Source organism: Clostridium simiarum (assembly GCF_018919175.1).
GTDB lineage: Bacteria > Bacillota > Clostridia > Clostridiales > Clostridiaceae > Clostridium_L > Clostridium_L simiarum.
The window spans coordinates 57,672-115,342 of the sequence record NZ_JAHLQL010000002.1 but is presented as its reverse complement, the minus strand read 5'-3'; the positions used below and the strand labels follow the sequence as shown (position 1 = coordinate 115,342).

Below are 57,671 nucleotides of genomic sequence, written 5' to 3'. Positions count from 1 at the left end.
TACTTCACAGTTTTCCCCTATAGATAAGGAACCTGAGCACCTAAGATTTGTTCCACTTAATCTTTCTGCTACATTAATAGAACCTGATATATCTATATCCTTAGACTTTAAATTACCCTCTATCTTCATTGATCCACTACAACTAAAGTCTTCATTACAGCTTACATCCTGCGTAATCTTAGCGCTTCCACTAGCTTTTAAACTTTCACAACTTATACTCCCTATACTATTGAAACTTCCACTTGTACATACCCTAAGAGATTTTATATTTCCATCTACTTTTCCAGAACCACTAACCTTTAACACATTACAGTCTAAATCTCCTGTAATTTTCCCAGATCCGCTTATTTTTACTTCGTCATAAACTCCTCCACCAGCACTTCCTGAACCTGATATTTTAATATCACCTTTTTTTTCATCATTAAATGATTGACCCATATTATACCTCCAAATTTATAAATTATTATTAAACTTTTCTAACTTTAACTTTAGTTCTTCTACATATTTAGTTATGGAATGGCTTATCACTACCTTGCACCTTGGATCATAGTATATATCCTTTGAATATTCATGAATAATCCATACACCTACTCCAGATCTCCGCAACAATGTTACCTCATATTCCTTTTCTTTTAATTTACTATAGTTTTCCTTTAAGATCTCAATTATAGCCTTTCCTTCTTCTACAGTTATTTCTCCACTTTGTAATAATGTATCTAAAGTGTATAAGTATAATACTTCATCAAAAGAATACTCTTCACTTACATGAAAAACTTCTTCATATACACTAAAGCTCCAAGGAGAAGCTATTTTATATTGAATTATCTCATGCTTTTTGAGCATTATATCTGAAGGAGAGGGCGAAAACTTATCTGCTAGTTCATCTAAAGATAAGTCATCCTTTAAGTTTATTATTTTATCTATTCTATCCAATATCTTTTCTTTAGGAAAAAAAGTTTCTTGACCTGTAAAAGTGGACTTTTTAATAAACCACTCTTCAGGTATTATATTTTTTCTCTTCCATCTATATAATTGCCCATAGGATATTCCGGTTATTTGAAGCAAGTCTTTCTTGGAAATCAATTCTTCTTCCAAAAATACATCCTCCTTTCATGTTTATTTCACTATATTTATAGTGTAACATAACATTGTTACGTTGTAAATATATAAATATTACTCATGCTTAAACTCAATCTTATCTCTAGAGGAATTTAATATCTTGTATCACCTTCTCGTAAGTTTCCTTTGGTAAGTAAAAAAAGACCTTCAGAATTAACTTCCGAAGGTCTTTTAAATAATTATTATTTTTTATTTAGCGTATTCTGCGCCTTTTTCTAAAGCCTTTTTATTAACTTCAAAGAACTTTTCTTTACCATGATCTCTTAGTGAATTAAGAAGTGTATCCATAGATACTATTCCTGTTTTTGCAACTAAAGCTCCTAAAAGTACCATGTTTGCTATCTTAGGTGACCCTAATTCTTGAGCTATAGTTTGAGCTGGAACTTTTATAACTTCTATATCATCTCTTTCTATATCTCTTGTAATCAAGTCTGAATCTAATATAACAAGTCCATTTGCCTTTATAGTTTTTTCAAACTTATCTAAAGATGGTCTATTCATAACTACCACACTATCTGGCATAGTTACTATTGGAGATCCAACTGGCTCATCTGATAATATCACTGAGCAGTTAGCTGTTCCTCCTCTCATCTCTGGTCCGTAAGATGGTAACCAAGACACATTCATATTAGCATCCATTCCTGCATAAGCGATAAACTTACCCATAGATAGGATTCCTTGACCTCCAAAACCTGCAAATATAATTTCTTGTGATGCCATTTTACTTCACCTCCTCTATAGTTGTATCTTTTTTAACTCCAAGAGGATAATAAGGCATCATGTTATCTCTTAACCATTGTAATGATTCTTGAGTTGATAGTCCCCAGTTAGTTGGGCATATGGATAATACCTCAACCATGGAGAAGCCTTTTCCTGCTATTGCATTTTCAAAAGCTTTCTTTATAGCTTTTTTAGTTTTCATAACATTTGGTACATTATCTACTGAAACTCTCTCTACATAACAAGCACCATCAAGAGTTGATATCATTTCTGAAACTCTTATTGGATGTCCTTGGAGCTTTATATCTCTTCCATAAGGTGAAGTTTCTGTAACTTGTCCTTCTAATGTAGTAGGTGCCATTTGTCCACCTGTCATTCCATATATACAGTTATTTACGAATATAGTAACTATATTTTCTCCTCTAGCTGCAGCATGTACTATTTCTGCTGTACCTATAGCTGCAAGGTCTCCATCTCCTTGATAAGTAAATACTACAGAATCTGGTATAGATCTTTTAATTCCTGTAGCAACTGCTGGTGCTCTACCGTGAGCAGCCTCAAACATATCACAGGCAAAATAATCGTAAGCTAATACGGAACATCCTACAGGAGCAACACCTATAGTTCTATCTAAAACATCTAATTCTTCTAATACTTCCCCCACTAATCTGTGGATAATTCCGTGTGTACATCCTGGACAATAGTGGGTAGGTCTATCTATAATTGCCTTTGTTGGCTGAAATACTACTGCCATTATTTTGCACCTCCTACCATTTCCTTAATCTTATTTAAGATTTCATCTGGAGTTGGAACTATTCCACCAGTTCTTCCATAGAAATCTACTGGCTTTCTTCCATTAACGGCAAGTCTTACGTCTTCTACCATTTGACCTGCACTCATTTCTACAGATATAAATCCAAGTTTAGCTTTATCTACAACCTTCTCAAAAGCTTCCACTGGGAATGGCCATAGGGTTATTGGTCTAACAAGTCCTAATTTAATGCCTTCCTCTGCAGCTAGCTTTATAACATTTTTGCATATTCTAGATGTAGTTCCATATGCAACCATTATTATGTCACACTCTTCATCACAGTTAAACAATTCGTATTTTACTTCGTCTTGTTTTATTTTAGCAAACTTAGCTTGTAACTTTCTGTTATGTTCTTCTAAACTTTCTGATTGAAGATACAATGAATTTATAACATTATGCTGTTTTCTTCCTCTAAGTCCATTAGCTGCCCAAGTTTTTTCTGGAAGACTCTTCTTTTCTCTTTCTTTAAATTCTACTGGCTCCATCATTTGTCCAAGCATTCCATCTCCCATAACCATTACAGGAGTTCTATACATATCAGCCACATCAAAAGCATCTTGTATTAAGTCAACCATCTCTTGTATAGATGCTGGTGCATAAACTGGCATGTTATAGTCACCATGACCAAGACCCTTAGTTGCTTGGAAATAGTCTGATTGAGCTGGTTGGATACTTCCAAGTCCTGGACCTCCTCTTACTATGTTTATGATAACACATGGAAGCTCAGCCCCTGCTATATAGGATATTCCTTCTGCTTTTAAGCTTATTCCTGGACTAGAAGATGATGTCATACACCTAACTCCAGTTCCAGCTGCTCCATAAACCATATTTATAGCTGCAACTTCACTTTCTGCTTGTATAAAAACTCTTCCTATTTTAGGCATTTTCTTTGCCATATACGCTGCAACTTCTGTTTGCGGTGTTATAGGGTAACCGAAGAAACATTGGCAACCAGCTTGAATAGCAGCTTCACCTATAGCCTCGTTACCTTTCATTAAAACTTTTTCTCCCATTTTTAATCCCCCTTAAATTATTTTTCTACAGTTATAACTAAGTCTGGGCACATTCTTCCACAGGATGCGCAACCTATGCAGTCTTTCATCTTATCTTCTGTTACAGTTGCGGGATGATATCCCTTTTCATTAAGCTTTTCGGAAAAGCTTATTATTTTCTTAGGACAAGCGATGACACATTGTCCACATCCCTTACATCTTTCCTCTCTGAATGTAACTCTTGGCATAAATTATACCTCCTTATTTTTAAAACGATTACAGTTTTGTAAAACCTTGCTAGCGCCATGGTGGCTTCATGTAAATATCTATAGGCAGTATTTCTGCATGTACTTTATCTTTTATACTATCTACCATATCATGTCTACATACTACATACTTATAAGGAATTCCTAACTTTTTAGAAAGTTCATTAACTTCTTTGTCTCCTTTTAATATGTGTTCTTCTGTAGTTTCATAGGATAGATTAGTATTAGAAATCAAATATGTTACTTTAAGTCTACTAGATCTCTCTATAGATTCTATATAGTCTTCTACTCCTAATGCATCGGAAGTTAGGGGCCTATTATTATTTACCACAAAATACAAGTCGTAAGGCTCCTCTTTAAAATATTGATTATATTGGCCTAACACTGTAGCTCCCATGTTATCTCCACCTATGTCCATCACTACTTCAGCACTTTTATCATTAAAAGCTGATATAACTTCCGGTGGTACTACCATAAGCTCCGCATTAGAAAAGTGTGGATCTGCAGATATAACTCTTACTCCTTGTGCTTCTAGAGGCTTTTTTAAGTCTCTTATACAAAAGTAAGGATTAACAATATCTATATCCACTAATGAAACTTTTTTTCCTAATCTTGCAAGATTTAAAGCATAGTTTATAGATATCTCTGACTTGCCACTACCGAAGTGACCTGTAAAAACTCTAATTCTACTCATATGTTTTCCTTAAAGGTACTTCCTTTCTTTTTTAAATTTATTGCTATACTCTTATTATAGTATATATATTGCAAGTACACTAGTACTTTACCCTTCATTTCGGAGTTAAAAATTCATATTTTTTAGTCAATTTAAGTGAGTGTTTATAAGGCATATACCCCTAATATTTTAGAATCTATCAATTGAATTTTGTCGTAAAAAAGGACTAAGACAAGATACAAGTATATTTTTCATTATTTACTTTAAACCATTGGAGGTAAACATTTAAAATAAAAAAGGCAATAAATCGCCTTTTTTATCTCTAGCTTATTTATATTCTTTTGCTTCTTCTTCACCATTTAAAACTCTAAGTCCACCCTCAGCTAATGCTAGCATTTCATCTTCTCCTGGGTATACTACTATGTTGGATATGAATGATACTCTTTCTGATATGGCATCTACCATTTCCTTACTATAAGCTATTCCCCCTGTTAATATTATGGTATCTACCTTTCCACATAATACTGCTGAACATTTGCCTATCTCTTTAGCTACTTGATATGCCATAGCATCAAAAACTAATTTAGCTTTTTTATCGCCTTCATTAGAAGCCTTTAATACATCTCTTGCATCATTTGTTCCAAGGTATGCCACAAATCCACCTTTACCATTGATTTTTTTCTTTATCTCATCTAGGGTATACTTTCCACTGTAGCACATTTTAACAAGATCGCCTACCGGAACCCCTCCACTTCTCTCAGGTGAGAATGGTCCTTCTCCATCTAGAGCATTGTTTACATCTATTATCCTTCCATCTTTATGTGCTCCAACAGAAACTCCTCCACCTAAATGAGCTACTATAAGATTTAAATCTTCATATTTTTTTCCTACTTCCTTAGCATATCTTTTTGCCACTGCCTTTTGATTTAATGCGTGAAATATACTCTTTCTTTCTATTTCTGGCATTCCAGATATCCTTGCTACTTCATCCATTTCATCTACAACTACAGGGTCTACTATAAAAGCTGGTACATTTAATTCTTTTCCTATTTGATTTGCTATTATTCCTCCAAGGTTTGAAGCATGCTGTCCTTGAACTCCTATCTTAAGATCTTCAAGCATAGTTTCATTTACTTTATAAGTTCCACTTATTATAGGTTTTAAAAGTCCTCCTCTTCCTACTACAGCATCTAGTTCCTTTATATCAAAGTTCTTTTCTTTTAAAACCTTTAAAATTACATCTTTTCTAAATTGAAATTGATCATATATAGTACTATATTTTTCAATTTCCTCTGACTTATGTCTTAATGTTTCAGTTAGTACTTCTGTCTTATCCTCATAAACCCCTATTTTAGTAGAAGTAGAACCTGGGTTAATTATAAGTAATTTATATGACATTTTTATATCCCCCTTGCTTTCCATATGCTTTTAACTATTATTAATCCCAACTTAAAGTGGATTTTTAAATAGTAATTTCTTACTTAGAACCTACAACTAATGCTGCTAATGCTATAGAATTTAGCTTTGTTTCAAAACTATCCGCTCTTGAAGTTACTATTACCGGTGCAGAAGTTCCCACAAGTAATCCTCCATTTTTAGAATCTGTAGTATAAGTTAATGTTTTATACATTACATTAGCTGCTTCTATATTTGGTAATAACATAATATCTGCTTGACCTGCTACTGGTCCAGAAACATTTTTATGTTGAGCTGCTTCTAATGAAAGAGCATTATCTAAAGCTAACGGTCCATCTACTATACATCCCTTTATTTGTCCTCTATCATTCATCTTTGATAATATAGATGCATCTACAGTAGATGGCATATCTGGGTTTACTACCTCTACTGCACAGATTGGAGCAACCTTTGGCATTTCTACTCCCACAGCTTTTGCCACTGCTACTGAATTATTTAATATATCCACTTTAGCTTTAAGGTCTGGATACATATTAAAAGCTGCATCTGTCATAAATATTAGTCTATCAAATTTAGGTATTTCAAATACCGCCACATGAGACATAAGCTTTCCTGTTCTTAATCCAACTTCTTTATTTAATACCGCTCTTAAAAAGTTTGCAGTATCTATTAATCCCTTCATAACCATATCTGCTTTACCTGAAGATACAAGTTCTACTGCCTTTAGTGCAGCTTTTACAGGATTTTCTTCGTTGATTATTTCGAAACCTGATAAATCCATGCCTAACTTATCTGCTATTTCTTTTATAACCTTTTCATCTCCTACAAGTATAGCCTCTGCTATTCCTTGTTCCTTTGCAGCCTTTACAGCTTCAAGTACAGGTTCATCCTGAGCAACAGCTACAGATACCTTTCTTAGCTTTCCAAGCTTTACTTTGTTTAACACTTCATTAAAAGTTTTAGCCATTAATATGCACCTCTTCTTCGTAAATTTTTGCTCTTTCTTCTCCTTTAAGAATTCTAAGTGCTCCTTGAGATAACGCTAACATCTCATCTTCCCCTGGAACTAATTCTATAGGAGAAATAAATCCTACCATTTCTTTAATCCATCCAGTTAACTTTTCATTATAGGCAAGTCCACCTGTTAAAACTATAGCATCTACTTTTCCATTTAAAACCGTAGCCATAGCTCCTATTTCCTTTGCTATTTGATAAGCCATAGCATATAAAATAAACTCCGCCTTCTTGTCTCCCTTTTCCATTCTTTTACTAACTTCTCTTCCATCATTTGTTCCAAGGTATCCCACAAAGCCTGATTTTCCTATAATCATCTTCTTTAATTCAGCTTGTGTATACTCTCCACTAAAAGCCATTTTAACCATATCACCTACAGGTAGTCCCCCTGATCTTTCTGGTGAAAAAGGCCCATCTTCATTGGCATTGTTTACATCAATTATCCTTCCATCTTTTAATGGTGCCACTGAAATCCCTCCACCGAGATGGGCTACTATAAAGGAGCTATTATAAAAATCCTTGTTAGTTCTTTCACAAACTCTTCTAGTAACAGCTTTAATATTTAAAGCATGAACTAGGGATCTTCTTGGTATTTCTAGCATTCCTGATATCCTTGCAATATCATCCATTTCATCTACTGCTACAGGATCTACAATAAAAGCTGGTACATTTATGCGGTTTGCCATATGAAAGGCTATGATACCGCCTAAGTTAGAAGCGTGTTGTCCTTGATATCCAGCTTTAAGATCTTCAATCATCTTTGGTGTAACCTTATAAGTTCCTCCGGGCATAGGTCGTAGTAATCCGCCTCTTCCCACTATTGCTTGAATTTCATTTAGGTCTACATTTTTGCTCTTTAGCCAATTTAGTATAACCTCTTCTCTCATGTCCTTTTGCAGATATATACTATCGTACATTGCAATTTCTTCTGGACTATGAGATAGATTTTCAACTGCTATACTTTCCTCTCCCTTGTATAATGCTATTTTGGTAGAGGTGGAACCAGGATTGATAGCTAATATGTAACCTTTACACATATAAAATCCTCCATATATTTAATTATAGCTCTGCTTTCAATAAGCTTTACTTATACCCTTTTAAAAACAGAGCTCATAGGATAAAATTACACTTACCTATACATTGTAACAAATATTTTCCTAAAAACCAAAGTTTTCAGAAAAATCATTGTATTGGAGCATATTCTTTCATTAACTCCTCTGCTACCTTAAGCCCATCTACTGCTGCTGATATTATGCCTCCTGCAAAACCTGCTCCTTCTCCTGCTGGATACAGCCCTTTAATAGATAAGCTTTGTAGTTTTTCATCTCTAACTATTTTAATTGGAGCAGAAGTTCTTGTTTCTATACCTGTCATTACAGCTCCATTTCCTGCAAACCCTTTTATCTTTCTCTCAAAATCCACCATACCTTCTTTTATTGTATCAGACACATAGCTAGGTAAACACTTATTTAAATCTCTAAACTGATATCCTGGTCTATAGCTTGGATCTACGCCCAAGGTTTTTGTGCTATTTTTATCCTTTAAAAAATCTTCTATAAGTTGCACTGGAGCTATATATCCACCACCACCTAACTTGTATGCTAATCTTTCGTAATGCCTTTGAAATTCCATTCCCCTTAAAACATGGGAACCTTCAAAATCCTCTGGTGATACAGTAACCACTATGGCAGAATTAGCATTTTCCTTATCTCTTTTGTAATAGCTCATGCCGTTGACTGCAAGCATGTTTTCCTCCGAGGATGCTGCTACCACTTCTCCTCCAGGGCACATACAAAATGAATATACTGACCTTTTAAGCTCTTTACTGTTATAGGCTAATCTATAATCTGCTGCCTTAAGCCTTGGGTGATTAGCATATTTTCCATATTGATTATAATTTATAATTTCTTGCTTATGCTCTACCCTTACACCTATAGCAAAAGCCTTAGGCTCCATTAGAAGAGAAGATTTATTTAAAACTTCATAAGTATCTCTAGAACTGTGTCCAATAGCTAAAATTAAAGACTCACAAGGTATTTCATTGCCATTAACCATAATAGACTTAAGCTTTCCCTCTTTAGCATTAATACCTTCAAGTTTATGTTCAAATAGTACCTTTCCCCCTAAACTTATTATTTCTTTTCTTATATTCTTTACTACAATTTTTAATATATCTGTTCCTATATGTGGCTTTCCTTTATATATTATTTCTTTAGGAGCTCCAGCATCTACTAATTCTTTTAATATGTAATCACATCTTTTATCTTTTATCCTTGTAGTCAACTTCCCGTCAGAAAAAGTACCAGCTCCACCTTCACCAAATTGAACATTAGATTCTATATTTAACGTGCCGCTATCCCAAAATTTATCCACAGCTTCACTTCTCTTATCCACATCCTGTCCTCTTTCTATTATAAGAGGCTTATATCCTAATCTGGCTAAAATTAAAGCTGCAAAAAGACCTGAAGGTCCCATTCCAACTACTACTGGTGGATTATTAAGTTTCTTTTCTCCAAGCGCTATATTTAATATTTCACAGTCTTCTTCTAATCTTACATCCTTATCCTTTATCTTTTTCATTAAAGTTTCTTCATTTTCTAAAGTAACATCTACAGTGTAGTTAAATCTTATATCATTCTTTTTTCTTGCATCTATAGATTCTTTTATTATTTTAAAATCTATAAAGTCCCTGTTGCTTACACCTAATTTCTTTGCTGCTTTACTTTCTAATAATTCCATATCTTCATCTATACTTAATCCTATGTTATTTATCCTTATGGCCAAAAAAGCACCTCCTATTTTCATTTTATTATCATTAAAAATTCTAGTCTCTTCATTTAAGTTTTACTATTTTTATAACTCATAGATATTTTACCACAGCACATAAAAATTAAAAGCGCCTCTCAAAAAAATCCTTTGAGAAACGCTTTATTTCTTAACTTTAAATCTTTATTGACTTGGTATTTTTGTTATAGTAACTTTTATTTTTTCTGGGGTAATAGTTTGAAGGCTTGTTCCTTCTTTTGCCACTATTTTTGGTGAAAGATTATGTTCTCCTTCACCAAGGTTAGTTAAATCTAAGGTAGCTGTAACATCTGCCTCACTTATTTGAGCTAATATGCTATCCGGTCCTTTTAAAGATACAGATACATTTTTAGCACTAAGTTCCGCCTTTAAGCCTTCTCCAAGCCCTGTCATGGTTATAGGTATAGATAGAGTATTTTGATTTATCACTTCTACTGTAATCTTTACGGATACAGTATCCTTTCCATTAACAGATTTAGCCCCTTTAGGTATGGCGAGCTTTAAAGTCACATCGTTATTTCCTGTAACAGTTGCTAAATCTAAAGGCTCTGTCTCTATAAAATCTATATTACTAATGTCTTTATCTTCTCCTAAAATTTCTATACTTCCAGTGCTAGGTTCTATGGATTTTATTATAATATTTTTATTGCTCTCTCCCTTAGTCTTAACTTTAACGGCTACATTTTTAGACTTTCTAACAGGTACAAAAACCTCTGTTGAAGTTGGGTTTATATCAACATCTTTTACATCCTTCATCATCTCATCTACCGCTTTAAGTGGAAGACTTAAGTTTATATCTGCATCTTGATCCTTTGCTGTACCTTTTGCTATAACCCATTTAACAGTATTCACATAGGTAGCCGCTCCACTTACTAAAGCACTATCAGGTTTAATCACTGGATCAAAAGAATAATATCCTGGTTTTGTACTAGAATCTAATTCTAATTTTATAGGTACACTTTTCTCAACTAGCTCATCAATTTCAATATTAACTCTTAAAGACTCATTTTTCTTAATATTTATACCTGTTGGATATTGAACAATGCTAATAGGAATAAGATTGCTCCCTTTTTTTACTGCATAATCACTTAAATCCGCTACAACTTTAAACTGATCTGGTTTAGCTTTATAAACCTCAGATGCTGGTCCATCAATAGTTAAAGTTACCTTAAAATCTTGACCTGGCAATATAGTAAGTTTAGAATTTTTAAGGCTATCTACATTTATTATTTCTACTGGCACTCCTGATAACTTATTACTTCTACTTGGATTTTCAACGTTAGATATATAAAGCCAAAGTCCAAAGGAAACAATAAAGCATACTATCTTTATTAAGAGGTTCTTTTTGTTTTTCTTGTTATCCATGTCTTCACCCTCTCTCCTAAGGTGGATGCCTTAACTTTTCTATTCTTCATTACTTTAATCAGTATATCTTTTAATTTATCTTTATCATAGTTCCTGGTAAGTCGTCCATTTATAGCAAGAGAAATGGTTCCTGTCTCTTCAGATACTACCACAATCAAAGCATCCGATACTTCTGAAAGTCCAATAGCTGCTCTATGCCTAGTACCAAGTTTTTTATTTATATCAGTTTTAGCAGTTAAGGGTAAAACACATCCAGAAGCTGCAATTCGACTATTTCTTATTATAGTGGCACCATCATGAAGTGGTGTATTAACAACAAAGATATTTTCAAGTAAAGCCGAAGTTACTATTGCATCTATTTTGGTTCCATTAGCAATTACATCATTTAGTCCTGTAGTTTGTTCTATAGCAATAAGAGCTCCTGTTTTACTTTCTGCTAAGTTCTCTACTGCATTTACAAGCTCAGTTATAATCTCTTCCATGACCTTTTCATCTTCCAATAGTATATGTCTATCATTAAAGGCAGTTCTTCCCAAATGTTCTAAAGCTCTTCTTATCTCTGGTTGGAAAATAATTATAATAGATAAAACTCCAATAGTTATAGTCTTACTCAATATGGTATAGACCATAGTTAATTGAAGTAAATAGCTTATAGGTATTAAAATTAATATAAATAATATACCTTTTAATAATTGTTCTGCCCTAGTTTCCTTCATAAGCATATATCCCTTATAGAAGATATAAGACACTACTAATATATCTAAAATTGAAAAAGGGGATATATTTTTCACAGTATTTATTATACTTGTCAAATCCACTGCCTCTCACCTCTAACTTTAACTCTTACCTATAATTATACACCATTAATCATATTTATAGTATAGTAGCATAAATTTTTTATTTAATTTTAATATCTAAGTTACTAAAATTTTTAGTAATTTTATACATTAACTAATAGTATATTTAATTAGGCTTGTAATTTTTATATTAATCATACCAGCAATCTATATTATGTTGGTATTCTATATAAATATAACTATAAAACTAAAATTTATATATCATTATTATACAGAATTATTTACATTTAAAAAATAGATTATATAAAACCTTAATAAAATTCACATTAGTTTTAAAATAATCTTTATGATAATTAAGAAATATACATGAGGTGATAAATATGGATAATGAAACAAAAAACAGACTTTTTGATTTTACAGTAAAAACTCTCTTAATAATTTTATTTATAATCCTATGTTTTGTTACTTTTAAATATTGGAAAGTAAAAAAACCTAAATCAACTTCCCCACCCTTAGAAAAAATTCTAGATGAAATAAATTCTTATAACAAAAGTATTTCTGCAGTCTTTCATACAAAAGATGAAACTATAAATAATAACGATATGAGTATTTATGTAGATAAGTTAAAGTTAACTGAAAAAAATCTTAAAGAATTAGATCTAAAAGCTTCCCATAATAAGGATAATATTTTAAATGGTCTACATAACAATATCCTTTTTTATGAGCAAATAAAAATACTCTTAGAAAACTCTAATTCAAAAGACTTTAATGATTCTCTTAAAAATATAGATGAATATAAAAGAATTTGTATAGAAGAGTACTTGAAGTGTAATTTTAACCAATCAAAAGATAATTTTCCTAAATCCACTATAGAATATATAAATAACTCTTATTTATCTTTTAATAATGCTATTAAGTTAAAAAGAGATATGGACATTAAAAACGACCATAATACAGACTTTAAAAGATCCTTAGCTTCTATATCTGAAAGATTTTTAAATATAAAAATAGATAAATCAAATTTTATTGAAAAATGTAGAAATGGTGAATATGCCTATGAAGTTCTTCAAAGCGAGATTGAAAGGGAATATAAAGTGTTTGAGGATTTAAGAAAAGAGTTTAATTCCCTTAAAATTCCTCCTAACGCCATTGAAAGTTATAAAGCCTTTAATGATGTATTAAATAGCTATAACCTTTATGCAAAGGAGCTTAAAAGAAGTGTAAATAATGAAAAGCAAGTTTTCAATAACAATAGTGTAGATAAAAATGTACTCTCTTTAGTAAATGAGGAGCTTAGTAGTAAGATTGAGGACTTAAATAATGATTTAGAGAGATTTAATAGTATTTTTAAGAATTTTTCCGATGAAATAAGTTTTAATAAGTGAATTAAATTTTTATAATGGGGAACAATACCAATAACACAGTTAACCAAAGGAGGTTTTTTATGAAAAGGTGTTACTTGGTTTTTGTTTTCCTGATGGTTTTCATCTTTATGGGAGACTCTGAGCTAAAAGTATATGCCAATGGAGATATGGTTGAAAAACCTGAAATAGCTTTCAAAAAAATTAATATAAAAAATAATTCTATGGATAATGAAGGTATGTACATTACCTGTGATAATGAAGTTACTGTAAGTGATAACACTTCCATAGAACTTTACAAAGAAACTAGTGAAGTGGTGGAGGTCTTAAGCTTTAACAACCAAAAATTATTTATTACAAAAGATGACGTGGAGCTCATGTCTAAAATAGTCTCTGCTGAAAGTAAGGGTGAACCTTATGAAGGTAAGGTAGCGGTGGCTTCTGTCATATTAAATCGTGTAGCCCATCCTAGCTTTCCTAAGACAGTAAAGGAAGTTATAATACAAAAAAACGCTTTTTCCTGTGTTAGAAATAATACAGTGTATGAAGATCCAGATACTAGCTGCTATAATGCAGTTATGGATGCAATAAAAGGAAATGACCCTACAAATAATGCTGTGTATTTTTATAACCCAAAGATAGCCACATCTAATTGGATGAAAAATATAGATAAAACCAATGTGAAAACCATAGGAAATCATGTATTCTTCATGGTTCATTAGAATCGAGGATTACACATTTAAAAAGCTTCCCATAGAAAATTCTTTGGGAAGCTTTTTATTTCATAATAAAGCTAACTATTATTTTTTAGAATCTAAATAACTTACAGCACTTAAAGCTGCTATTAACCCTTCTCCAGCAGCTTTAATATATTGATAAGGCTTTCCAATACAATCTCCAGCTGCAAAGCACCCTTCTATGTTGGTCTTCATAGTCCTATCTACCTTAATATGTCCATCTTCCATTAAAAGTCCTGGAACTAATTGTGCAGGAGATATACTATCCTTTAAAACAAAAACTCCCTGAGTCTCTATCTCTCTAGAAGTCATGATAAGTTTTTGAACCCTATCATCTCCTACAATATCTACTGGCTTCTCATTTACTACTTCTATATTTTCTCTTAAATCATAGTGATCTTTATACATAGGTACATAATAAAGTTTAGAAGCTAGTTCACTCACATAGTTAGCTTCTTCTTCTGCCTCTTTATTATAGCCTATTACAGTAACTACTTTATCTCTATATAAAGGAGCATCACAGGTAGCGCAATATCCTACTCCTCTACCTAAAAATTCTTCTTCGCCCTTTAATGGTTTTGTATACTCTATTCCAGTTGTAATTATAACAGCTTTTGCTTCATACATTGTTTCATTTACCATTATTGAAAAATAGTCACCCATGGCATATATATTATTAACTCTTTCATAAGTAAGCTCTACATTCATGGCATTAATATGATCTTCAAATTTTTCTTTAAGCTCTATTCCACTTATATCATGGAATCCCAAATAATTATTTATCTTAGGTGCTTTCACAAGCTTACTACTAAAATCTTTATATCCAAATACTATTATGTCTTTATTTCTTATTTTTGAATTTATGGCAGCGGATAAACCTGCTGGTCCACTACCTATAATAGCTATATCATATCTTTTCACAAAAACCCTCCTTTATTAGAGGAAATAAATTTAAATACGTTTTTTTATCATGTTTTCTAATTCAGCTTTTGGTCTAAATCCAACCATAGTATCTATTACATTTCCATCTTTAAAAACCATTATTGTCGGAATGCTTGCTATTCTGAAGTTTTGTGAAATTTGTGGATTATTATCTACATTTACCTTTCCAAACTTAACCCCTGGAATTTCATTAGATAACTCTTCTACTACTGGAGCTAACATTTTACAAGGTCCACACCATGCTGCCCAAAATTCCACTACCACAACACCTTCTTGCTTTTCAACTTCTTCTAAAAAGCTTGAGTCCATTATTTCTTTTATCATAAATAATACCTCCCTATTTCATACCCCTTATGGGTATATCATAAATTATATTTTATTACATATAAATATAATAGTCAACATTTATTAATTCATCAACTCACCTATAGCATGATAGAATTAATTATATTCTTACTGCTTCTCAAAGGTTCCTTTTAATAGCAATTTACCCTCACTAAAAACTTCTCTACCTTTATAAATTACATTACTTATATTCAAATCTGAAGAGTTTACCATGACTAAATCAGCATCCATAGCCTTAGCTACCCTGCCTTTTTTATTTAGCTTTAAAGCATCAGCTACATTAGAGGTTATAGTTTTAATTGCATCTTCTATTTTTACCCCATCTTCAGTAATAGCATCTCTAACTTCTCTATAAAGAGTTTTAACAGAGCCAACTCCAAGACCTACAAGTTCTCGCCTTTCATTAAATATAGGTAGGCTTCCTTGAGCATCTGAAGATAAAGTTATCTGTTCAACAGCAATACCTCTTTCTAAAAACATTTTTAGCCCTTTACTAGCCTTAACCTCATCTTTTTCTAAAAAATTAGGATCTGAGCTTGTAGTGATATCCACATACCCTCCCTTTTCTGCAAATTTAACTGCTTCATTAAAGAGTCCTATGCTTCTATTAACATGAGTTGGCACAAATTGTTTTATGGGTATCTCTGTGTCTTTTATTACTTTTTCTAAGTAACTCATTCCTCTCTCACCATCACCTAGATGTATATGCACTATACCAGCTTTTCCTGACAGTATCCCAGCTACCCTAGCGTGAGAGCTTAATCTTATAAATTCTTCATAAGTAGGTTGAGAAGATCTATGATCAGAAAGAGCTACCTCCCCTACACCTATTATTTTATCTATAAGCATTATATCTTCTTTTATATTTCCTGTTATAGTTTTTACAGGTATTTCATAAGATCCTGTATATATGAAAGTTGTAATTCCCTCTTCTTCTAACCCTTTAGCTTTTGCAAGTAAGGCTCTCATATCTCTACAAACTCCATCAGTACCTAAGCATCCTATTACTGTGGTTATGCCACCTTCAATTAATTCAGAGAGCTGTATTTCAGGAGTCCTCGTTTTAAATCCTCCCTCTCCGCCGCCTCCTATAAGATGTACATGGGCATCTATAAATCCTGGAAATAGTATCTTACCACTTCCATCTATTACTTTGATATCAAGGAATTCCTTAGGAATCTCTATATCATCTTTTATGTCCTCAATGCTATCTCCAGCTAATACTATATCTTTTTTGCCTAAATACTCTGGTGCATAAACTTCTATATTTTTTATTATAGTAATCATACTTGCCCTAAGGGCACACCTCCTATTAATCCTTTAATATTTCTTTAATATTTGAATTATAGTATATAGATTTTGGATACTTATCTCTTAGCCTAATGGCACATTCTTTTGCTTTTTCCTTTTCTACATTTTTATATATCATAACCATATTATAGAGTACTAAATCTGCATAATTTTGTTCACTATAAAGCTTCATGTATTCCTCATAATATTTTATAGCTTCTTCCACATTTCCTTCTTTCTCATAATTAGTGGCCAAAGAATATATTATGTGTGGGTTTAAATAACTATTTTTCGAATAGCTGTATGCCTTTAAAAAGCTATCCTGTGCGTTTTTATTATCATTACTTGCCAAATAACTTCCACCTAGCTTATAAAAATAGTCTATGCCTTCTTCTACCATAAGGCTCTCTCCTTTGGCAAATACGTTCTTTTCATTTAGGGTTAAATTACTCTCTCTCCATGTCATAGATAAACTATAAATCTTTTCAAAGTCTTTATTTTCTATGGCCATCTTAAATTCTTCACTAGGAAATTCCATGGGGTTTTCTTTAGGATTTTCTTCCTTTTGTTCTTCTTCCTCATTTACTTTAAGTACTTCTACAGCATTTGTATCTTTTATTTGATTTTCCTCTTTATTTATATTCTCTTCATTTTTTCCATTTTTATAATCTAAAATAACCTGTTGAATCTTATTTTTTGAAATAGGATATATATAATTCTTAATACCTAATGTAAAAAGGGCTAAAGCTACTATAGAAATTAAGCAAAGGGCAATACCCTTATAAGGTATTTCTTTCTTAGTAGCACCATATTCCCTAAGAATCTTCTTATTTTGTAAAGCTGAAGGATTTTTTTTATCTATAGAAAGAGATTTCTCAACATACTCTAAAGATTTTTCGTAATCTCCTTTTTTTATGTAACATAAGCTTAAAGCATTATAAACGTTTATGCTATTAAAGGAGCTTTTTTCGCACTGATTTAGTACATCTATAGCTTCAGATATTTTTAATTCTTTTAAAAGTTTTAAAGCTTTTTTATATAAAATTTCTCTTTCCTTATCTGCTATTGAATCATCAACATACTTTTTAGCTACTAAATCATTACTTACATCTTTATTTATTTGCCATAAGGATATAGCACCTCTAAGATCTCCTTTTATATAAAGTAGCATACCCTTAAGATTTATTATAGGAGCATTTTTTAAATCCTCTGATATACCTTTTTCACAAACCTCCAAAGCCTTATCTATATATCCATTTTGATAAAGCTTCATAGCCTTTGCATATATTTTTTTTGAAGTTTTGTCCATATAGAGCCACCTTTTCTTTATGTTTTCATAATAACTTTATAGTCATTTACCTTAGTCTATTATAGTGCTTATATAATCTTTTTTAAACATATTTTACAAAGAAATAAAAAACTACTCCTAAGTAGAGTAGTTTTTACAAATTACTGTAATATTAAACTTTTAACAAATTTGTAACCAATTAAACATAGAGTTGTAGTACTATTGTATTAAGGTGTTAGTTTTGTGGTGGAGTTAGTATTTGAACTATGCTCCAATTTGTGTCCTCTTTATATTTAATTAGTACAAACCTTTGATAATAGGTTGAACTTTTTAGACTAGTGGACATTTTGTCATTTATTTTATAGTTTGCCATGACTCCATATACTTTTATGTCATATGGTTTATCTTTGGCTAATGATGCATCTGTTATATCTATGATTTTTTCTATATTCATACTACTTATAGCTTGAATATCCCCAATATAACTTTTATACTCCTGTTTGAAGTTTTCATCAAATAGGTTTATTGCCTTTTCATGATTGTTATCCTTTATATTTTTAGCAAATTCATATAAGGGGTTTACCTCTTCTGTTCTGAAGCCCGTTACATCTTTATAATTTACAACTCTTTTTTCTTCATGATACTCATTTAGCGTCTCATCATTAAACACTATTAATTTTAATTCTAAATTATCTTTATTATTCTTTATAGATGACACCTGTTTCTTAACGCTATCTGTATCATACACTAAGTTAGTTTTCATATTATCTATATTTACAGAATATACACTTTTTCTTGATGGTATTGTACCGTACCCCTGACCAACTATAACAAATAAATTTTTATCTTGACCCCATTCTATATATAGTGGACTATTTTGTTTTCCATCCTTATTATTTACAGACAATTTCCAAGTGCTATTTTCTTTGTTATCCTGTACTATGATATGACCTATACCTTCTTCTAACCCATCTTCCCCTTTTCCTTCTATACAAACAGCCATTTGTCTTTCCTTTGAACTCTTCCAAGGTGTTGCAGATTTAGGATTATAGTCATAATTTAAATTTTCTTTGGTAAAAGAAGGTACATAATTATCTTTCATTTCCAATATGGGAGATATATTTTCTTTTATATATATATATTCATCTCCATTAACCTTAGTTTTAACCTTTATTGCTTTATCCGACATGTTTATATCATTTTTTTCCTCTTGAGGCTTAGTCACTATTCTTTTAGTTGACTGATTATTTTTGTTTAAATTCTCTTCTGAATTGGTAGCAATTTTAAAATTACTATTTAAATCATTAAGTATACCTCTTTTAATATAAATAGCAGAAATAGATATCATAAAAGCTAAAGTTGCCGCCATAGCATACCTTTTATTATTTCTAAAAAAGTGAAATTTTATTTTTTTGGTAAAACTCTTAGAATATCTAGTCTTATCTATAGATGCCATTATGTCTCCCCTAGGACTTGTAAACATGGCAGGGTCTATATCTAATGTGCTTTTTAACACATCTTCTATATAGTTCTCTCTTTCACAAATCCTCTTACAGCTATTACATTTACTAATATGATCATCCATGGCCTTTTTCATATCATTTTGTAGATTATCTTCTAGATAATCCTCCATCTTCTTTTTAAAAGTATTACAATTCATACAATTACTACACCCCTTTTACTTCTTCTATTTTATCAATAAAAAAGGCTTTAAATTTATCTCTAGATTTATAATATCTCCTTTTTACTGCAGACTCACTCATGTTCATAATTTCTGCAATATCTAAAAATGTTAGTTCTTCCGCATATCTCAGTATTAATATTTGCTTATCAATATCCCCTAAATCATTAATAAATCTTTCTACATTTGTTTTTAATTCTTTAAACTCCAGTTTTTGTTCTGGAGAAGGTTCCTTAGATGCTAGCCCTATAACTTCTTCAATATTCGCCTCATATACTCTTTTGTACTTTCTTATGTAGTCTATACACTTGTTTCTAGCTATTTGTAAAATCCAGTTTGAAAATTTGTATTTAGAATTATACATGTATAACTTATTATAGACAGTTATAAAAACCTCCTGAGTTATATCTTCTGCTGCTTCTTTATCTTTAATCATGTTATATATAAATTTTAATATAAGAGATTGATATTTATTTACTATTATATTAAAACTGTCTACATTACCGTTAAGAATCTCTTTTATAAGTTTCAAATCCTCATCCAAAACCAACACGCTCCTCCATCATGTTATAATGGATGCATCTATTTCTATTCATATCTATATACGTAATTTTTAAGGTGTAGTTACATATTTAATTTATATTATAACAAAAAATCACAGGTTAATCCTGTGATTTTTTTAAATGGTCTTATTTATTTGAATTTTAAGGGTGTGCAATATAATTAATCTTGGTTTATTATGATTTGCTTAGCTCTTAATATAGATGATGCACTCATTGAAAATTCATCTAAACCATAGCTTACTAAAGTTGGAATAGCAGTTTCATCCCCTGCCATTTCTCCACACATACCGCACCACTTACCATGGTTATGTGCTCCATCTATAGTCATCTTTATTAAACTTAATACTGCTGGGTGCATAGGGTTATATAAATAAGATACCTTTTCACTCATTCTATCAGCAGCTAATGTATATTGTATAAGATCATTAGTTCCTATAGAGAAGAAATCTACATACTTTGCAAGTTCATCTGCACATACTGCTGCTGCAGGTATTTCTACCATTATTCCCCATTCTATTTCTTCACTGTATTCTTTTCCTTCTGACTTAAGTTCTGCTTTACATTCATCTACAACTGCTTTAGCCTTTAAAAATTCATCTAAAGAAGCTATCATAGGGAACATTACCTTTAAGTTACCAAATACTGAAGCTCTTAATAAAGCTCTTAATTGAACTTTAAATATATCTATTCTATCTAAACATAATCTTATAGCTCTATAGCCTAAGAAAGGATTCATTTCTTCTGGCAATGGAAGATAGGATAATTTCTTATCTCCTCCAATATCTAAAGTTCTTATAACTACAGGCTTACCTTCCATCTTTTCTAAAACATATTTATAAGATTCAAACTGTTCTTCTTCTGTTGGAAGATTATCTCTATCCATATATAAAAACTCTGTTCTGAATAGCCCAATACCATCGGCACCATTTTCTATAACCTTATGTACATCTTCTGATTTCCCTATATTTCCTGCTACATCTATTCTCTTTCCAGACTTTGTACATGTTTTTACTTCTATAAGTCTTTTTAATCCTTCTACTTCTTCTTTATACTCTTCAACTTTTCTTTCATATAACTTAATAGTTTCATCATCAGGATTTACTATTACGTTTCCTTCTATTCCATCTACTATAAGTAAATCTCCATTTTTAACAGATGAGGTTATATCATTCATCCCTACTATGGCTGGTATTTCAAGAGTTCTAGCCATTATAGCACTATGAGAAGTTCTTCCTCCTATATTAGTTAAGAATGCAATAACTTTTTCTTTATCTAACTGAGCTGTGTCAGATGGGGTTAAGTCATGAGCAACTAGTATTGTATTATTTTCTGTAATCTCAATACCACTCATCTTACCTAATAGGTTTAATAAAATCCTATTTGAAACGTCTTTTACGTCTGCAGCTCTTTCTCTCATATATTCATCTTCCATGGATTCAAATATAGCAAGAAATGAATCTGAAATATCCTTTACTGCTTTCTCTGCATTAGTATTGTTATTTGTTATCTCCATTTCAATAGCCCCTATAAATTCTGGGTCCTCTAGTAGCATGATATGACTTTCAAAAACAGCAGCCTTATCCTCTCCCATATTTTTAAGAGCTTTTTCTTTTACTTTTTCTATTTGATTTTTAGATATTTCTAAAGCTTTATCTAATCTATTTTTTTCACTTTCTACATTTTCTACCTTAGCATCAGTTATTGTTATATCAACATCTTCCTTAATAATAACATGACCAATAGCATATCCTCTTGAGGCAGCAATACCTTTTTTCATATTTTCTCCTGACTAAATTATATTAAAGTCAGGATTTTCACCTACCTTTCTATTATCTATTAACTGATGTAAATTATATTAATAATTTTATCTTTAATATATTCTTAATATATATAAATATAAGTTTTACTAAAATATTTAAAGCAATATACATGCCAAAATAAAAAATAAGTTGATTTAATTAAAAATCTAATGATAATCTTATAACCACAGCATTATCTTATACCTTATCATTTATAATATAATTTTTTAAATTTAAATGCCTTGATAAAATTTATCAACTATATTATGTATATATTACAATAATAGGCGTAATATACTTTTTATACTTTACCTTATTGAAAATAAATATTCTTTTAAACTAATGTTTTATTTTTAAAATTTCTTTAAACCTTTACATTTGAATCTTTTACAAAATTATTACTTTTTTTTACTAGATTTATATTTGCTGTTGTAGTATGATAAGGTTGATAAAAAGTATCAAGGTTTTTAATAGACTTGATACTTTTTATCATACTTTTATAATGAGGATGATATATAATGTTTTCAAAAGATTTAGTAATAAAAATCCACAATGGGTTACATACAAGGGTAGCAGCCATGGTTGTAAATAAGTGCGATGAGTTAATTGCAAAATATGGTATAAGAATTTATGTAAGCACAAAGGATACTAAAGAACCTATTGCTGTAAGTATGTTAGCTCTTTTATCTTTAAAAATTCAAGAAAATGACAGTATAAATATTTCTACTAAGGAAGATTCTAAGGAAGCAATAAAAGCTATAGAAGAACTTAGCTCTTTTATAACAAAAGATTTATCTGGAACAACTCCGCATATGAAAGCCATAGATGCTATCTTAGAAGAAACCAATATAGCTAATGAACAAATAGTAAAAAATATTCCTATAGGAATAGTTGTAATAGATATTAACTCCAATATAACTACTATAAATGATTATGCCTTAAGAATTATAGAAAAGAATTATAAAGATGTCTTAGGTAAAAATGTAAAAGACATAATACCAAACTCTGACCTTCCTAATATAATTATAACAAAAGAAAAACATTTAGGTAAAATACAACATATGAATAATCATATTACTATGGTAAACAGAAGTCCTATATTTTCTGGAGATAAAATTATTGGGGCAATTGGTGTGTTTCAAGACGTTTCAGAAATAGTAGGCATGAAGGAAGTTAATGAACGTTTTAAAAAAATCCTTGCCTCATCTCATGATATGATTTGCTTTATAGATGAAAATGGATATGTAAGTTACGTAAATCCAGCTTACGAAGAAAACTATAATTTAACTTCTAATTCTATATTAGGTAAACACCTTAAATACCTTTCTCCTAAAGGTCTTAGAATGCAGGTTTTTAAATCAAAGGAAAAAATAGAAAATATAATATATAAAAAGGATGGAATAAATATAATTTCCACTGTGGAGCCTATTTTTATAGATGGTGAGTTTAAAGGTGTTATATCTACTTCTAAAAAAGTGGAAGATATTAAGGATTTAATGGGTAAACTTGAAAAATCTCAAACGGAACTTGATTACTACAAAGAAGAACTTATAAAACATGCTGGTTTAAATCGTACCTTTAGTGACATAATAGGTGAAAACAAAGGTTTAAAAAAAGTTTTAGACTTTTGCAGGAAGGCTTCTCAAAGCACTTCCACTGTACTTGTAACTGGTGAAAGTGGTACTGGTAAGGAACTTATAGCTAAAGCTATACATAATAATAGCGAAAGAAAGGATAAACCCTTTGTTAAAGTTAACTGTGCTGCTATTCCAGAAAATCTTTTAGAAAGTGAATTATTTGGATATGAAAAAGGTGCCTTTACTGGAGCAATTAAAAATAAACCAGGTAAATTCGCTATTGCAGATGGTGGAACTATATTTCTTGATGAAATAGGAGATATGCCCCTTGCTATGCAAGCTAAACTATTAAGGGTGCTTCAGGAAATGGAGATAGAAAGTCTTGGTGGATTATCTCCCCAAAAGATTGATGTTAGAGTCATAGCTGCAACTAACAGAAATCTAAGTGAAATGATAGAGGATAAGACCTTTAGAGAGGACTTATACTACAGATTAAATGTAATTCCTATTCAAATACCTCCTCTTAAAGAAAGAAAAGAGGATATAGAGCTATTAGTAGAACACTTTATACTAAAATTAAATAAAAAGCTAAATAAAAACATTAAGGGCATAAGTGAAGATAGCCTTTTATTACTACAGGAGTACCACTGGCCCGGAAATATAAGGGAACTACAAAATTTAATAGAAAGAGCTATGAACCTTTGTGATGAAAGTATAATTAAACCTGAAGATTTACCCGTATATCTTCAAAAAAACCCACAGAAGGATACTAATTTAATTAACACTCCCCATGGTGAGATTTTAACCTTTCAAGAATACGAGAAGGAAATAATAAGGCTTGCTATGGAAAAATATAAAAGTTTTAACAAGGCAGGAAAAGCTTTAGGACTTACCCACAGAACCATATCTTTAAAGTGTAAAAAATACGGAATACTTGTGGATTAAAAAATTATCTGTGGATTAATCCTCACGTAAATAATGAACTAAAATAATATAAAAGGTATGGATTCGGTTATTTTATATAAATCTAATCCATACCTTTTATTGATGTTGATACTTAAAATTTATTTGCTAATTAATTCATTAAACTCTTTATATTTTCTTACATTATTAAAGTCTGATTCTTCCCTTGCCGCTTCCTTTACCTTAGGGTCTATTTCTATTGCCTTTTTCATATATTTTAAAGTATTTTCCAAATCTCCATATCTTCCATATATACTGGCCTTTCCATAGTAGCTCCATACATAATCTTCAACCTCTAAGGCTTTATCATACCATTTTAAAGATTCATCATATTTTCCGAAAAGCTCATAAGCTAAAGCTTTATTAAATCTTGCATATCCAAAATCAGGCTTTATTTCTAAAGATTTATCTATGTTTTCCATGCCACCTTCAAAATCTCCTTTATAGCTTATAGCTATACCTTTTGTATTATATGCTTTATAATTTTCTGGATCTAAGGCTATAATTTCATCGCTCTGTTCTATTGCTTCAATATATTTTCCTTCGTAAAACTTAGATAGAGCAGTTTGATTTTTACTTTCTAGTTCTTCTATATTCTTGTTTTCAGCTTCTATCTTTGCGTTTTCTTCTTGTTTTTCTTTAATGATTTCCTGCTGACTTTCTTGAACCTTTTTTAATTTATTTTTATTTTCGTAACCAGTATAAATGATTATAAAAATCCCTACACAGGACAGTATCCCAAATATTATAAGTTTATTTCTTAATTTTTTATCCATAATACTGCTTATCCCTTCCTATAAAGTATTAAAAAACTTCTTTTTTACCTCTGTTAAAAATATTGTGACAGCTAAAATGTCGGCACTGCCACCAGGACTTATCCTTCTTTTTATAAAATCCTCTTCCATGATTTTTATTTCTTCAATTCCTTCTTTTGTATACATTCCACCTAAATCTATGATCCTTTTTGAATTCTCTCTTACTTCTTCTAACACCTCTAAGGAATGCCTATGTAATATAGTGGTGTCCATGCAGTATTGCATTATTCCCATAAGAGTATGTACTATTCTGGATTTTTTAGCTAATTTCTTATTTTCTTCATAAAAATTCAATGAATAATCAAAAACAAGTGGAATACCTTTTTCTACCTCTTCTCTAATACCTTTTATATTATGTTTTAAATATAATTCTTCTCCATGGGATAAGTTCTTTTTTAAATGAATATCTTTGAAATCTTCTTGTGTTAACCCTTCTGTCATAGCTTTTATATTACATTGAATAGAATTAAAATCACTTTTTTCATAGAGACTTTTAGCCACAGCAGCAATAGTTATACCCATTATAAATAGCATACCCTTATGAGTATTAACTCCAGAAGTTTTTAAAAACATGTTTTTTTCTGCTTCTATACCTAAGAGCCTGATTGACTTAAATATATCCTTAGGTTCTCTTTTGGAGTATCCTTCCTCTGAAAAAAGTATCATAAATTTCATAAGGGAAGTTGTACTATCTATAAAGCTATAATAATCCATATCTTCATGTGCTCCTGAATTCACAGGGGAAACAAGACCTGGAGTAGGATAAGCTGAAGCTTCATATAACATAGCTTGAGTTGCCAATTCTCCTAGAGAGAATGATATGTCTTTTATGTACTTTCTATTATCCATTTATGTAACCCTCAAATTCTATATAACATCTTTCTATGTACCTTATGACCTCTTTAATATCATGTCTTTTACTTCTTACGCATACCTGGGCTATTTCTTCACATAGAAAACATTTTCTTGGTTTTATACCCATTTCTTCTCTTCCTATACTTTCCATTGTGTCAGGTCTATAAACATCTATATCTACACACCTTCCTAAGGGGTGATTTTCTTCAATTTCAATACAAATCCTTTTTATCTCCAAAGGATCTTTATCTATAGCCATAGTAATGTTAGGTCCTTCTGCAGTTATTGTTAAAAGTTTAAGTATTAGTACATCTTCAAACAATCTACTTAATAACTTATCCATAGCTTTTATTATATCTTTTGTTAGTTCATTTTCTTTTTGTACTCCTGGATAATTTACTCTTATAAATATTAATGTTTTGTTGAATTTTTCTATAATTTCTTGTATCATTTCTACTCTTTTTTCTCTTTCAATTAGAATATCTTTTGGAGTATATTTCATATCTAATGTGGAGATTCACTTACCTTGATTTTCTCCACTATCTCCTTTCCCTTTTTGCTATTTAAAAAATCAAAGGTTTCCTTTGGAACTAACCCTTTTATATTTTTTATATCATTAGCTTTTATTAATTGCCTAACTTTAGAGGCACTTATAACATCTCCATCTATAGCTTTTCTTGGAACTATAGATAATTTTATGCCAAAGTTCTTTAATTCTTCAAGGAGAGCTTCATTATAGGCATTAGTTACTTTGCAATAAGGCTCCTCTCCTACAAATCTTTCATTTATATTTAGCATTTTACAAAAATACATAGCAAATATACCTGCATCTATAGATGTGTAGCTATTTAACTTATCGTCTTCTTTTCTCAAAAAATAAGAAGGGAATGTAGCTGAAGAAATTATATATTCACCTCCTGGTATTACCTTAACATTTTTTAAATCTCTCGTCCCTTCTTTAACTAAATTATATCTATCTTCAAAGGGAAAAAGGGATTTATTTTCTTCTACTATAAATACTAATACTTCATCAGAAACCTCCGACGCTTTCTCTATTAAATACCTATGTCCATTGGTGAATGGATTACAGTTCATAACTAATGCTGATCTAGGTTTATCTGTGTTTATATCATATTTTTTAATCAGCTTTTTAAGATAACTGTGAATGTCATATATTCCATTTTCTAAAAGAGCCACCTTTTTTGCAGTATATAATAACTTAAACCCTAAGGATGTAAAAATATCTACATTTTCAGGCTTTGTAAATATAAAGCTGTGGTATATTCCTTCTGAAAAAAGCTTATCTATAAGATTAGTTATAAGTGTTGCTGTTATTCCTTCTCCTTGAAGGTTTGGACTTATAGCAAAACATTTTAAAATATTTTTAGCCTTAGAACAAGTTGCAACAATACCCTTTTCATCTTTTAAAACTAAAGTGTAATCTATATCCTTTTCATAATCTAGGTCAAATCCGCTTAAAAATATTTCTACATTCTTTCTTTCCGCTAAATTACAAAGGTCAATAATTTCCATCTTTAATCCATCCATCTATCTCACCTACTTACATAAATTTGTCCTATCATATAACCCTAAGACACATACTATATTTAAAGTGATGGTCTTAGGGTTTAATTATACATTTTGTAAATTATTCAAAATATATTTGTGTTATTTAGTTTTTCTTATTACATCTATTACAGTTCCATCTCTGTATTCTACTACTGCTACTATATTATCTTCTGTTTCTATATCCTTTGGTTTCCCTGTAAGTTTTTCAGATATAGATTTCAGTTCCTCAATACTCATTACAGGAAGATTTGTAGCTTTTAGCTTTTCTATTAAATCCTGTCTTCTTGGATTTACAGCAATTCCTCTTTCTGTAACTAATACATCTATAGTTTCTCCTGGGGTATTTACTGTAGTAATCTTATCTTTAATTAAAGGTAGTCTTGCCTTCATAAGATTAGAAACTATTATAGTAAGCTTTGCTCCTGCTGCAGTGTCACTATGTCCTCCTGATCCACCCATTATCGCTCCATCTGAACCAGTTGTAACATTTACATTGAAATTAGTGTCTATTTCTGTTGCTCCTAATATTACTATATCTAAATTATTTACTACTGCTCCTTTATTGTGTGGATTTCCATACATAGAAGCAGACATTCTTTGGTGTTTATGAGTTTGTGAATAGGATTCTACGGCTTTTAAGTCGAAACACTGCACATCAAATAGATACTCAAATAAGCCTTCCCTAAACATATCTACAATATAACCTGTAATTCCGCCTGATGCAAAGCTTCCTTTTATATCTTCCTTTATCATTATATCCTTTAATTCCTGAGCTACAGCTAGAGATATTCCTCCTGCTCCAGTTTGAAAGGACATACCATTTTTAATAAGTCCCGATGCTTTCATTACTCCAGCTGCCATTTTAGCTATTTTAAGTCCTACAGGATCCTTTGTTATCTTTGTAGTTCCTGATACTATACCTTCAGGATCCCCTATAGATTCTACAGGAACAATATAATCTACATATATTTGACTTATCTCTATTGGACAGTTTGGATAAGGAACAATATTATCAGTTATAGCTATAACCTTATCTGCATACTGACAGTCTGCTATAGCGTAACCTAAGGCTCCACAAGCTGATTTTCCATATAATCCATTTATATTTCCATAATTGTCTGCAGCTGGTGCCGCAACAAAGGCTACATCTATGTGAATATCTCCACTTTCAATGGCTCTTCCTCTTCCACCATGAGTTTGCATTATAGCTGGTTTATTTAAAAGTCCTTCTGAAATAGCCTTGGCCACTGGACCTGATATGTAACTGGCTACTATTTGTGTCACTATCCCCTCTTTTATGTATTCTACTAAAGGAGCGTGCACTGGGAATATGGAGCTAGCTGCAACAGTTATATCTTTTATACCCCTCGCGGCAATTCTTTCCATTACCATATTAAGAACATAATCACCATTCCTTAAGTGATGATGAAAAGATACAGTCATTCCATCCTTTATATTAGCCTTATCTAAAGCCTCATCTATGGATTCTAATACTTTATTTTCATTTGGTCCTACGGCACTTTCTCTGACTCCATTTTTCTTTTTTATTACAGGATTTTCGTAGGCACCTTGGAAAGGTATTACCTTACCATATCCTTCTATATACTCAGGAATGTCTATTCCTATGAAATTTTTCATAAGTCTATCCCACCTTTTTGATTATTTATATCTTTATATAAGTCCTAACATCTTCCCTAATTCCACAGTGGTAACCGCTCTATTTATTATAGGTGCATCTACCATTTTTCCATCTAAAGAGAATACGCCTTTGCCTTCTTTTTTTGCTTCTTCCATAGCCTTTAAAACTCTTAAGGCATGATTTATCTCTTCTTCTGTAGGAGCAAAAACTTTGTGTATAGTATCTATCTGTCTTGGATTAATAGCTGATTTTCCAGTAATTCCAAGACTCTTAGCTCTTAATGTGTCAGATTCTAACCCCTCAAAATCATTGGTATCTGTAAAAGGAGTATCTATTGAATGTATCCTGCAAGCCTTGCAGGCAGTTGCTACTCTATTTCTAGCATAGAATATTTCTTCTCCTTCTTTTGTCCTCTTTATACCAAGGTCTGCCGTTAAGTCCTCTCCTCCAAGCAAAACAGCAACCACTCTATCTGAACTTTTTATTATACTATATACATTTTCAAGACCATAAGCAGTTTCTATAAGAGGTATAATCTTTATAGATCCTTTCTCAAAGCCTTCCATATCTTCAATCTTATCTAATATATCATGAGCTTCTTTTATCTCTTTTTCATCAGCTTTTGGTACCATTATTGTATCTGGTTTAACCCTAGCTATAGTTTCTATATCTAAGTGTCCGAATTCTGTATCTAAAGGATTTATTCTAACTACTACTTCTACATTAGAGTAATCTATATTTTTTATAGCTTCCCTTACTAGTATCCTTGCACTATCCTTTTCTGTAAGACTTACAGCATCTTCTAAATCTAGAATTATAGAGTCTGCCCCCATTATAGCTGCATTTTGCAACATTCCTGGATTGTTTCCAGGCATAAAAAGCATAGTCCTTCTTAAGTTCTTCATTTTAATACACCTCACAATATTGTTCCTTTATGGATTTAATAAATTATGCTTCTATGGCTCTTTTTATAGCAGTTTCAACTCTAGCCTTTATGGTGTAATCTAGTGCCCCTTTGTCTTGTGCTTTTAATGTTACAGCCTCTACACCTAAATCCTTTAGGGTATCTTTTATAACTTTTAATATTTGCTCTCCAAATTGCTTCATCACTATGCTTTCTAATTGAATATCTATGATATCTTCTTCATTTGGTGAAACCATAATAAATACATCATTAGATTCTAGTGTCCCAGATTTTGCTACATTAGAGATCTTCATTTAAAATCACTCCTCTTAATTTAAAGGTTTATTTCTTTAAGCTATTTAAATATTCCTTTTGACCTATTTCATATAGGTTATTTCCTTTACTATCTATAACAACTACCACTGGTAGATCCTTTACTGTTAGCTTTCTTATAGCTTCTGCCCCTAAGTCTTCATAGGCAACTAACTCTGCTTCTTCCACAGCTTTACCAATTAAAGCCGCTGCCCCACCTATAGCCGCAAAATAAACTGCATTGTTTTTTATTATAGAATCAACTACATCCTCTCCCCTAAGGCCTTTTCCTATCATTCCTTTTAAGCCTCTATCTAAAAGCTTTGGTGCATAAGGATCCATTCTATAACTGGTAGTAGGTCCTGCTGAACCTAATGCCATACCTGGTTTTGCTGGACTTGGTCCTACATAATATATTATAGCATCTCTTAAGTCTATTGGAAGCTCTTCCCCTTTATCCATAAGATCTACCAATCTCTTATGAGCAGCATCTCTTGCAGTATATATAATTCCGCTGATTAATACACTATCCCCAGCTTTAAGATCTTTAACTTTTTCTTCTGTAAGTGGTGTACTTATTCTCTTTTCCATATTTGTTACCTCCATTATAATTCAATTTCAGCATGTCTTGTAGCGTGGCAGTTTATGTTTACCGCTACTGGAAGTCCAGCTATGTGAGTAGCATAAGTCTCTATATTAACAGATAGAGCAGTACTTCTTCCACCAAAACCTTGTGGCCCTATCCCTAATTCATTTATACTTTCAAATAATTCCAATTCTAAATCTCTATAGTAAGGATTTGGATTTCTTTCAGCTGTAGGTCTAATTAATGCTTTTTTAGCTAGATTAGCAGCCTTATCAAAGGTTCCACCTATGCCTATCCCTACAATTATTGGTGGGCATGGATTAGGACCTGCTTGTTTAACCACTTCAAGTACAAATTTTTTAACTCCTTCTACTCCATCTGCTGGCTTTAGCATTTTTAATTGGCTCATGTTTTCTGATCCAAATCCTTTAGGTGCCACAGTTACCTTAAGCTTATCGCCTGAAACTACATTGTAGTATATAACTCCTGGAGTATTATCTTTTGTATTAATCCTGTCTAAAGGATCTTTAACCACAGACTTTCTTAAATATCCCTCTGCATAGCCCTGTCTTATACCTTCGTTAATAGCTTCTTCTAAATTTCCTCCGATTATATGGACATCTTGACCAAGTTCTACAAAAACGCAGGTCATACCTGTATCTTGGCACATTGGCATTCTTTGATTTTTAGCTATATCTGCATTTACTAATATTTTGTCTAATATGTCCTTTGCTATAGCCCAAGTTTCATTTTCATAAGCTTCTTTTAATCTACTTCTTACATCTTCCGATAAGTAGTAGTTAGAATCTATGCATAGATTTCTTACTGCATTAGTAATGTCTGAAACGTGAATTTCTTTCATACCTAAAACACTCCTTTTTATTTTTATACTCATACTCTTTTACTATACTTAAAAATTTACATCATTGAAAGCTCTATTAAAACCTTTTAATGAGATAAAAGGCAGTTTAATTATTAAACTGCCTTATGTAAAATATATTATTAATTATTTTTTCTTCTATTAACAAGGGCAACTACTCTATTCATTTCATTGTTTACTATCATATATCCTTCGTCTACACCCATTCCTGGCTTAGCTAAGCATTGGTCTGCTCCACAAGCCATAGCTATATTAGTGCATACCTCTGATGATCTATTAGTTTCGTTACATGTTCCTCCGCAATAAGCTCCAATACCCTTTTTCTTGCAGTATAATATAGCTTCTATTATATTATTAACTCCGCCTAGGTCTGGAGTTTTTATTTGAAGCATATGTCCTGCATTATTATCTGCAAATAGTACTACGTCATCATAAGTATTACACCATTCGTCAGCTACTAATTCTACATTAATATTCTTTTTATCAAGTTCAGCTGTTAAGTCTCTTAAAGCTTCCATTTGTCTTTCTCTATGCTCTACATCCATAGGTCCTTCTATTCTTAAATGGAATGGTTTTGCAGCATCTTCTAACACTTTCAAGTATTCTACCATCTTTTCTGTGTCATAGTTAAACGCAACTCCTATAGTTCCATAAACATCTATGTGGAATATTGGATTATATTCTTCTGAATCTCTTAACTTTAATACTCTGTCTCTTAACCACTCAACATAAGCAATAAGCTTTTCTCCCTTTTCTCCTAATTTCTCTTTTACATTATTAAAAAGAGCGTGTGGCATAACATCTGCACCTTTTATTATCATCTTATCAGCATTTATATATCTATCATCACCTGATTGAGTGAATATAGGAATTCTCTTTATATCAACTCCTGTATTATATTCATCTCTAACTATTTCAGCCATAGTAACCTTTTTAGACTTTGCCACCCCATCTAATATAGCTTGAGTTATTCCATACCTTATGGCTGTATGTAATCTTTTCCCATTAATATGCATCTTATCAAATTCTTCTGCTAACTCCTTAAAGTTATTTAATTCTCTTCCTATTAACTTTGGAGCTATTTCTTTTTCTATTACAGGTATAAACTCTTCTGCTAAAAATAAAGGATCTCTTCCACCTGCTCCTGAATATTGTACTGCTGCACAATCTCCATGAGCTACTTGACCATCTTCTAATATGAACATAACTGATATGGATTCGCCTGCCTGTCTTACTGCCTTAAATCCTTCTGTTACTGGATCTCCTACATAAGTAAAACCATCATGCTCTACTCCACCTTTTATAGCTCTTTGGTCATCAAAGTAAAATCCTGTTCTTCCTGCTGAACAAACAACGTCAACTATTTTCATTTTTACGCCCTCTTTTCAATTAATATATTTTATATTGAATACATAAATTTCCTATGCCTTGGCATATTATTATATAGATTTATTGTCCATTTTATTTTTTCTCCGGTCTTCCTACAAGAACTCCTTTTCCTACTGCAAATATATCATCTACAGTCATTTGGAATCCTACTTCTCTCTTTTCAAAGACAGCTCTTTCCTCTAGCTTTTTCATATTAAAATCTATTAATTCTTTAGTAAATGGCACGTTTCCGAATTTAAGGTATCTTACAGCTCCATTATTATCTCTTGCTGGCATCATTTTTCCATAATTATATTTGCTTGGTGCAAATGGTATATCTATAACTCCAGCTTCAAATCCCTTAACTGTTCCTATTGCAAGATCTCCTTTACCTAATTCAAATAATTTATCTACCATACATTTTGTTTCAGCTTTGATTATAGCAATTTCAGTTTGCAATTGTGTTGACATAGGCATCTTTTGTCCTCTTAATAGGTTAAGAGTTACCTTTGTAGCTTTTATACCTGCTGCATTAGCTTCTTTAGTTGGAACCCCTATAGCTTCGTGAGGAGTTTTAACAATTACTTTTGTAGCTCCTGCAAGAGCTGCTGCTGCTGCTCCTGTAGATATAACTCCAAAAGCCTTTGACTCATCTGCTGGGAATCCTCCCATCCATTGATGGAAAACTGTAGTTATATAAACATCATTATATCCATTAGCTTTTAAATACTCATCAGTTTGCTCCTCTAAGGCTCTTATAGCAGCTACGTCTTGAATTAAATTTCCACACTGTCCATATCCTACAGTTATATTTTTAACTCCTTGCTCTGCTGCAAGTAAAGCTTCTACTATAGCTACTGCATTAGAAGTACTTGGAGGTACTAAAGTTCCTGTAAGTGGTCCAAAAGGCTCTCTATTTATTGATATTCCTTGCTCTTCATAAAACCCTGCAAGTCTATCACAGTATTGCCAGTCTAGTATGGTTCTTTCTATACTTACACTTTTTGCATATGGAATATTATAAGATATTCCACCACCTTCATTAGAAGTCCATCCAGCAGCATGTGTAATCTCTGCAAGAAGCCTACCATCTGGTGTACCGTGTCTTGATTCTATTGGAAGGTTAATTTCTTCATAGACTCTCCTACATCCGCTTACTCCATGATTTACTCCAGGAAATCCATTTAGTAATGATCTTCCTGCAGCTCTACTCTCATTTATACCAATTTCACATTCATTGTATCTATTTTGTCTTGTGTAACTATCAATAGTTGAAGGTAATAGATCTGCTCCCCCTTCATCTTGCAAATAAGTTAAAAGCTTTATATGAGAATCTATAAGTGCAACTCCTGCTCTAGGTTGTGCTAAAGTTACTCCCTCCTCTTTAGCCTTTATAAGCTTTTTAGGAAAGCTTTTGTGGTCTGGAACCTTTTTTAAAAAATCTACTGCTTCTTGAAGATCTACATCTTTACCAGTTGGCCATTGGTTTAAAACCAATTCTCTTTCTTTAAAAAACTCTTCCTCTGTCCACTTTTTATTTTTTAACTCCACTTTTTGTACCTGCCCTTCTTAAATTATAATTGCCTATAAAAATTTAATTAAAATACTCCATCACAATGATTATCAAATTGCTTCTTATTTTTAAGTTCTTCTTTAAACATATCCATCTTTATATCCACATGATCTTTTTTCTCTTGCATTTTTGAAGAACATACCTCTTTTAAATATTTTTTCATTATTTTCACAGCTACATCTGGTAATTCCTCTGCTAAAAGGCCCATAGCTGAAAGTATGTACGTTTTATCCAATAAAAATTTAGCTCTTTGAGGTCTTAAGGAATTTAAGTCTTCTGTAGAAAAGGAGGCAGAATCTAATATCTCTCCAGGATTTTCACTGTGAACTAATACTCCCCCTGTACCAATTATGTACTTTACCTCCATAAGGTCTTTTCCATACTGGCTATATATAACTCCTAGTGGAGAATACACGGGTTCTATATATCCACAATGTCTTTCCATAGCTAATTCTGTAGCAACTTTAGCCATAGCTTCATCAAAATCTGTTTCTTCTCCTATTTTAGGAACCATCATTATGTTTTTCGATCTTAATCTACAGTTTTCTTCCACATCTAAATCTTTATTTTTAAGATATTTTTTAATCTTCCTAGTACCAGCAGCTTCCCATAAAGATAAAGCAGAATATCTCATACCTAAGTCGCCTTCAACAGTTCTCTTTGCAAAGGGTTCTTCTAATCCTCTTAATGTAACCCCTGCTTTTGTAGGCTCCCCATCAGCTATAGAATGTATATCTGTAGTAGCTCCTCCAATGTCTATAACAACAATTTCGCCAATTCCCTCTTCTTTGTCGCTGCCCTCACTTAATACCCTTGCAGCTTTTAATACCGCGGCAGGGGTTGGCATAAGTATTCCATTTACGTAATCTTCTGCACTTCTCAGTCCTTTGGCATCTACTATTCTGCCCATAAAAACTTTTCTTATTTCTTCTCTTGCAGGTTCTACATTTAATTCATTTAGTTTGGGCATAACATTCTCTGTAATAGAGTATGGTATACTGGCACCACCAAATAATCTATTTATTTCATCATTAACTACCTTATTTCCAGCCACTACTACTGGAATTTTCATATTGTGTTTTACTAACATTTTAGCATTATGTATTATGCAGTCTTTATTTCCACCGTCAGTACCTCCAGCTAGTAGTATTATATCTATATTGGATTTTTTAATCTCTTCCATTTCTATATCTGTAAGTTCATAGCTGTAAGTTTTTAAAACTCTGGCTCCTGCACCTAATGCAGCTCTTTTTGCAGCTTCAGCGGTAAGATCTGGTACTAAACCTATAGCTATCATCTTTAATCCACCTGCTGCTGAAGAACAAGCCAATTTTCTTACAAAGTTAATATTTTTTCCTTCTAATTGGCTCATGAGTTTTTTATAAGCCTTTTCGAAGCCTGTCATTATATTATCTTCTATGGTGGTAATATCTTTTGAAGTACCTAATATTTCTTCCTTTTCAATGTCAACAGCAGTAAGCTTTGTATAGGTACTACCGAAATCTATTAATAAATATGCATCCATTATATTCACTTCCATTTATGCTATTATTTTAACCCTAAATCTTCCCTTAAACATTCTACTGTAGTATCTACAGAAGTTCCTGGAGGGAATACCCTATTAAATCCCATAGCCTTAAATCTTTTCTCAACATCTTCCCATTCTTGTTTTCCTACAACTATGTTTCCACCAACATACAATATTATATCTTTTAATCCAGATTCATCACACTTTTCTCTCATACCTCTACAGTCTATTTCTCCATGCCCATAAAGTGACGATACCACTATAACATCTGCATTGGTTTCTACTGCTGCATTTATAAAGTCTTCCTGTGGTGATAGAACTCCTATGTTCACAACGTTAAATCCAGCTTCACTTAATGCATAGTCTAAAATTTTGTTTCCTACCGCATGACAGTCTGAACCAATTACACCAAGAACTAATGTCTTTTTCTCCATTTTATAAGCCTCCTAAAAATATTAATGAAATTTTATGATTGCTTTTTATTTTAATTTATGAATTAATCCATAAATTTTTAACTATTAGTTTTTATGATTTATTTCTAATATTTTTGATCTTAAAGCCTTTACAGAACCATCATCTAAGCTATAGATAAATTTAATTACATCTTTTTTATCTCTATTAAACTTCTCTGTCTCTTTGTATCTACCTGGTGACACTATTATCACATCAGAAGACTCTATAAGCTCTTTTACTTGACTCTCATTTTGAGCATTAGTAAATCTTATATCTATACCTCCAAGACCTGCACTTTCTAAAGCCCTTTGTATTTTAAACATAAATTCTTCAGATATGCACAAAAATCCAAACTTTGTTTCATTTGGATACCTAGCAATCTTTACTATAGTCTCTAAATCTGCATTGATAGCTACCCCAAATATTTCTTTATTAAACCTTTCTATAAGCTTGGATACTTCATTAACATGATTAAATGTTGCAATTACCACTTGGGACTTTTCTAATATGTCCACAGTTTCTTCCTTCATTTCTTTAAGATCTCCTATGGTTAATGGCACAACATTCATATTCATTGCACTACTTAACTCTCTGCTAAACATTCTAGATTGCTCTATATTACACTCCACATAAACTGCAGTTAATTTTCTCATAAAATCTGACTTTTCTTTTACTCTTGTAGTAACTATATCTAAAAATTCTTCAATATCCATGCCTGATTCTAATGCTTCTTCTATTCCAATATCAACAAATCTAATTATTTTATCTTTAACATTCTTTTCCTTCCATGGCTTATCCTCTTCTGCCACAAATGTACCTCTACCTTGATAAGACTTTAGTACACCCTCTTTTTCTAGTTCTTTATAAGCTGAACTTACAGTATTTCTACTAACTTTTAAGGTTTCAGCCAATTCCCTTTCTGTTGGCATCTTGGTACCAACCTTGAGAGAGCCATTTCTAATATGATCCATTATTTGCTTTTTAACCTGTAAATATAGCGGTATTCCGCTCTTTTTAGCGACTATTATATTTATGGCAATCACCCTCCCAAGTATTATTGGACTAAGCCATTAGTCCATCGATTAAATAATAACATAATGGCATACTCCAATCAATACGTTTTCAAAATTTAATTAATACTTTGTTAACCATTAATTTAATCATACAATATTAAACCTTAGAATCTTTTAATATATTAATAATATCCTGTTTCATTATTTTTATATTAATAAATACTTAACTATTTTTGAATATTTAATTCATAATTTTTAATCGCAAATAGTATATTTAAATAAAATTGTTATGTTGATTTTAAATACTTAGCACTATGGGAGGAGTTCAATGGACAAAGAAAGTATTTTTAACTATATAATAGCTACTTTATGTACAATTTTAATTATTATGATTATTTATATTGGATATCAGCATATAAAATTTAAGAAAAACTATATCCCTCACAACAGTATTAATGTTTCTCCTATAACTGGTGAGAGACTTAGTGATGTTTATAATAATAATGAACTTCCTGTTGAAGTTACTTATATTGATGTATATGAAAATGGCTCAATTTCTGGAATTAGCAAAGCAGATATAGTTTATGAATTTTTAAATGAGGATTATAAAGTAAATTATAAGGCAATATTCTACAACTTTTTTCCAAGTAACAATTATCCTATATCATCAATATGTAAAGTACAATTAGAAGCTCTTCCTAAGTTTAAATTTAAAGATATTATAGATGTAGAAAAGAGTTCAAAGGATGCTCAGTATATATTTGCTAATTTTAATAATTTGCATTCTTCTAATTTTGTCTATAAAGATGGTGTCTATGAACACTTTTTAGATACATCCCCACATATTGATAATTTAAATAATGAAATAGTTAAATCAACTAATGTGATTGTTCAGTTTGTTAATAATGATTCCAGTGGAGATACTTCTGGCAAAGGTCTTTTATTCTTGGGAGGTAAAGTAATAGAAATAGAATGGAAAAAAGATAAGGGTAAAATAAAACTAAATGATCTTAATGGAAATGAGATTTCCATTATAAAGGGTAATACCTGGTGGATAATAACAGATAAGAATAATTCTATTGTTTATAAATAAATTTTTATAGACTTGTAAGATTTACTTGATTTTTAGATTTAATCAATAATAAAAACTACCCCTATATAAAAGGGATAGTTTTTATTATTAGTTAGAATAATATTTATTTACTGCTTTTGCTATAGCCTTAGCTAAACTTTCTTGGTATTGAGGTGTTCTTAATTTTTCCTCTTCTATAGGATTAGAGAGGAAACCACACTCTATTATTACAGATGGAGCCTTATACCCATCTCTTAATATTTTATAAGTATCTAAAGCCGCTTTTTCTTCTCTATTATTATTTGGATTTAATTCTTCTCTTAATGTATTTTGTAGTATGCCTGCAAGCTTTTTACTTTCCTCATAATCTGAGTACCAAACCTGTGCTCCTGAATACTTGGATTGAGGAAACATATTTAGGTGTATACTTAAAAACATATCACAATTAGTTTTCTTTTTCATAAGACATCTATTGTTTAAATCTTGATTCTTTTTCTCTCTCACAGTGCCCTTTTCATCATATAGTCCCTTATCTTCTTCTCTTGTCATTGAAACCTGATAGCCTTCTTTTTCTAGTTCATCCTTAAGCATTTTACCTATAATTAAGTTAATGTCTTTTTCTAAAAACCCGTTTTTTGATACTGCTCCTCCATCCAAGCCTCCGTGACCTGGATCAATGAGAATTATTTTTTCTTTCTTCTCTGCTGCTTTTGCTTTATAGCCAATGGGCAAAACACATAAACTTAATAAACCAATCACTAAACCCTTTAAAATGTACTTATTTATACTACCAATATTTTTCAAAGTTTTTACCTCCTTAATGTTCTTGCGTCTCTGGTAAGTAAATCTCCTAATTTATTATTCCCTAAATCTTTATATTAAAACTATAAAGTTAAATTTTATTATTTAAATATTTATATAAAAAATCAGTTGCTTCTATATTCGAAACAACTGATTACTATTTTATGTAATATGCTTTATATTTTTAAGCAAAAGTATTTGTAACATTTTCAGCTATATTTTTAGCATGGTCTCCAATTCTTTCAAGATTACTTATAATATCTAAAAATACTGCTCCAGCATTAGGTGAACACACTCCAGAGTTTAATCTGCTTATATGAGCTTCTCTAAATTCTTTTTCTAGCTCATCTATTCTTTGTTCAATAGCAGATACCTCCTCTATCCTCTTTGGATCATGTATCTTATAACTCTCTATAGCTACCTCTAAGGCATGCAATGTATAGTCATACATTTGTTTAAGTTCTCCCATACCTTGTGCAGTGTATTCTAATCTCTTTATTATCTTTTCACTGGTTAAATCTGCAATATTTTCAGCATGATCTCCTATACGCTCTATGTCGTTTACCACATGGAAAGTAGAAGCTATGATTCCTTTTTGCTCATCTGATAGCTCTGTTTTAGAAAGTTTAACTAAATATGTAGTTATATCTTCCTCTAAAGCATTTATTATTTTTTCATTTTCATAGACCTTAGAAACTAATTGGTCATCATTTTCTCTAAAAGCTCCCATAGAAATTTCAAGATTTTCTTTAGCTTTATTTGCCATTCTTGAAACTTCTTTTATAACCTGTCCTAATGCAATTACAGGTGTCTCTAGGAATCGCTCATCGATAAATGTAGCTCCAACTTTTTCTACCTGATCTTCCCCTGGTATTAATTTATTTGCTGCAATTATCAAATATTTACTTAGTGGTAATAATACTAATGTATTAGTTATATTAAATATTGTATGTGCATTGGCTATTTGCCTCTTTACATCCATAGGACTTATGTATTGAACTATATTTACTAAAACTCCCCTTAATGGGATAAATATTAATGTTCCTAAAACATTGAAAAACAAATGAATAATAGCTGCTTTTCTAGCAGTTTTTGAAGTTCCTATACTAGATAATAAAGCTGTAACACAAGTACCTATATTACATCCTAATATTATTGGTAAGGCTACATTCATATCTATGGATCCTGTACTAGCTAAAGCTATTAATATACCTGTAGTAGCTGAAGAACTTTGTACTATAGCAGTCATAGCAAGACCAACTATAAGTCCAATAAGCCAATTATCTCCAATAGCTACAACTAAATTTTGAAACTGAGGAGCATTAGATATAGGCTTCATAGAATCTCCCATTATGCCCATACCCATGAATAGTATACCAAATCCTAAAACTATGTTACCAAATTCTCTTCTTTTATTAGATTTAGAGAAAAGAACAATAGCTGATCCAACACCTACAAATATTGGTGCTATATGATCTAATTTAAAGGCCACCAATTGACCTGTTATAGTAGTTCCGATATTAGCACCCATTATAACTCCAACTGCTTGAGATAGGTTCATAAGCCCAGCATTAACGAATCCTACTACCATTACTGTAGTAGCGCTACTACTTTGAATTACAGCTGTTACTATAGTACCTATTAGTACTCCCATTATTGGATTGGAAGTAACTTTTTCTAGTATATTCTTTAAGCCTTCACCAGCTGCATTTTCTAGTCCATCCCCCATAAGCTTCATACCAAATAGAAATAGACCTAAACCACCGATTAATCCTATTATCATTGATATTGCATCCAAAATCATATTCCCCCATTATAATTTAATTTTCATCATAAAAATAATACATTAAATATTAACATTTGTTAATACTATCTTTTGATTTTTAACCTAATCTTAATATAAGGATAATTATTTTGACATTATTGGTGATTAAGTAAAATAATTGAATTTTTTTCAAAAATAAAAAGAGAGGTTTGTCCCTCTCTCCATATACTATCTCTTTGAGAATTGTGGTGATCTTCTAGCCTTTTTAAGACCGTATTTCTTTCTTTCCTTCATTCTTGGGTCTCTTGTTAAGAAACCAGCCTTCTTTAATTCTGGCTTTAAGTTTTCGTCACATTTAACCAATGCTCTTGCTATACCGTGTCTTATAGCTCCAGCTTGACCTGTGTATCCACCACCGTGTACATTTACTAAAACATCAAATTTATTTTTAGTTTCAGTTAAAACTAATGGTTGATTAGCTATAACTCTTAAAGTTTCTAATCCAAAATAGTTTTCTATATCTCTCTTATTTACAATTACTTTTCCTTCTCCTGGTACAAGTCTTACTCTTGCTACAGCTTTCTTTCTTCTACCAGTTGCCATGTATTGAACTTTAGCCATTTAAATTCCTCCTCTCGCTTCCTCTTAGTACTTAAGATCTAAAACTTCTGGTTTCTGTGCTTGATGATCATGCTCAGAACCTCTGTATACTTTAAGTTTCTTTAACATTTGTCTTCCTAGTACTCCTGTTGGAAGCATTCTTCTTACTGCCTCTTCAAATACGAATTCTGGTTTCTTTGCTAATACTTCTCTATATGGAGTTTCTTTTAATCCGCCTGGATATAATGAGTGATGTCTCATCATCTTTTGATCTAATTTCTTTCCAGTTAAGACTACTTTTTCAGCATTAATTATTATTACAAAATCACCTGTATCAACATTTGGTGTAAATGTTGGTTTGTGTTTTCCTCTTAATATAGATGCTACTTGACTTGCTACTCTTCCTAATGGTTTTCCTGCTGCATCAACTACATACCATTTTCTATCAATCTCTTGTGGTTTTGCTATGTATGATTTCATCTCTTTCCCTCCCTGAACTTCTTCTACGACTTTTATTGTCTTTCTCTTTCTATGTCAAGATCCGGGGCTAGTGGATCTTATACACTAAGTCTAATATTCTTGTTTCAAACATTATCATTATAATACAATCTCCCTGGCGTGTCAATGTTATTTATAAAATTAATATAATACTTTTTCTAAACAAAGACCGGCCGCTGGAACAACCTTACCTGATTTAGTTCTATCCCTTGATTCTATTATATTAGCTATACTTTTAGGTTCTAATTTTCCTTTACCTACTTCAATTAAAGTTCCAACTATTATCCTTACCATATTGTATAAAAATCCATCTGCGGTTACATATATTTTAATATAATCACTCTCTTTATGTAACTCCATGTTCTTAATAGTCCTTGTGCTAGTTTTAACAGAACTTCCTGTGCTCTTAAAGGCAGTAAAATCATGAGTGCCTTTAAAATAATTACAAGCTTCCTTCATTAGATTTAAATCTAGCTTTTCTTTAACATGATATATGTAATTTCTATATAATGCTGAAGGATTATGTCTATTTAATATGGTATAAGAATAAGTCTTTTCTACGCAATTATATCTAGCATGAAAGTCTGCTTTTACTTCCTTTGAGTTTAATATAACTATATCCTTTGGAAGTTTTGAATTTAAGGCATATTTTATCTTCTCTGGCGGTATTGTAGTTGAAGTATAAAAGTTTGCTACAAAAGCTCTTGCATGGACCCCTGTATCTGTCCTACTACATCCTGTTATACTTACTTCTTCTCCAGTAGCCTTAAAGATAGACTCTTCAATTTTTTCTTGAATAGTTATGGCATTCTTTTGCCTTTGCCATCCATTATAATTAGAACCATCATATTCAATTACTAGTTTTATATTTTTCATTCCATCATTCCATTTATATATAATATATCATTATAGATAGTGCTGCTAAGGAAAAATAGATTAAAAATGCAGCAAAATCAATGGTCTCCATTTTGAGTTGCTTCATCCTAGTTCTTCCTTCTCCACCTTTATAACATCTTGATTCCATTGCCATAGCAAGTTCATCTGCTCTTCTAAAAGAACTTATAAATAAAGGAACTAAAAGTGGTATAAGACTTTTAGCCTTTTGAACTATATTTCCACTTTCAAAGTCTGCTCCTCTTGCCATTTGAGCCTTCATTATTTTATCTGTTTCGTCCATTAGAGTTGGTATAAATCTTAATGCTATAGTCATCATCATAGCCAGTTCATGAGCTGGAAGCCCTATCTTCCTAAAAGGACTTAATAGTCTTTCAATACCGTCAGTAAGCTCAATAGGAGAAGTAGTTAAAGTTAATAATGAAGTTCCTAGTATCAAAAATATTAATCTTAAAACCATAAATGCCGCAGTACTTAAACCCTCTTTATATATTTTTATAAATTTCCATTGAAATAAGAGCTCATTACCATCTATCATAAATAGATTCAATGCCGCAGTTATAATTATAAGAACAAAAACTGGTTTTAACCCTTTGTACAAATATCTTGGTGAAAGCTTTGCTATGCATACAGTACCAACTATAAAAGTTAAAACAAATATATAACCTGAAAAACTTTTAATTAAGAATAATTGAATTATAAATAATATGGATATTAAAATTTTAGTCCTGGGGTCTAATTTATGAACAAAAGATTCCCCTGGTACATATTGTCCTATTGTAATATCTTTTATCATAAGTCCTTTCCGCCTTCCCCCTATAATCCTACATTCTTGCTAGAGGCTATTATTTTTAAAATAGCTTCTTTAGCTTGGTTTACTGTAAATATCTCTTCTGGAATATCCATACCTTTATTTCTTAATTCCTTAACTAAATAAGTTACTTGAGGTGCAGCCAATCCCACATTTTCTAATGTATCAATTTCTTTAAAAACTTCTTTTGGCTGTCCATCTAATATACATTTTCCTTTGCTCATAACTATGACTCTATCTGCTACCTTAGCCACATCTTCCATACTATGTGATACTAGTATTATAGTCATATTATAATCTTTATGTAATTCCTTAATTTGACCTAAGATCTCGTCTCTCCCCTTAGGATCTAGTCCTGCAGTAGGCTCATCTAAAATTAAAATTTTAGGTTCCATAGCTACTACCCCTGCAATAGCGACCCTTCTCTTTTGACCACCACTTAAATCAAAAGGAGATTTATTCCTATATTCTTCATAATCCAAACCAACCATTTTCATAGCTCTTTTTACTCTTTTTAATATTTCATCATCATCTAAGCCTAAATTTTTAGGACCAAATGCAATATCTTTCTCTATAGTTTCTTCAAATAGTTGATATTCTGGATATTGGAATACTAACCCTACTTTTTTTCTTACTTCACTAAGTTTAACACCCTTTTTAAGTATATCTTTTTCATCAATTATTATTTTACCACTATTAGGTTTCAATAACCCATTTAAATGTTGGATTAAAGTGGACTTTCCAGAGCCTGTATGGCCTATAAGAGCGATAAATTCACCATCATTTAGCTCTAAACTTACATCATCTAAAGCCTTTTTTTCAAAAGGACTATTTTTCATATAAATATGAGTTAAATTTTCTATTTTAATTGACATAATTCATTCACCATCTCATCTATAGTTAATATTTCCGTACTGATATTAATTCCACTTTTATTTAATTCATAAGCTAATTCTGTAACTTGTGGTACATCCAACCCTATTTTTTTCATAAGTGGTACATTACTGAAGACCTCTTTAGGTTTTCCTTCAAGCATAACCTTCCCATCATCCATAACAACTATCCTATCAGCTTCTACAGCTTCTTCCATGTAATGAGTAATAAGTATTATAGTTATACCATACTCTTTATTAAGTTGTTTTATAGTATTTATAACTTCTTTTCTTCCTGATGGATCTAACATAGCTGTAGGTTCGTCAAATATTATACATTTTGGTCTCATAGCTAATATCCCCGCTATAGCAACCCTTTGCTTTTGTCCTCCCGAAAGAAGGTGAGGTGCATGTTTTCTGTATTCATACATTCCTACTCTTTCTAAGCTCTCATCCACTCTTTTTCTTATTTCTGAAGACTCGACTCCAAGATTTTCGGGTCCAAAAGCTACGTCCTCTTCTACTATAGTTGCAACTATTTGATTGTCAGGATTTTGGAATACCATACCCGCCTTAGTTCTTATATCCCAAGTATTATTTATATCAGATGAATCCAACCCTTCTACATAAACTTTGCCTTTCGTTGGTATTAATAGAGCATTAAGATGCTTAGCCATAGTGGACTTTCCAGATCCATTATGACCTAAAATTACTAAAAACTCTCCTCTATTAACTTCAAGATTCACACCATTAATAGCATACCTTTCAGAGTTATCTTCTCCATTAATATATTTGTAAGTAAGGTTTTGACATTCAATCATATTATCCTTCATTACATAGTCCTCCAAATAATAAAAATAGCTTTGTAAGTAGTGGAAAACAGATTTCATGGATCTGTTTTCCACTACTTACATATTAATAAAATAGCATATCTAAAAATAAAAATAAATAGATATATTAAAACGGGGACTAAGCTAATGCCACTTAATCCCCTAAATTATTATACTAATTCTAGTATAACTACTTCTGCTCCGTCTCCTCTTCTTGGACCTACTTTATACATTCTAGTATATCCACCGTTTCTCTCAGCGTATTTAGGAGCTATATTTTCAAATAAATTTTTTACTACTTCTTCTTCAGTCACGAAAGCAAGTACTTGTCTTCTTGCATGAAGATCACCTCTTTTTGCAAGAGTGATCATTTTTTCAGCTAAACTTCTTGTTTCTTTAGCTCTTGTTTCTGTAGTTTCTATCTTCCCGTGCTTTAAGAAGCTAGTAACAAGATTTCTTAGCATTGCTTTTCTTTGGTCGGTTGGACGACCTAATTTACGGTATCCTGCCATAGCTTTACCTCCTTACTCGTCGTTTAGTCTTAATCCTAAACCTAAATCTTTAAGCTTTCTTTCTACTTCTTCAAGGGATTTCTTTCCTAGATTTCTTACCTTCATCATGTCTTCCATGGATCTTTGGGCAAGTTCTTGAACTGTGTTTATCCCTGCTCTTTTTAAACAGTTATAACTTCTAACTGATAAATCAAGCTCTTCGATTGTCATTTCTAGGACTTTTTCTTTTTTATCTTCTTCTTTTTCTATCATAATCTCTACATCATTTGCATGATCAGTAAGAGTCATGAACAACTTGAAGTGTTCTATTAGAATTTTAGCTGATAAGCTTATTGCCTCTTCTATTTTTATAGTTCCATTTGTCCAAACCTCAAGAGTTAATTTATCATAATCTGTGATTTGACCAACCCTTGTATTATCTACGGTAAAATTAACTCTTTTAACCGGAGTATAAATGGAGTCTATTGGTATAGCTGATATAGGAAGCTCTTCTGTTTTATTTTTGTTTTGTGTAACATATCCTCTTCCTCTTCCAACTATTATCTCCATATATAGTCTGGCATGATCATCAAGGGTTGCTATATGTAGATCTTTATTAACAACCTCTATATCACCATCAGTTTTTATATCTCCAGCTTTAACTTCGCAAGGTCCTTTTGCATCTATATATATAGTTTTAGGACCTTCACCTGTCATTCTAAGGGCAAGAGATTTAATATTCAATATTAATTCTGTAACATCCTCTTTTACGCCTGGAACTGTGGAGAACTCATGAAGTACACCATCTATCTTCACATATCTAGCTGCAACACCAGGTAATGAAGATAATAGAATTCTTCTTAAGGAATTTCCAAGAGTTATACCGTATCCTCTTTCTAGAGGTTCTACAACGAACTTACCATAATTCCCATCTTCGCTAACTTCTACACACTCAATTTTTGGCTTTTCGATTTCTAACATTTGCAAACCCTCCCTGTTTTTTAAATGGCAACCTTATCTATGAGGGCAACTGATTCTATATTTGCCAAAGTAGAATTTTTCTACTTTTAGCAAACACTTAGACTATTATTTACTGTATAACTCAACGATTAGAGTTTCATTTACAGGAACGTCTATATCTTCTCTTGCTGGCTCAGCAACAATTTTTCCTTCAAAGTTCTCTGGACTTGCACTTAACCATTTTGGTAAAGTCTTTGGATTTTCAGCAAATACTTTGAACTTCTCAGTAGCTTTGCTACTATCGCAAACAGTTATAACATCATCTACAGAAACTTTGTAAGATGGAATATCTACTTTGCTTCCGTTAACTAGGAAATGTCCATGAGTAACTAATTGTCTAGCTTCTGTTCTTGAAGCTCCATATCCTAATCTAAATGCTACATTATCTAATCTCATCTCAAGAAGTCTTAATAAGTTTTCACCTGTTATTCCTCTTTGTTTATCTGCTTTTTCGTAATATGTTCTAAATTGTTTCTCTAATACTCCGTATATTCTCTTTGCTTTTTGCTTTTCTCTTAATTGTAATCCGTAGTTTGATAATTTTTTTCTGCTTTGTCCGTGCTGTCCTGGAGCGTAAGCTCTTCTTGTGAATGCACATTTATCTGTATAGCATCTATCCCCTTTAAGGAATAGTTTCATACCTTCTCTTCTACATAATCTGCAGGTAGCTTCAGTATATCTTGCCATTAATTACACCTCCTGTTACTTATACTAAACTCTTCTTCTTTTTGGTGGTCTACATCCATTATGTGGTATTGGAGTAACATCTTTAATTAAAGTAACTTCAAGACCAGCAGCTTGTAATGATCTTATAGCTGCTTCTCTTCCTGATCCTGGTCCCTTAACGAAAACTTCTATACTCTTTAATCCATGCTCCATTGCAGTCTTTGCTGCAGTTTCTGCTGCCATTTGTGCTGCGAATGGTGTACTCTTTTTTGATCCTCTAAATCCTAAAGCACCAGCACTTGACCATGATAAAGCATTTCCAGCTGTATCAGTTAAAGTAACTATTGAGTTGTTAAAAGTTGACTTTATGTGTGCTGCACCATGCTCAATATTCTTTCTTTCTTTTCTTCTTCTGGTTTTCTTAACCTTCTGAGCTGCCATTACTCTACCTCCTCACTATTTCTTCTTATTAGCTATAGTTCTTTTTGGGCCTTTTCTTGTTCTAGCGTTTGTTTTAGTCTTTTGACCTCTTACTGGAAGACCTCTTCTATGTCTAATTCCTCTATAGCATCCGATTTCTACTAATCTCTTTATATTAAGAGCAACTTCTCTTCTTAAATCTCCCTCAACCTTGAAGTTCTTATTAATGTAATCTCTTATAATATTAACTTCATCTTCAGTAAGATCTCTTACTCTAGTATCAGCATTAACGCCAGTTTCTTTTAATATCTTTCTAGCGCTTGAATTTCCTATACCATATATATAAGTTAGACCTATTTCTACTCTTTTTTCTTTTGGTAGGTCAACACCTGCTATTCTTGCCATTAAAATTTACACCTCCTGGTATTTGAAGTAACTTTTCTATAGAATATAAATTCTCTTCTAATTTTTTAATTCTAATTTATATATTTAAAATTCTAGGTCAATAGAGTGTAGCGGCTACTCTATTGTCAGCCGTACCTAAAACTTAATAGCAAATACATCTTTGTTTAAGTTTAAATCAATTTGTGTTTATCAAATTAGCCTTGTTTTTGTTTGTGCTTTGGATTTTCACAGATTACCATTACTCTTCCTTTTCTTCTAATAATCTTGCACTTTTCACAAATAGGCTTAACTGACGGTCTTACTTTCATAGCTAACCCTCCTTATTACTTTGCTCTCCAGGTAATTCTCCCACGTGTTAAATCGTAAGGTGAAAGTTCTACTGTAACTTTATCGCCTGGCAAAATTCTTATAAAATTCATTCTTAACTTTCCAGATATATGAGCAAGTATCACATGCCCACTTTCTAATTCTACCTGAAACATTGCATTTGGTAAAGCATCAATTACTATACCTTGCATTTCTATTATATCATCTTTTGACATAAGGTAATCAAACCTCCTTAACAATGCCTTTTAACATTAAAAAGCTTTTTATCTTAATATCTACATCTCGCTCATCACTTAATAAACTATTTTTAATCTCTTCTGCAACCTCACAAGTTAAATTAAGATGTTTAAGCCTTTTTCTTTTAGGTTTACTTATAGTTTTCTTCTTTCCGTCAGCAACTAATACATAATTATCATCTATTCTGTCAATAATTATATACCATTTATCCTTATCTCTGCCAGCTTTAGAATATGCAATTTTACCAATTAAGTCATTGTCTTGCAAAATATTCACCTCTATGATTACCTTAGTAATAAACTTACATTGAAATAAAATCACTCAATGTGAATTTATAACTAAGCAGCAGTAACCTTATTTTATCAGTGTAAGTATTTCAGGACCATCTGTTAATATAGCTACTGTATTTTCATAATGTGCAGATAAACTACCATCTACAGTAACTACAGTCCATCCATCTGGTTTTGTAACTACTTTAAAATCCCCTATGTTTATCATAGGCTCAATAGCTAAAACCATTCCGCTAACTAACTTTGGACCTCTTCCCGGTCTTCCGAAATTAGGAACCTCAGGATCTTCATGCATATCTCTTCCTATTCCATGACCCACATAATCTCTTACTATAGAAAATCCTGCGGACTCAGCATATTGTTGAACTGCATGAGATATATCTGTAAGTTTATTACCTACTATAGCTTTCTCAACACCTTTAAAAAAGCTTTCTTTTGTAACCTCTATAAGTTTCATGGCTTCCTCTGAAACTTTTCCAACTGGAATAGTTCTTGCAGCGTCTCCTTGATAGCCATTTAATACAGCGCCACAATCAACGCTTATTATATCACCTTCATTTAAAACTCTGTTTCCAGGTATACCATGAACTACTTCTTCATTAACAGAGGCACATATGGAAGCAGGGAATCCGCCATATCCTTTAAAAGAAGGTTTAGCTCCTTGCTTAGTTATAAATTCTTCTGCAATTCTATCTATTTCAGCAGTTGTGATTCCAGGTTTGATTACCTCTTCTAGTTTTAGAAGAGTCTCTCCTACCACTTTTCCTGCTTGCCTCATATATTCAATTTGTTGGCTATTTTTAATTATTACCATTTCTATCGCTCCCTAGAATATTACAGATGCTTTCGAAAACTTCATTGATCGCCTTAGTACCATACACAACAGATAAGAGATCTTTACTTTTATAATAGTCTATTAAAGGTTGTGTCTGACTATCATAAACATCTAATCTTTCCTTAACTGTTGATTCTTTATCATCTTTTCTCTGAATTATATCGGTACCACATAAATCACATCTTCCTTCAATAGCTGGCGGATTGAATTTTATATGATAACTCGCACCACAAGCTGGGCAAACCCTTCTACCTGTCATTCTCTCTAATATGAAATCCCTTGGAACATCTATTAAAAGAGCTGTATTAAGTTTTTTCCCTTTAGAAGATAAAAATTCTTCTAAAGCCTCTGCCTGCCTAACCGTTCTAGGGAAACCATCTAATAAAAATCCTTTGTCACAATCTCTTTGTGACAATCTATCTTTTACTATATCAATGGTTAAATCATCTGGCACAAGATGACCTTTATCAATATGTTTTTTAGCTTCAATGCCTAAAGGCGTTTGCTCAGAAATATTTTTTCTAAATATATCCCCTGTAGATATATGTGGTATGGAATACCTATTGCTAATTGATTTTGCTTGGGTACCCTTACCAGCACCAGGAGGACCTAGTAATACTATTCTCACCGGCATCATCTCCATTAATCCTTATTTAAGAAATCCTTGATAATGACGCATCACTAACTGAGATTCAATTTGTCTTAAGGTATCTAAAGATACACCTACCATTATAAGTAGCATAGTGCCTCCAAAAGATATACCTTGGAAAGATGTATAGGTTGCAAGTATTATTGGGAATATAGCAATTACTGCAGCAAAAACTCCTCCTATAACGGAGATTCTATCTAGAATTCTTTCTAAATATTTTGCAGTTGCGTTCCCTGGTCTAACCCCTGGAATAAAACCAGCTGATTTCCCCATATTCTCTGCCATTTCTTCTGGCTTAAATGTAACTTGAGTATAGAACCATGTAAAGAATATTGTCAATATAGCATATAAAACAACATACATTATTGAATTTCTTTTAAATGGACTATAAACACCATTTACTATAACCTTGTTAAACCAAGATGCTGGCCAAAATTGTCCTATAGTATATGGAAATTCCATAACAGACATAGCAAATATTATAGCTATTACTGCTGAACCAGTTATACTTATTGGAATATGTGAAGATTGACCTTTAAACACTTTATTACCAATTGCTTTTCCTGCATATTGTACTGGAATTCTTCTTTCTGCAAGAGACATTCCTATTACAGCTATCAATAAAGCAAGAATTACTAATATGAATATAGCAATTTCTACAGGTCCTACATACTTACCTTTTTTAAGAGCTGATATTTGATATATAGTAGTTGGAAATTTGGATAATATATTTACAAATATAATTAAAGATACTCCATTTCCTAATCCTTTTACAGTAATCATATCTCCCATCCACATTAAAAATGTAGACGCTGCTATTAAGGTTACTACTATCATAACCACATTTACCATTGAAGTATCTACAATAGCATTTTGGCTTCTGATTAATAAATAGGCTCCGTAAGCTTGCAAAACACCTATAGGTATAGCTGCGTACCTAGTCATATTTTGAATCTTTCTTCTTCCCTCTTCCCCTTCTTTTGACAATTGTTCAAGTTGAGGAATTGCAATTGTTAACAATTGCATAATAATGGAGGCATTAATATAAGGAATAACCCCTAATGCAAATACGCTAAAGGAGCTAAATGCGCCTCCTGATATCAAATCATAAAAATTTATTAGATTTCCAGATTGACCTGCAAATTCTGCTAACCGCGCTGTATCAATTCCAGGAACAGGAATATGATTTCCCATCCTGAAAATTGCAATTAAAAATATGGTATATAGCAGCCTTTTGCGCAATTCTGGTACCTTCCAGGCATTACGTAGGGTTGATAGCATTTTTATACCACCTCAACTTTTCCCCCAGCCGCTTCTATTTTCTCAGCTGCAGTTTTAGAGAATTTTGTTGCCTTTACAGTTAAGTTCTTTTCTATGCTTCCATTTCCTAAAATCTTAACTCCATCTTTTATCTTACTTATTACTCTCTTTTCAAGCAACAATTCTGGTGTTACAACTGTTCCATTTTCAAATACATTTAATCTGTCAACATTTATTTCAACATATTCTTTAGCAAATATGTTAGTGAATCCTCTCTTAGGCAATCTTCTGTATAGTGGCATCTGACCTCCTTCAAATCCAGGTCTTACTCCACCACCACTTCTTGCATTTTGGCCCTTTTCACCTTTCCCAGCGTTTCTTCCAAGTCCAGATCCAGTACCTCTACCTACTCTCTTAGGAGCTTTTCTGCTTCCTTCTGCTGGTTTTAACTCATGAAGTTTCATAGTTATTTACACCTCCTCGCTCTGTTAAACTTCTTCAACTTTTAAAAGATAACTTACTTTGTTTATCATACCTCTTATTTGAGGAGTATCCTCATGCTCAATAGTTTTTCCTATTTTCTTTAGTCCAAGAGCATTTGCAGTAGCAATATGATCTTTTTTTCTACCAATTAAACTCTTAGCCAAAGTTACTTTTAGTTTAGCCAAGGCAATCCCTCCTAACCTAAAATCTCTTCAACGGTTTTGCCTCTTAACTTAGCAATTTGCTCAGCTGTTCTTAAGTTAGCTAATCCGTTGATAGTAGCGTTAACCATGTTTCTTGGGTTCTTTGAACCTAATGATTTCGCTCTTACGTCTTTTAATCCTGCAAGTTCAAGTACTGCTCTAGCTGCACCTCCAGCTATAACTCCTGTACCTTCTGATGCTGGCATTATTAATACTTTACCAGTACCAAACTTTCCTTCTATTCCATGTGGAACTGTAGTTCCAACCATAGGAACAAAAACTAAATTTTTCTTTGCATCTTCGATACCTTTTCTGATTGCTTCAGGTATTTCAGCAGATTTACCCATTCCAACGCCTACGTGTCCGTTCTCGTCGCCTACAACAACAAGAGCGCTGAATCTGAAGTTTCTACCACCCTTAACAACCTTAGTAACTCTGTTTATAAAAACCACTTTTTCCTTAAGGTCTAGTGTGCTAGGATCGATTCTCATTTATTTCCCTCCCTAAATTAGAATTCTAAGCCTGCTTCTCTTGCTCCGTCTGCAAGTTCTTTAACTCTTCCATGATATATGTATCCACCTCTGTCAAATACAACTTGCTTAATTCCTTTATCTAAAGCTTTTTTCGCAACTAATTCTCCTACTTTTTTAGCAGCATCTTTGTTGCTTCCTAATTCTAAGCCTAAGTCTTTATCTAAAGTAGAAGCAGCTACAAGTGTTCTTTGAGCAACATCATCTATTATTTGCACATATATGTGCTTTTCACTTCTATAAACAGAAAGTCTTGGTCTCTCAGCTGTACCAGAAATCTTCTTACGTACTCTAAGATGGCGTCTTTCTCTGCTTTGTTGTCTGTCATCCTTCTTTAACATAAAGGTTCACTCCTTTCTATTATTTCTTACCTGTCTTACCTTCTTTACGTCTTATAACTTCACCTTCGTATTTAATTCCTTTACCCTTATATGGTTCAGGCTTTCTCCAAGCTCTTATATCTGCAGCTACATCTCCAACTGCTTCTTTATCTATTCCTTTTATAGCAACCTTATTAGCCGCAAGAATTTCAAAAGTTACACCTTCTACTGCTTCTATTTCAACTGGATGGGAGAAACCTAAGTTTAACACTAATTTTTTTCCTTGAAGTTGTGCTCTATATCCAACCCCAATTAATTCTAATGTTTTTTGGTATCCTTCTGTTACACCCTTAACCATGTTGTTTATTAAAGCTCTTGTTAAGCCATGAAAAGCTCTGTGTTGCTTATCATCGCTTGGTCTTGTAACTACTATTGAATTGTCTTCGATAGCTATGTTCATTTCTTGGTTCATAGCTTTTACTAACTCACCTTTTGGTCCTTTTACTGTAACAACGTTGTCTGGTGTTACAGTAACAGTTACGCCGCTAGGTATAGCAATCGGTAATCTACCAACTCTTGACATGATCGCACCTCCTACATTCCGATTACGCATCTTTATGCATCTTTTAGTATTTATATAATTCTTTTTAAGATAAATTTCTATGTTATTACCAAACGTAGCAGAGAACTTCTCCACCTAATCCTAATTTTCTAGCTTCTCTATCAACCATTATTCCTTGAGAAGTTGATATAACTGCTATTCCTAATCCATTTAATACTTTTGGAGTTTCTTCTTTTTTGCAGTATACTCTTAAACCTGGCTTAGATATTCTCTTTAATCCAGTTATTACTCTTTGATTGTTTGAACTGTACTTCAATCCAATTCTCATCATTGGAACCACTCCATCTGAGTACTCCTCGATATCTTTTACATAACCTTCTTGAAGTAATATATTTGCTATGGCCTTCTTAACATTTGAAGAAGGAACCTCAACTATTTCGTGTCTAACAGAATTTGCATTTCTTATACGAGTTAGCAAATCTGCGATTGGGTCAGTGATAACTCCCATATTTAATTGCCTCCTTTCGTTACATTAAATCTTACCAGCTTGCTTTTCTGCATCCTGGTATTTCTCCCTTATATGCAAGTTCTCTAAAGCAAATACGGCAAATACCATATTTTCTTAAAACTGCATGGGGTCTTCCACATAATCTACATCTTGTGTAGGCTCTAGTAGAATACTTAGGTGTCTTGTTCCACTTTTCGATCATTGCTTTACGTGCCACGTTCTTCCCTCCTTATTATTGAGCAAATGGCATGCCAAGGAATCTTAACAATTCTCTTGCTTCCTCGTCTGTCTTTGCAGTAGTTACAAATATTATATCCATACCTCTTACTTTATCAATTTTATCGTACTCAACTTCTGGGAATATTAATTGCTCTTTTATTCCTAATGCATAGTTACCTCTTCCATCAAAGGACTTATCTGATACTCCTCTGAAATCTCTAACTCTTGGTAAAGCTGTGCTTATTAGTTTATCAGCAAATTCGAACATTTGTTTCTTTCTTAAAGTCACCTTGCAACCTATTGCCATGTTCTCTCTTAATTTGAAGTTAGCTACGGATTTCTTTGCTTTAGTTATTACTGGTTTTTGACCAGTTATTAATTGAAGATCTGATACTGCAGAATCTAAAACTTTAGCATTATCCTTTGCTTCTCCTATTCCCATATTGATAACTATTTTCTCTAGCTTTGGAACTTCCATTATATTTTTATATCCGAACTTTTCCATTAAAGCTGGAACTACTTCATTGTTGTATTTTTCTTGTAGCCTTGGAATCATCAAATTTACCTCCTTTCAGATCCTAGAATGTTTCTTCGCACTTTTTGCAAACTCTTACCTTTGTTCCGTCTTCTAAAACTTTATGGCTTATTCTTGTTACTGCTTTGCATTTTGTGCAATATAACATAACTTTTGAGCTGTATATTGGTGCTTCTTCTTTTATTATTCCACCTTGCATATTCTCTCTGCTTGGCTTTTTATGTTTTGATACTATGTTAACTCCTCTAACTAGGACTTTTCCATTCTTAGGCATAACAGCTATAACTTCACCAGTTTTACCTTTATCCTTACCTGATATAACCATTACTGTATCGTTCTTTCTTACATGAACCTTCATTATTTAGCCACCTCCCTATCTTATAGAACTTCAGGTGCTAATGATAATATTTTTGTAAACTCTTTATCTCTTAGCTCCCTAGCAACTGGTCCGAAGATACGAGTTCCTTTTGGCTGTTTATCATCTTTGATTATAACAGCTGCATTTTCATCAAATCTGATGTAAGAACCATCAGCTCTTCTTAAACCTTTAACTGATCTTACTATTACTGCTTTAATTACATCACCTTTTTTAACAACTCCACCTGGTGTTGCACTTTTAACGCTAGCAACTATTATATCACCAATGTTTCCATATCTTCTATTAGAACCACCTAAAACTCTGATGCACATTATTTCCTTAGCTCCGGAATTATCTGCTACTTTTAGTCTGGTTTGTTGCTGTATCATTGAAAAACCCTCCTTTCAGTTTTAAAGACTATTTTGCCTTTTCAACTATTTCAACAAGTCTCCATCTTTTATCTTTTGATAATGGTCTTGTTTCCATTATTGATACTCTATCATTTAATTTTGCTTCATTGTTCTCATCATGAGCTTTGAATTTTGTAGTTCTGTTAACTGTCTTTCCATACAATGGGTGACGAACTTTAGTTTCAACAGCCACAACTATTGTTTTATCCATTTTATCAGAAACAACTTTTCCGATTCTTGTCTTTCTATTTGCTCTTTCCACAGAACGAACCTCCTTTCAAGCCTTATTGTTGAATAGACTTTAACTCTTCTTCTCTTATGATGGTCTTTATTTGGGCTATAGACTTTTTAACTTCTCTAATTCTCATTGGATTTTCTAATTGGCCTGTAGCTAGTTGGAATCTTAAATTGAAAAGTTCGCCTTTAAGATCATCTAGCTTAACTTGTAACTCTTGAGGTGAGTTTGATCTTAACTCTTGTAACTCTCTAGCCTTCATTACTTTCACCACCCATTTCCTCAAAATCTCTTCTTGTAACAAACTTAGTTGATACAGGAAGTTTATGTTGAGCAAGTCTCATTGCTTCTCTTGCCACTTCTTCTGGCACACCTGATAACTCAAATAAAACTCTACCTGGTTTAACTACTGCTACCCAGTACTCTGGTGAACCTTTACCGGAACCCATACGTGTTTCAGCTGGCTTTTGAGTTATTGGCTTATCTGGGAAAATCTTTATCCAAAGTTTTCCACCTCTTTTTATATATCTATTGATTGCTATTCTA

Annotated in this window: 70 protein-coding genes (2 of these 70 cut by a window edge); 4 read left to right on the top strand and 66 right to left on the bottom strand. The window is 32.0% G+C overall.

Annotated features, from left to right (window positions below; translation table 11 throughout):
• From KQI89_RS08550 to cdaA, 13 genes are all read right to left on the bottom strand, one after another.
• Positions 1-438, bottom strand: partial view of a polymer-forming cytoskeletal protein gene (locus KQI89_RS08550; RefSeq protein ID WP_216456757.1) — the 5' portion only. Its footprint begins 381 nt before the window's first position; 438 of the gene's 819 nt are visible here — the first part of the coding sequence; its start codon is at positions 436-438; the stop codon falls past the left edge of the window.
• Positions 439-453: 15 nt separating this feature from the next.
• The gene (locus KQI89_RS08545) at positions 454-1,095 is read right to left on the bottom strand and encodes a YhbD family protein (RefSeq protein ID WP_032120468.1); all 642 of its coding nucleotides are present in this window, start codon (positions 1,093-1,095) and stop codon (positions 454-456) included.
• A 213-nt stretch (positions 1,096-1,308) separates the two neighbouring features.
• Positions 1,309-1,839 carry a 2-oxoacid:ferredoxin oxidoreductase subunit gamma family protein gene (locus KQI89_RS08540; protein WP_032120467.1) on the bottom strand — a complete coding sequence of 177 codons (531 nt, stop codon included), beginning with the start codon at positions 1,837-1,839 and terminating at the stop codon, positions 1,309-1,311.
• A 1-nt stretch (position 1,840) separates the two neighbouring features.
• Positions 1,841-2,593, bottom strand: a complete 753-nt coding sequence (locus tag KQI89_RS08535) for a thiamine pyrophosphate-dependent enzyme (protein WP_032120466.1) — start codon at positions 2,591-2,593, stop codon at positions 1,841-1,843.
• Positions 2,593-3,663, bottom strand: a complete 1,071-nt coding sequence (locus tag KQI89_RS08530) for a 3-methyl-2-oxobutanoate dehydrogenase subunit VorB (RefSeq protein WP_032120465.1) — start codon at positions 3,661-3,663, stop codon at positions 2,593-2,595. Before KQI89_RS08530 ends, KQI89_RS08535 begins: the two co-directional genes overlap by 1 nt.
• A 17-nt stretch (positions 3,664-3,680) precedes the next feature.
• Entirely contained in the window at positions 3,681-3,890 is a 210-nt protein-coding gene (locus KQI89_RS08525) for a 4Fe-4S dicluster domain-containing protein (protein WP_032120464.1), read from the bottom strand.
• Between the two features lie 49 nt (positions 3,891-3,939).
• A complete protein-coding gene (locus tag KQI89_RS08520; RefSeq protein WP_032120463.1) occupies positions 3,940-4,602 on the bottom strand; it encodes a P-loop NTPase family protein in 663 nt (220 codons plus the stop codon).
• Between the two features lie 306 nt (positions 4,603-4,908).
• The gene (buk, locus tag KQI89_RS08515) at positions 4,909-5,979 is read right to left on the bottom strand and encodes a butyrate kinase (protein WP_216456756.1); all 1,071 of its coding nucleotides are present in this window, start codon (positions 5,977-5,979) and stop codon (positions 4,909-4,911) included.
• A gap of 79 nt (positions 5,980-6,058) precedes the next feature.
• Positions 6,059-6,964 (bottom strand): phosphate butyryltransferase, encoded by a 906-nt coding sequence (gene ptb / locus KQI89_RS08510; RefSeq protein WP_032120461.1) that lies wholly within the window; start codon positions 6,962-6,964, stop codon positions 6,059-6,061.
• Positions 6,957-8,048 carry a butyrate kinase gene (gene buk / locus KQI89_RS08505; RefSeq protein WP_216456755.1) on the bottom strand — a complete coding sequence of 364 codons (1,092 nt, stop codon included), beginning with the start codon at positions 8,046-8,048 and terminating at the stop codon, positions 6,957-6,959. The genes ptb and buk (KQI89_RS08505) overlap by 8 nt, the downstream gene beginning before the upstream one ends.
• Before the next feature lie 145 nt (positions 8,049-8,193).
• Positions 8,194-9,795, bottom strand: coding sequence for an NAD(P)/FAD-dependent oxidoreductase (locus tag KQI89_RS08500; RefSeq protein WP_216456754.1), 1,602 nt, complete (start codon positions 9,793-9,795; stop codon positions 8,194-8,196).
• Positions 9,796-9,960: 165 nt separating this feature from the next.
• Positions 9,961-11,181: a CdaR family protein gene (locus tag KQI89_RS08495; protein WP_216456753.1), complete on the bottom strand. Its 1,221-nt coding sequence runs from the start codon at positions 11,179-11,181 to the stop codon at positions 9,961-9,963.
• A complete protein-coding gene (gene cdaA, locus KQI89_RS08490) occupies positions 11,148-11,999 on the bottom strand; it encodes a diadenylate cyclase CdaA (protein WP_032120457.1) in 852 nt (283 codons plus the stop codon). The genes KQI89_RS08495 and cdaA overlap by 34 nt, the downstream gene beginning before the upstream one ends.
• A 359-nt stretch (positions 12,000-12,358) precedes the next feature.
• Between cdaA and KQI89_RS08485 the strand changes: the two genes are divergently transcribed.
• Complete coding sequence (locus KQI89_RS08485; protein ID WP_216456752.1) at positions 12,359-13,363, top strand: hypothetical protein; 1,005 nt, start codon at positions 12,359-12,361, stop codon at positions 13,361-13,363.
• Positions 13,364-13,422: 59 nt separating this feature from the next.
• Complete coding sequence (locus KQI89_RS08480) at positions 13,423-14,061, top strand: cell wall hydrolase (RefSeq protein WP_032120455.1); 639 nt, start codon at positions 13,423-13,425, stop codon at positions 14,059-14,061.
• 78 nt (positions 14,062-14,139) lie between these two features.
• Here the strand turns inward: KQI89_RS08480 and KQI89_RS08475 are convergent, their stop codons facing one another.
• The 7 genes from KQI89_RS08475 to ptsP form a co-directional block, all read right to left on the bottom strand.
• Complete coding sequence (locus KQI89_RS08475; RefSeq protein WP_216456751.1) at positions 14,140-14,997, bottom strand: NAD(P)/FAD-dependent oxidoreductase; 858 nt, start codon at positions 14,995-14,997, stop codon at positions 14,140-14,142.
• 30 nt (positions 14,998-15,027) lie between these two features.
• Positions 15,028-15,342: a thioredoxin gene (gene trxA / locus KQI89_RS08470; RefSeq protein ID WP_216456750.1), complete on the bottom strand. Its 315-nt coding sequence runs from the start codon at positions 15,340-15,342 to the stop codon at positions 15,028-15,030.
• Positions 15,343-15,471: 129 nt separating this feature from the next.
• Positions 15,472-16,650: a beta-aspartyl-peptidase gene (gene iadA, locus KQI89_RS08465; RefSeq protein WP_216456749.1), complete on the bottom strand. Its 1,179-nt coding sequence runs from the start codon at positions 16,648-16,650 to the stop codon at positions 15,472-15,474.
• 25 nt (positions 16,651-16,675) lie between these two features.
• Complete coding sequence (locus KQI89_RS08460) at positions 16,676-17,962, bottom strand: tetratricopeptide repeat protein (protein ID WP_216456748.1); 1,287 nt, start codon at positions 17,960-17,962, stop codon at positions 16,676-16,678.
• Positions 17,963-18,176: 214 nt separating this feature from the next.
• Positions 18,177-19,601, bottom strand: coding sequence for a DUF4652 domain-containing protein (locus KQI89_RS08455; RefSeq protein ID WP_216456747.1), 1,425 nt, complete (start codon positions 19,599-19,601; stop codon positions 18,177-18,179).
• Between the two features lie 7 nt (positions 19,602-19,608).
• Entirely contained in the window at positions 19,609-20,172 is a 564-nt protein-coding gene (locus KQI89_RS08450) for an RNA polymerase sigma factor (RefSeq protein ID WP_032120449.1), read from the bottom strand.
• A 173-nt stretch (positions 20,173-20,345) separates the two neighbouring features.
• On the bottom strand, positions 20,346-21,962 hold the full coding sequence (gene ptsP / locus KQI89_RS08445) for a phosphoenolpyruvate--protein phosphotransferase (RefSeq protein ID WP_216456746.1): 1,617 nt from the start codon (positions 21,960-21,962) through the stop codon (positions 20,346-20,348).
• 540 nt (positions 21,963-22,502) lie between these two features.
• On the opposite strand from ptsP, the gene KQI89_RS08440 reads away from it, so the two are divergent.
• Entirely contained in the window at positions 22,503-24,506 is a 2,004-nt protein-coding gene (locus KQI89_RS08440) for a sigma 54-interacting transcriptional regulator (protein WP_216456745.1), read from the top strand.
• Between the two features lie 119 nt (positions 24,507-24,625).
• On the opposite strand, the gene KQI89_RS08435 is transcribed toward KQI89_RS08440, so the two are convergent.
• From KQI89_RS08435 to KQI89_RS08370, 14 genes are all read right to left on the bottom strand, one after another.
• Entirely contained in the window at positions 24,626-25,300 is a 675-nt protein-coding gene (locus KQI89_RS08435) for a tetratricopeptide repeat protein (protein ID WP_216456744.1), read from the bottom strand.
• A gap of 18 nt (positions 25,301-25,318) precedes the next feature.
• Positions 25,319-26,188 (bottom strand): triphosphoribosyl-dephospho-CoA synthase CitG, encoded by an 870-nt coding sequence (gene citG, locus KQI89_RS08430; RefSeq protein ID WP_216456743.1) that lies wholly within the window; start codon positions 26,186-26,188, stop codon positions 25,319-25,321.
• Complete coding sequence (gene citX, locus KQI89_RS08425) at positions 26,181-26,696, bottom strand: citrate lyase holo-[acyl-carrier protein] synthase (RefSeq protein WP_216456742.1); 516 nt, start codon at positions 26,694-26,696, stop codon at positions 26,181-26,183. The genes citG and citX overlap by 8 nt, the downstream gene beginning before the upstream one ends.
• A 2-nt stretch (positions 26,697-26,698) precedes the next feature.
• On the bottom strand, positions 26,699-27,742 hold the full coding sequence (gene citC, locus KQI89_RS08420; protein ID WP_216456741.1) for a [citrate (pro-3S)-lyase] ligase: 1,044 nt from the start codon (positions 27,740-27,742) through the stop codon (positions 26,699-26,701).
• A 120-nt stretch (positions 27,743-27,862) separates the two neighbouring features.
• Positions 27,863-29,401 (bottom strand): citrate lyase subunit alpha, encoded by a 1,539-nt coding sequence (gene citF, locus KQI89_RS08415; protein WP_216456740.1) that lies wholly within the window; start codon positions 29,399-29,401, stop codon positions 27,863-27,865.
• A 33-nt stretch (positions 29,402-29,434) separates the two neighbouring features.
• Positions 29,435-30,307: an HpcH/HpaI aldolase/citrate lyase family protein gene (locus KQI89_RS08410; protein ID WP_216456739.1), complete on the bottom strand. Its 873-nt coding sequence runs from the start codon at positions 30,305-30,307 to the stop codon at positions 29,435-29,437.
• A gap of 43 nt (positions 30,308-30,350) precedes the next feature.
• Positions 30,351-30,620 carry a citrate lyase acyl carrier protein gene (gene citD / locus KQI89_RS08405; protein WP_216456738.1) on the bottom strand — a complete coding sequence of 90 codons (270 nt, stop codon included), beginning with the start codon at positions 30,618-30,620 and terminating at the stop codon, positions 30,351-30,353.
• A 28-nt stretch (positions 30,621-30,648) separates the two neighbouring features.
• Positions 30,649-31,209 (bottom strand): Fe-S-containing hydro-lyase, encoded by a 561-nt coding sequence (locus tag KQI89_RS08400; RefSeq protein ID WP_216456737.1) that lies wholly within the window; start codon positions 31,207-31,209, stop codon positions 30,649-30,651.
• A gap of 14 nt (positions 31,210-31,223) precedes the next feature.
• A complete protein-coding gene (locus KQI89_RS08395; protein ID WP_216456736.1) occupies positions 31,224-32,066 on the bottom strand; it encodes a fumarate hydratase in 843 nt (280 codons plus the stop codon).
• A gap of 140 nt (positions 32,067-32,206) precedes the next feature.
• The gene (locus tag KQI89_RS08390) at positions 32,207-33,454 is read right to left on the bottom strand and encodes a methylaspartate ammonia-lyase (RefSeq protein ID WP_216456735.1); all 1,248 of its coding nucleotides are present in this window, start codon (positions 33,452-33,454) and stop codon (positions 32,207-32,209) included.
• A gap of 91 nt (positions 33,455-33,545) precedes the next feature.
• Positions 33,546-35,003 carry a methylaspartate mutase subunit E gene (locus KQI89_RS08385; RefSeq protein ID WP_216456734.1) on the bottom strand — a complete coding sequence of 486 codons (1,458 nt, stop codon included), beginning with the start codon at positions 35,001-35,003 and terminating at the stop codon, positions 33,546-33,548.
• Between the two features lie 47 nt (positions 35,004-35,050).
• On the bottom strand, positions 35,051-36,550 hold the full coding sequence (gene glmL, locus KQI89_RS08380; protein ID WP_216456733.1) for a methylaspartate mutase accessory protein GlmL: 1,500 nt from the start codon (positions 36,548-36,550) through the stop codon (positions 35,051-35,053).
• Between the two features lie 23 nt (positions 36,551-36,573).
• The gene (gene glmS, locus KQI89_RS08375; RefSeq protein WP_032120435.1) at positions 36,574-36,987 is read right to left on the bottom strand and encodes a methylaspartate mutase subunit S; all 414 of its coding nucleotides are present in this window, start codon (positions 36,985-36,987) and stop codon (positions 36,574-36,576) included.
• Between the two features lie 84 nt (positions 36,988-37,071).
• A complete protein-coding gene (locus tag KQI89_RS08370; RefSeq protein WP_216456732.1) occupies positions 37,072-38,049 on the bottom strand; it encodes a GntR family transcriptional regulator in 978 nt (325 codons plus the stop codon).
• 298 nt (positions 38,050-38,347) lie between these two features.
• Between KQI89_RS08370 and KQI89_RS08365 the strand changes: the two genes are divergently transcribed.
• Complete coding sequence (locus KQI89_RS08365) at positions 38,348-39,112, top strand: DUF3048 C-terminal domain-containing protein (RefSeq protein ID WP_216456731.1); 765 nt, start codon at positions 38,348-38,350, stop codon at positions 39,110-39,112.
• A gap of 87 nt (positions 39,113-39,199) precedes the next feature.
• Here KQI89_RS08365 and cwlD read toward each other — a convergent pair whose 3' ends face one another.
• From cwlD to rplP, 32 genes are all read right to left on the bottom strand, one after another.
• A complete protein-coding gene (gene cwlD / locus KQI89_RS08360; protein ID WP_216456945.1) occupies positions 39,200-39,886 on the bottom strand; it encodes an N-acetylmuramoyl-L-alanine amidase CwlD in 687 nt (228 codons plus the stop codon).
• Positions 39,887-40,076: 190 nt separating this feature from the next.
• Positions 40,077-41,696: a Na/Pi cotransporter family protein gene (locus KQI89_RS08355; RefSeq protein ID WP_246583032.1), complete on the bottom strand. Its 1,620-nt coding sequence runs from the start codon at positions 41,694-41,696 to the stop codon at positions 40,077-40,079.
• Positions 41,697-41,885: 189 nt separating this feature from the next.
• On the bottom strand, positions 41,886-42,278 hold the full coding sequence (gene rpsI, locus KQI89_RS08350; RefSeq protein WP_032120431.1) for a 30S ribosomal protein S9: 393 nt from the start codon (positions 42,276-42,278) through the stop codon (positions 41,886-41,888).
• A gap of 24 nt (positions 42,279-42,302) precedes the next feature.
• Complete coding sequence (rplM, locus tag KQI89_RS08345) at positions 42,303-42,737, bottom strand: 50S ribosomal protein L13 (protein WP_032120430.1); 435 nt, start codon at positions 42,735-42,737, stop codon at positions 42,303-42,305.
• Positions 42,738-42,896: 159 nt separating this feature from the next.
• Positions 42,897-43,631, bottom strand: coding sequence for a tRNA pseudouridine(38-40) synthase TruA (truA, locus tag KQI89_RS08340; RefSeq protein ID WP_216456729.1), 735 nt, complete (start codon positions 43,629-43,631; stop codon positions 42,897-42,899).
• A gap of 13 nt (positions 43,632-43,644) precedes the next feature.
• Positions 43,645-44,445 carry an energy-coupling factor transporter transmembrane component T family protein gene (locus KQI89_RS08335; protein ID WP_032120428.1) on the bottom strand — a complete coding sequence of 267 codons (801 nt, stop codon included), beginning with the start codon at positions 44,443-44,445 and terminating at the stop codon, positions 43,645-43,647.
• Positions 44,446-44,465: 20 nt separating this feature from the next.
• On the bottom strand, positions 44,466-45,335 hold the full coding sequence (locus tag KQI89_RS08330) for an energy-coupling factor transporter ATPase (protein WP_032120427.1): 870 nt from the start codon (positions 45,333-45,335) through the stop codon (positions 44,466-44,468).
• Positions 45,320-46,165: an energy-coupling factor transporter ATPase gene (locus tag KQI89_RS08325; protein ID WP_216456728.1), complete on the bottom strand. Its 846-nt coding sequence runs from the start codon at positions 46,163-46,165 to the stop codon at positions 45,320-45,322. Before KQI89_RS08325 ends, KQI89_RS08330 begins: the two co-directional genes overlap by 16 nt.
• Before the next feature lie 167 nt (positions 46,166-46,332).
• The gene (rplQ, locus tag KQI89_RS08320) at positions 46,333-46,674 is read right to left on the bottom strand and encodes a 50S ribosomal protein L17 (RefSeq protein ID WP_032120425.1); all 342 of its coding nucleotides are present in this window, start codon (positions 46,672-46,674) and stop codon (positions 46,333-46,335) included.
• 12 nt (positions 46,675-46,686) lie between these two features.
• Positions 46,687-47,634: a DNA-directed RNA polymerase subunit alpha gene (locus KQI89_RS08315; protein WP_032120424.1), complete on the bottom strand. Its 948-nt coding sequence runs from the start codon at positions 47,632-47,634 to the stop codon at positions 46,687-46,689.
• Between the two features lie 105 nt (positions 47,635-47,739).
• Positions 47,740-48,360, bottom strand: a complete 621-nt coding sequence (rpsD, locus tag KQI89_RS08310) for a 30S ribosomal protein S4 (protein WP_032120423.1) — start codon at positions 48,358-48,360, stop codon at positions 47,740-47,742.
• A 24-nt stretch (positions 48,361-48,384) separates the two neighbouring features.
• Positions 48,385-48,780 carry a 30S ribosomal protein S11 gene (rpsK, locus tag KQI89_RS08305; RefSeq protein WP_032120422.1) on the bottom strand — a complete coding sequence of 132 codons (396 nt, stop codon included), beginning with the start codon at positions 48,778-48,780 and terminating at the stop codon, positions 48,385-48,387.
• Positions 48,781-48,795: 15 nt separating this feature from the next.
• On the bottom strand, positions 48,796-49,164 hold the full coding sequence (rpsM, locus tag KQI89_RS08300; RefSeq protein WP_032120421.1) for a 30S ribosomal protein S13: 369 nt from the start codon (positions 49,162-49,164) through the stop codon (positions 48,796-48,798).
• A gap of 194 nt (positions 49,165-49,358) precedes the next feature.
• Positions 49,359-49,472, bottom strand: coding sequence for a 50S ribosomal protein L36 (gene rpmJ / locus KQI89_RS08295; RefSeq protein WP_003448032.1), 114 nt, complete (start codon positions 49,470-49,472; stop codon positions 49,359-49,361).
• A 15-nt stretch (positions 49,473-49,487) separates the two neighbouring features.
• Positions 49,488-49,706: a translation initiation factor IF-1 gene (gene infA, locus KQI89_RS08290; protein ID WP_032120420.1), complete on the bottom strand. Its 219-nt coding sequence runs from the start codon at positions 49,704-49,706 to the stop codon at positions 49,488-49,490.
• Positions 49,707-49,713: 7 nt separating this feature from the next.
• Positions 49,714-50,004, bottom strand: coding sequence for a KOW domain-containing RNA-binding protein (locus tag KQI89_RS08285; protein ID WP_343216347.1), 291 nt, complete (start codon positions 50,002-50,004; stop codon positions 49,714-49,716).
• A gap of 78 nt (positions 50,005-50,082) precedes the next feature.
• Positions 50,083-50,832, bottom strand: a complete 750-nt coding sequence (gene map, locus KQI89_RS08280; RefSeq protein ID WP_216456727.1) for a type I methionyl aminopeptidase — start codon at positions 50,830-50,832, stop codon at positions 50,083-50,085.
• Complete coding sequence (locus KQI89_RS08275; RefSeq protein WP_216456726.1) at positions 50,819-51,481, bottom strand: adenylate kinase; 663 nt, start codon at positions 51,479-51,481, stop codon at positions 50,819-50,821. Before KQI89_RS08275 ends, map begins: the two co-directional genes overlap by 14 nt.
• Positions 51,482-51,502: 21 nt before the next feature.
• Complete coding sequence (gene secY, locus KQI89_RS08270) at positions 51,503-52,783, bottom strand: preprotein translocase subunit SecY (protein ID WP_032120416.1); 1,281 nt, start codon at positions 52,781-52,783, stop codon at positions 51,503-51,505.
• 2 nt (positions 52,784-52,785) lie between these two features.
• Positions 52,786-53,226 (bottom strand): 50S ribosomal protein L15, encoded by a 441-nt coding sequence (gene rplO, locus KQI89_RS08265; protein ID WP_032120415.1) that lies wholly within the window; start codon positions 53,224-53,226, stop codon positions 52,786-52,788.
• Between the two features lie 24 nt (positions 53,227-53,250).
• Positions 53,251-53,430, bottom strand: a complete 180-nt coding sequence (gene rpmD / locus KQI89_RS08260; protein ID WP_032120414.1) for a 50S ribosomal protein L30 — start codon at positions 53,428-53,430, stop codon at positions 53,251-53,253.
• Between the two features lie 11 nt (positions 53,431-53,441).
• On the bottom strand, positions 53,442-53,939 hold the full coding sequence (gene rpsE / locus KQI89_RS08255) for a 30S ribosomal protein S5 (RefSeq protein ID WP_032120413.1): 498 nt from the start codon (positions 53,937-53,939) through the stop codon (positions 53,442-53,444).
• A 17-nt stretch (positions 53,940-53,956) separates the two neighbouring features.
• Positions 53,957-54,319, bottom strand: coding sequence for a 50S ribosomal protein L18 (rplR, locus tag KQI89_RS08250; RefSeq protein WP_216456725.1), 363 nt, complete (start codon positions 54,317-54,319; stop codon positions 53,957-53,959).
• Positions 54,320-54,338: 19 nt separating this feature from the next.
• Positions 54,339-54,881, bottom strand: coding sequence for a 50S ribosomal protein L6 (gene rplF, locus KQI89_RS08245; protein ID WP_216456724.1), 543 nt, complete (start codon positions 54,879-54,881; stop codon positions 54,339-54,341).
• Positions 54,882-54,966: 85 nt separating this feature from the next.
• Entirely contained in the window at positions 54,967-55,368 is a 402-nt protein-coding gene (gene rpsH / locus KQI89_RS08240; RefSeq protein WP_216456723.1) for a 30S ribosomal protein S8, read from the bottom strand.
• 31 nt (positions 55,369-55,399) lie between these two features.
• A complete protein-coding gene (locus tag KQI89_RS08235; protein WP_032120409.1) occupies positions 55,400-55,585 on the bottom strand; it encodes a type Z 30S ribosomal protein S14 in 186 nt (61 codons plus the stop codon).
• 15 nt (positions 55,586-55,600) lie between these two features.
• The gene (gene rplE, locus KQI89_RS08230) at positions 55,601-56,143 is read right to left on the bottom strand and encodes a 50S ribosomal protein L5 (RefSeq protein ID WP_032120408.1); all 543 of its coding nucleotides are present in this window, start codon (positions 56,141-56,143) and stop codon (positions 55,601-55,603) included.
• A 22-nt stretch (positions 56,144-56,165) separates the two neighbouring features.
• Positions 56,166-56,480 carry a 50S ribosomal protein L24 gene (rplX, locus tag KQI89_RS08225; protein WP_032120407.1) on the bottom strand — a complete coding sequence of 105 codons (315 nt, stop codon included), beginning with the start codon at positions 56,478-56,480 and terminating at the stop codon, positions 56,166-56,168.
• Between the two features lie 20 nt (positions 56,481-56,500).
• Positions 56,501-56,869 carry a 50S ribosomal protein L14 gene (rplN, locus tag KQI89_RS08220; RefSeq protein WP_216456722.1) on the bottom strand — a complete coding sequence of 123 codons (369 nt, stop codon included), beginning with the start codon at positions 56,867-56,869 and terminating at the stop codon, positions 56,501-56,503.
• A gap of 28 nt (positions 56,870-56,897) precedes the next feature.
• Positions 56,898-57,152 (bottom strand): 30S ribosomal protein S17, encoded by a 255-nt coding sequence (gene rpsQ / locus KQI89_RS08215; RefSeq protein WP_032120405.1) that lies wholly within the window; start codon positions 57,150-57,152, stop codon positions 56,898-56,900.
• Between the two features lie 22 nt (positions 57,153-57,174).
• Positions 57,175-57,387: a 50S ribosomal protein L29 gene (gene rpmC / locus KQI89_RS08210; RefSeq protein WP_032120404.1), complete on the bottom strand. Its 213-nt coding sequence runs from the start codon at positions 57,385-57,387 to the stop codon at positions 57,175-57,177.
• Positions 57,377-57,671 carry the 3' portion of a 50S ribosomal protein L16 gene (gene rplP, locus KQI89_RS08205; RefSeq protein ID WP_032120403.1) on the bottom strand. 149 nt of this gene lie beyond the right edge of the window, so the window shows 295 of its 444 coding nt (coding positions 150-444); its start codon lies off the right edge, out of view; it ends in the stop codon at positions 57,377-57,379. Before rplP ends, rpmC begins: the two co-directional genes overlap by 11 nt.

What these genes read in the sequence shown, in the direction of transcription:
- KQI89_RS08540 (WP_032120467.1), bottom strand. Translation starts at nt 1,839, where the DNA reads ATGGCATCACAAGAAATTATATTTGCAGGTTTTGGAGGTCAAGGAATC.
- KQI89_RS08535 (WP_032120466.1), bottom strand. Translation starts at nt 2,593, where the DNA reads ATGGCAGTAGTATTTCAGCCAACAAAGGCAATTATAGATAGACCTACC.
- KQI89_RS08530 (WP_032120465.1), bottom strand. Translation starts at nt 3,663, where the DNA reads ATGGGAGAAAAAGTTTTAATGAAAGGTAACGAGGCTATAGGTGAAGCT.
- KQI89_RS08525 (WP_032120464.1), bottom strand. Translation starts at nt 3,890, where the DNA reads ATGCCAAGAGTTACATTCAGAGAGGAAAGATGTAAGGGATGTGGACAA.
- KQI89_RS08520 (WP_032120463.1), bottom strand. Translation starts at nt 4,602, where the DNA reads ATGAGTAGAATTAGAGTTTTTACAGGTCACTTCGGTAGTGGCAAGTCA.
- buk (WP_216456756.1), bottom strand. Translation starts at nt 5,979, where the DNA reads ATGTCATATAAATTACTTATAATTAACCCAGGTTCTACTTCTACTAAA.
- ptb (WP_032120461.1), bottom strand. Translation starts at nt 6,964, where the DNA reads ATGGCTAAAACTTTTAATGAAGTGTTAAACAAAGTAAAGCTTGGAAAG.
- buk (WP_216456755.1), bottom strand. Translation starts at nt 8,048, where the DNA reads ATGTGTAAAGGTTACATATTAGCTATCAATCCTGGTTCCACCTCTACC.
- KQI89_RS08495 (WP_216456753.1), bottom strand. Translation starts at nt 11,181, where the DNA reads ATGGATAACAAGAAAAACAAAAAGAACCTCTTAATAAAGATAGTATGC.
- KQI89_RS08485 (WP_216456752.1), top strand. Translation starts at nt 12,359, where the DNA reads ATGGATAATGAAACAAAAAACAGACTTTTTGATTTTACAGTAAAAACT.
- KQI89_RS08480 (WP_032120455.1), top strand. Translation starts at nt 13,423, where the DNA reads ATGAAAAGGTGTTACTTGGTTTTTGTTTTCCTGATGGTTTTCATCTTT.
- trxA (WP_216456750.1), bottom strand. Translation starts at nt 15,342, where the DNA reads ATGATAAAAGAAATAATGGACTCAAGCTTTTTAGAAGAAGTTGAAAAG.
- iadA (WP_216456749.1), bottom strand. Translation starts at nt 16,650, where the DNA reads ATGATTACTATAATAAAAAATATAGAAGTTTATGCACCAGAGTATTTA.
- KQI89_RS08460 (WP_216456748.1), bottom strand. Translation starts at nt 17,962, where the DNA reads ATGGACAAAACTTCAAAAAAAATATATGCAAAGGCTATGAAGCTTTAT.
- KQI89_RS08455 (WP_216456747.1), bottom strand. Translation starts at nt 19,601, where the DNA reads ATGAATTGTAATACTTTTAAAAAGAAGATGGAGGATTATCTAGAAGAT.
- ptsP (WP_216456746.1), bottom strand. Translation starts at nt 21,962, where the DNA reads ATGAAAAAAGGTATTGCTGCCTCAAGAGGATATGCTATTGGTCATGTT.
- KQI89_RS08440 (WP_216456745.1), top strand. Translation starts at nt 22,503, where the DNA reads ATGTTTTCAAAAGATTTAGTAATAAAAATCCACAATGGGTTACATACA.
- KQI89_RS08435 (WP_216456744.1), bottom strand. Translation starts at nt 25,300, where the DNA reads ATGGATAAAAAATTAAGAAATAAACTTATAATATTTGGGATACTGTCC.
- citG (WP_216456743.1), bottom strand. Translation starts at nt 26,188, where the DNA reads ATGGATAATAGAAAGTACATAAAAGACATATCATTCTCTCTAGGAGAA.
- citX (WP_216456742.1), bottom strand. Translation starts at nt 26,696, where the DNA reads ATGAAATATACTCCAAAAGATATTCTAATTGAAAGAGAAAAAAGAGTA.
- citC (WP_216456741.1), bottom strand. Translation starts at nt 27,742, where the DNA reads ATGGATGGATTAAAGATGGAAATTATTGACCTTTGTAATTTAGCGGAA.
- citF (WP_216456740.1), bottom strand. Translation starts at nt 29,401, where the DNA reads ATGAAAAATTTCATAGGAATAGACATTCCTGAGTATATAGAAGGATAT.
- KQI89_RS08410 (WP_216456739.1), bottom strand. Translation starts at nt 30,307, where the DNA reads ATGAAGAACTTAAGAAGGACTATGCTTTTTATGCCTGGAAACAATCCA.
- citD (WP_216456738.1), bottom strand. Translation starts at nt 30,620, where the DNA reads ATGAAGATCTCTAATGTAGCAAAATCTGGGACACTAGAATCTAATGAT.
- KQI89_RS08400 (WP_216456737.1), bottom strand. Translation starts at nt 31,209, where the DNA reads ATGGAAAAGAGAATAAGTACACCACTTACAGAAGAAAAAGTTAAAGAT.
- KQI89_RS08395 (WP_216456736.1), bottom strand. Translation starts at nt 32,066, where the DNA reads ATGAAAGAAATTCACGTTTCAGACATTACTAATGCAGTAAGAAATCTA.
- KQI89_RS08390 (WP_216456735.1), bottom strand. Translation starts at nt 33,454, where the DNA reads ATGAAAATAGTTGACGTTGTTTGTTCAGCAGGAAGAACAGGATTTTAC.
- glmL (WP_216456733.1), bottom strand. Translation starts at nt 36,550, where the DNA reads ATGGATGCATATTTATTAATAGATTTCGGTAGTACCTATACAAAGCTT.
- glmS (WP_032120435.1), bottom strand. Translation starts at nt 36,987, where the DNA reads ATGGAGAAAAAGACATTAGTTCTTGGTGTAATTGGTTCAGACTGTCAT.
- KQI89_RS08365 (WP_216456731.1), top strand. Translation starts at nt 38,348, where the DNA reads ATGGACAAAGAAAGTATTTTTAACTATATAATAGCTACTTTATGTACA.
- KQI89_RS08355 (WP_246583032.1), bottom strand. Translation starts at nt 41,696, where the DNA reads ATGATTTTGGATGCAATATCAATGATAATAGGATTAATCGGTGGTTTA.
- rpsI (WP_032120431.1), bottom strand. Translation starts at nt 42,278, where the DNA reads ATGGCTAAAGTTCAATACATGGCAACTGGTAGAAGAAAGAAAGCTGTA.
- rplM (WP_032120430.1), bottom strand. Translation starts at nt 42,737, where the DNA reads ATGAAATCATACATAGCAAAACCACAAGAGATTGATAGAAAATGGTAT.
- truA (WP_216456729.1), bottom strand. Translation starts at nt 43,631, where the DNA reads ATGAAAAATATAAAACTAGTAATTGAATATGATGGTTCTAATTATAAT.
- KQI89_RS08335 (WP_032120428.1), bottom strand. Translation starts at nt 44,445, where the DNA reads ATGATAAAAGATATTACAATAGGACAATATGTACCAGGGGAATCTTTT.
- KQI89_RS08330 (WP_032120427.1), bottom strand. Translation starts at nt 45,335, where the DNA reads ATGTCAATTAAAATAGAAAATTTAACTCATATTTATATGAAAAATAGT.
- KQI89_RS08325 (WP_216456728.1), bottom strand. Translation starts at nt 46,165, where the DNA reads ATGAAGGATAATATGATTGAATGTCAAAACCTTACTTACAAATATATT.
- rplQ (WP_032120425.1), bottom strand. Translation starts at nt 46,674, where the DNA reads ATGGCAGGATACCGTAAATTAGGTCGTCCAACCGACCAAAGAAAAGCA.
- KQI89_RS08315 (WP_032120424.1), bottom strand. Translation starts at nt 47,634, where the DNA reads ATGTTAGAAATCGAAAAGCCAAAAATTGAGTGTGTAGAAGTTAGCGAA.
- rpsD (WP_032120423.1), bottom strand. Translation starts at nt 48,360, where the DNA reads ATGGCAAGATATACTGAAGCTACCTGCAGATTATGTAGAAGAGAAGGT.
- rpsK (WP_032120422.1), bottom strand. Translation starts at nt 48,780, where the DNA reads ATGGCAGCTCAGAAGGTTAAGAAAACCAGAAGAAGAAAAGAAAGAAAG.
- rpsM (WP_032120421.1), bottom strand. Translation starts at nt 49,164, where the DNA reads ATGGCAAGAATAGCAGGTGTTGACCTACCAAAAGAAAAAAGAGTAGAA.
- rpmJ (WP_003448032.1), bottom strand. Translation starts at nt 49,472, where the DNA reads ATGAAAGTAAGACCGTCAGTTAAGCCTATTTGTGAAAAGTGCAAGATT.
- infA (WP_032120420.1), bottom strand. Translation starts at nt 49,706, where the DNA reads ATGTCAAAAGATGATATAATAGAAATGCAAGGTATAGTAATTGATGCT.
- map (WP_216456727.1), bottom strand. Translation starts at nt 50,832, where the DNA reads ATGGTAATAATTAAAAATAGCCAACAAATTGAATATATGAGGCAAGCA.
- secY (WP_032120416.1), bottom strand. Translation starts at nt 52,783, where the DNA reads ATGCTATCAACCCTACGTAATGCCTGGAAGGTACCAGAATTGCGCAAA.
- rplO (WP_032120415.1), bottom strand. Translation starts at nt 53,226, where the DNA reads ATGAAACTTCATGAGTTAAAACCAGCAGAAGGAAGCAGAAAAGCTCCT.
- rpsE (WP_032120413.1), bottom strand. Translation starts at nt 53,939, where the DNA reads ATGAGAATCGATCCTAGCACACTAGACCTTAAGGAAAAAGTGGTTTTT.
- rplR (WP_216456725.1), bottom strand. Translation starts at nt 54,319, where the DNA reads ATGTTAAAGAAGGATGACAGACAACAAAGCAGAGAAAGACGCCATCTT.
- rplF (WP_216456724.1), bottom strand. Translation starts at nt 54,881, where the DNA reads ATGTCAAGAGTTGGTAGATTACCGATTGCTATACCTAGCGGCGTAACT.
- rpsH (WP_216456723.1), bottom strand. Translation starts at nt 55,368, where the DNA reads ATGGGAGTTATCACTGACCCAATCGCAGATTTGCTAACTCGTATAAGA.
- rplE (WP_032120408.1), bottom strand. Translation starts at nt 56,143, where the DNA reads ATGATTCCAAGGCTACAAGAAAAATACAACAATGAAGTAGTTCCAGCT.
- rplX (WP_032120407.1), bottom strand. Translation starts at nt 56,480, where the DNA reads ATGAAGGTTCATGTAAGAAAGAACGATACAGTAATGGTTATATCAGGT.
- rplN (WP_216456722.1), bottom strand. Translation starts at nt 56,869, where the DNA reads ATGATACAGCAACAAACCAGACTAAAAGTAGCAGATAATTCCGGAGCT.
- rpmC (WP_032120404.1), bottom strand. Translation starts at nt 57,387, where the DNA reads ATGAAGGCTAGAGAGTTACAAGAGTTAAGATCAAACTCACCTCAAGAG.